53 protein-coding genes and 1 pseudogene (2 of these 54 cut by a window edge) are annotated in these 57,671 nt (G+C 44.5%); 29 read left to right on the forward strand and 25 right to left on the reverse strand.

Annotated features, from left to right (window positions below; all coding sequences use genetic code 11):
• On the reverse strand, positions 1 to 1,553 hold the 5' portion of the coding sequence (locus tag ACNKW2_RS05085) for a sensor domain-containing diguanylate cyclase (RefSeq protein ID WP_419147572.1). The gene continues 37 nt to the left of window position 1, outside the view; 1,553 of the gene's 1,590 nt are visible here — the first part of the coding sequence; it begins with the start codon at positions 1,551 to 1,553; its stop codon lies beyond the left edge, outside the window.
• A gap of 216 nt (positions 1,554 to 1,769) precedes the next feature.
• On the opposite strand from ACNKW2_RS05085, the gene ACNKW2_RS05090 reads away from it, so the two are divergent.
• Positions 1,770 to 1,946, forward strand: a complete 177-nt coding sequence (locus ACNKW2_RS05090; RefSeq protein ID WP_419147573.1) for a hypothetical protein — start codon at positions 1,770 to 1,772, stop codon at positions 1,944 to 1,946.
• A 46-nt stretch (positions 1,947 to 1,992) separates the two neighbouring features.
• On the opposite strand, the gene ACNKW2_RS05095 is transcribed toward ACNKW2_RS05090, so the two are convergent.
• The gene (locus ACNKW2_RS05095; protein ID WP_419147574.1) at positions 1,993 to 3,177 is read right to left on the reverse strand and encodes an alkaline phosphatase family protein; all 1,185 of its coding nucleotides are present in this window, start codon (positions 3,175 to 3,177) and stop codon (positions 1,993 to 1,995) included.
• 220 nt (positions 3,178 to 3,397) lie between these two features.
• Between ACNKW2_RS05095 and ACNKW2_RS05100 the strand changes: the two genes are divergently transcribed.
• From ACNKW2_RS05100 to ACNKW2_RS05110, 3 genes are read left to right on the forward strand one after another with little or no spacing between them, the layout of a single operon-like run.
• Positions 3,398 to 3,943 carry a GbsR/MarR family transcriptional regulator gene (locus ACNKW2_RS05100; protein ID WP_336565542.1) on the forward strand — a complete coding sequence of 182 codons (546 nt, stop codon included), beginning with the start codon at positions 3,398 to 3,400 and terminating at the stop codon, positions 3,941 to 3,943.
• Positions 3,944 to 3,958: 15 nt separating this feature from the next.
• Positions 3,959 to 5,305, forward strand: coding sequence for a cytochrome ubiquinol oxidase subunit I (locus ACNKW2_RS05105; protein ID WP_419147575.1), 1,347 nt, complete (start codon positions 3,959 to 3,961; stop codon positions 5,303 to 5,305).
• A complete protein-coding gene (locus tag ACNKW2_RS05110) occupies positions 5,298 to 6,296 on the forward strand; it encodes a cytochrome d ubiquinol oxidase subunit II (protein WP_419147576.1) in 999 nt (332 codons plus the stop codon). The genes ACNKW2_RS05105 and ACNKW2_RS05110 overlap by 8 nt, the downstream gene beginning before the upstream one ends.
• A gap of 119 nt (positions 6,297 to 6,415) precedes the next feature.
• Here ACNKW2_RS05110 and ACNKW2_RS05115 read toward each other — a convergent pair whose 3' ends face one another.
• Together ACNKW2_RS05115 and ACNKW2_RS05120 are read right to left on the reverse strand one after the other, a co-directional pair.
• A complete protein-coding gene (locus tag ACNKW2_RS05115; RefSeq protein WP_419147577.1) occupies positions 6,416 to 7,435 on the reverse strand; it encodes a lytic murein transglycosylase in 1,020 nt (339 codons plus the stop codon).
• Positions 7,432 to 7,713 carry a YcgL domain-containing protein gene (locus ACNKW2_RS05120; RefSeq protein WP_336565538.1) on the reverse strand — a complete coding sequence of 94 codons (282 nt, stop codon included), beginning with the start codon at positions 7,711 to 7,713 and terminating at the stop codon, positions 7,432 to 7,434. Before ACNKW2_RS05120 ends, ACNKW2_RS05115 begins: the two co-directional genes overlap by 4 nt.
• Before the next feature lie 136 nt (positions 7,714 to 7,849).
• Here ACNKW2_RS05120 and minC point away from each other — a divergent pair, with 136 nt between their 5' ends.
• From minC to minE, 3 genes are read left to right on the forward strand one after another with little or no spacing between them, the layout of a single operon-like run.
• Positions 7,850 to 8,554 (forward strand): septum site-determining protein MinC, encoded by a 705-nt coding sequence (gene minC, locus ACNKW2_RS05125; protein WP_419147578.1) that lies wholly within the window; start codon positions 7,850 to 7,852, stop codon positions 8,552 to 8,554.
• Between the two features lie 5 nt (positions 8,555 to 8,559).
• On the forward strand, positions 8,560 to 9,369 hold the full coding sequence (gene minD, locus ACNKW2_RS05130) for a septum site-determining protein MinD (RefSeq protein WP_336565536.1): 810 nt from the start codon (positions 8,560 to 8,562) through the stop codon (positions 9,367 to 9,369).
• 1 nt (position 9,370) lies between these two features.
• Positions 9,371 to 9,631: a cell division topological specificity factor MinE gene (gene minE / locus ACNKW2_RS05135; RefSeq protein ID WP_419147579.1), complete on the forward strand. Its 261-nt coding sequence runs from the start codon at positions 9,371 to 9,373 to the stop codon at positions 9,629 to 9,631.
• A gap of 87 nt (positions 9,632 to 9,718) precedes the next feature.
• Here minE and rnd read toward each other — a convergent pair whose 3' ends face one another.
• The 3 genes from rnd to ACNKW2_RS05150 all read right to left on the reverse strand — a co-directional run bounded on the left by rnd (position 9,719) and on the right by ACNKW2_RS05150 (position 13,649).
• On the reverse strand, positions 9,719 to 10,846 hold the full coding sequence (gene rnd / locus ACNKW2_RS05140; RefSeq protein WP_419147580.1) for a ribonuclease D: 1,128 nt from the start codon (positions 10,844 to 10,846) through the stop codon (positions 9,719 to 9,721).
• A gap of 60 nt (positions 10,847 to 10,906) precedes the next feature.
• Positions 10,907 to 12,559, reverse strand: a complete 1,653-nt coding sequence (gene fadD, locus ACNKW2_RS05145; protein WP_419147581.1) for a long-chain-fatty-acid--CoA ligase FadD — start codon at positions 12,557 to 12,559, stop codon at positions 10,907 to 10,909.
• Positions 12,560 to 12,755: 196 nt separating this feature from the next.
• The gene (locus tag ACNKW2_RS05150; RefSeq protein WP_419147582.1) at positions 12,756 to 13,649 is read right to left on the reverse strand and encodes an alpha/beta fold hydrolase; all 894 of its coding nucleotides are present in this window, start codon (positions 13,647 to 13,649) and stop codon (positions 12,756 to 12,758) included.
• A 147-nt stretch (positions 13,650 to 13,796) separates the two neighbouring features.
• On the opposite strand from ACNKW2_RS05150, the gene ACNKW2_RS05155 reads away from it, so the two are divergent.
• Complete coding sequence (locus ACNKW2_RS05155; protein WP_419147583.1) at positions 13,797 to 15,092, forward strand: alkaline phosphatase; 1,296 nt, start codon at positions 13,797 to 13,799, stop codon at positions 15,090 to 15,092.
• Between the two features lie 74 nt (positions 15,093 to 15,166).
• Here the strand turns inward: ACNKW2_RS05155 and ACNKW2_RS05160 are convergent, their stop codons facing one another.
• The 4 genes from ACNKW2_RS05160 to ACNKW2_RS05175 all read right to left on the reverse strand — a co-directional run bounded on the left by ACNKW2_RS05160 (position 15,167) and on the right by ACNKW2_RS05175 (position 18,721).
• Complete coding sequence (locus ACNKW2_RS05160; RefSeq protein WP_419147584.1) at positions 15,167 to 15,601, reverse strand: hypothetical protein; 435 nt, start codon at positions 15,599 to 15,601, stop codon at positions 15,167 to 15,169.
• 211 nt (positions 15,602 to 15,812) lie between these two features.
• A complete protein-coding gene (locus tag ACNKW2_RS05165) occupies positions 15,813 to 16,109 on the reverse strand; it encodes a hypothetical protein (protein ID WP_419147585.1) in 297 nt (98 codons plus the stop codon).
• A gap of 49 nt (positions 16,110 to 16,158) precedes the next feature.
• Positions 16,159 to 16,845 (reverse strand): tRNA (adenosine(37)-N6)-threonylcarbamoyltransferase complex dimerization subunit type 1 TsaB, encoded by a 687-nt coding sequence (gene tsaB, locus ACNKW2_RS05170; protein ID WP_419147586.1) that lies wholly within the window; start codon positions 16,843 to 16,845, stop codon positions 16,159 to 16,161.
• Positions 16,835 to 18,721 (reverse strand): DNA repair helicase YoaA, encoded by a 1,887-nt coding sequence (locus ACNKW2_RS05175; RefSeq protein WP_472978000.1) that lies wholly within the window; start codon positions 18,719 to 18,721, stop codon positions 16,835 to 16,837. Before ACNKW2_RS05175 ends, tsaB begins: the two co-directional genes overlap by 11 nt.
• A 298-nt stretch (positions 18,722 to 19,019) precedes the next feature.
• Here ACNKW2_RS05175 and ACNKW2_RS05180 point away from each other — a divergent pair, with 298 nt between their 5' ends.
• Positions 19,020 to 21,431 (forward strand): PAS domain-containing hybrid sensor histidine kinase/response regulator, encoded by a 2,412-nt coding sequence (locus tag ACNKW2_RS05180; protein ID WP_419147588.1) that lies wholly within the window; start codon positions 19,020 to 19,022, stop codon positions 21,429 to 21,431.
• A 219-nt stretch (positions 21,432 to 21,650) separates the two neighbouring features.
• Here the strand turns inward: ACNKW2_RS05180 and ACNKW2_RS05185 are convergent, their stop codons facing one another.
• A complete protein-coding gene (locus tag ACNKW2_RS05185; RefSeq protein WP_419147589.1) occupies positions 21,651 to 22,610 on the reverse strand; it encodes a calcium/sodium antiporter in 960 nt (319 codons plus the stop codon).
• 173 nt (positions 22,611 to 22,783) lie between these two features.
• Complete coding sequence (locus ACNKW2_RS05190; protein WP_419147590.1) at positions 22,784 to 23,026, reverse strand: hypothetical protein; 243 nt, start codon at positions 23,024 to 23,026, stop codon at positions 22,784 to 22,786.
• Positions 23,027 to 23,360: 334 nt separating this feature from the next.
• Here ACNKW2_RS05190 and hisG point away from each other — a divergent pair, with 334 nt between their 5' ends.
• From hisG to ACNKW2_RS05245, 11 genes are all read left to right on the forward strand, one after another.
• Positions 23,361 to 24,260, forward strand: a complete 900-nt coding sequence (hisG, locus tag ACNKW2_RS05195; RefSeq protein ID WP_419147591.1) for an ATP phosphoribosyltransferase — start codon at positions 23,361 to 23,363, stop codon at positions 24,258 to 24,260.
• A 4-nt stretch (positions 24,261 to 24,264) separates the two neighbouring features.
• Positions 24,265 to 25,551, forward strand: coding sequence for a histidinol dehydrogenase (gene hisD, locus ACNKW2_RS05200; RefSeq protein ID WP_419147592.1), 1,287 nt, complete (start codon positions 24,265 to 24,267; stop codon positions 25,549 to 25,551).
• Positions 25,552 to 25,553: 2 nt separating this feature from the next.
• The gene (gene hisC / locus ACNKW2_RS05205) at positions 25,554 to 26,621 is read left to right on the forward strand and encodes a histidinol-phosphate transaminase (protein ID WP_419147593.1); all 1,068 of its coding nucleotides are present in this window, start codon (positions 25,554 to 25,556) and stop codon (positions 26,619 to 26,621) included.
• Positions 26,618 to 27,679, forward strand: a complete 1,062-nt coding sequence (gene hisB / locus ACNKW2_RS05210; RefSeq protein ID WP_419147594.1) for a bifunctional histidinol-phosphatase/imidazoleglycerol-phosphate dehydratase HisB — start codon at positions 26,618 to 26,620, stop codon at positions 27,677 to 27,679. Before hisC ends, hisB begins: the two co-directional genes overlap by 4 nt.
• Entirely contained in the window at positions 27,676 to 28,266 is a 591-nt protein-coding gene (gene hisH, locus ACNKW2_RS05215; RefSeq protein WP_419147595.1) for an imidazole glycerol phosphate synthase subunit HisH, read from the forward strand. Before hisB ends, hisH begins: the two co-directional genes overlap by 4 nt.
• Positions 28,267 to 28,275: 9 nt before the next feature.
• Positions 28,276 to 29,010: a 1-(5-phosphoribosyl)-5-[(5-phosphoribosylamino)methylideneamino] imidazole-4-carboxamide isomerase gene (locus ACNKW2_RS05220; protein WP_419147596.1), complete on the forward strand. Its 735-nt coding sequence runs from the start codon at positions 28,276 to 28,278 to the stop codon at positions 29,008 to 29,010.
• Positions 28,992 to 29,768 carry an imidazole glycerol phosphate synthase subunit HisF gene (gene hisF, locus ACNKW2_RS05225; protein ID WP_419147597.1) on the forward strand — a complete coding sequence of 259 codons (777 nt, stop codon included), beginning with the start codon at positions 28,992 to 28,994 and terminating at the stop codon, positions 29,766 to 29,768. The genes ACNKW2_RS05220 and hisF overlap by 19 nt, the downstream gene beginning before the upstream one ends.
• The gene (gene hisIE, locus ACNKW2_RS05230; protein WP_419147598.1) at positions 29,762 to 30,373 is read left to right on the forward strand and encodes a bifunctional phosphoribosyl-AMP cyclohydrolase/phosphoribosyl-ATP diphosphatase HisIE; all 612 of its coding nucleotides are present in this window, start codon (positions 29,762 to 29,764) and stop codon (positions 30,371 to 30,373) included. The genes hisF and hisIE overlap by 7 nt, the downstream gene beginning before the upstream one ends.
• A 158-nt stretch (positions 30,374 to 30,531) precedes the next feature.
• Entirely contained in the window at positions 30,532 to 31,041 is a 510-nt protein-coding gene (locus ACNKW2_RS05235) for a hypothetical protein (protein ID WP_419147599.1), read from the forward strand.
• 143 nt (positions 31,042 to 31,184) lie between these two features.
• Positions 31,185 to 31,976, forward strand: coding sequence for a glycosyltransferase family 25 protein (locus ACNKW2_RS05240; RefSeq protein WP_419147600.1), 792 nt, complete (start codon positions 31,185 to 31,187; stop codon positions 31,974 to 31,976).
• A gap of 157 nt (positions 31,977 to 32,133) precedes the next feature.
• Positions 32,134 to 32,682: a YkvA family protein gene (locus tag ACNKW2_RS05245; protein WP_419147601.1), complete on the forward strand. Its 549-nt coding sequence runs from the start codon at positions 32,134 to 32,136 to the stop codon at positions 32,680 to 32,682.
• Positions 32,683 to 32,808: 126 nt separating this feature from the next.
• Here ACNKW2_RS05245 and ACNKW2_RS05250 read toward each other — a convergent pair whose 3' ends face one another.
• Complete coding sequence (locus ACNKW2_RS05250; RefSeq protein WP_419147602.1) at positions 32,809 to 34,587, reverse strand: M61 family metallopeptidase; 1,779 nt, start codon at positions 34,585 to 34,587, stop codon at positions 32,809 to 32,811.
• 176 nt (positions 34,588 to 34,763) lie between these two features.
• Here ACNKW2_RS05250 and ACNKW2_RS05255 point away from each other — a divergent pair, with 176 nt between their 5' ends.
• The 6 genes from ACNKW2_RS05255 to ACNKW2_RS05280 all read left to right on the forward strand — a co-directional run bounded on the left by ACNKW2_RS05255 (position 34,764) and on the right by ACNKW2_RS05280 (position 41,835).
• Positions 34,764 to 36,296, forward strand: a complete 1,533-nt coding sequence (locus ACNKW2_RS05255; protein WP_419147603.1) for a GGDEF domain-containing protein — start codon at positions 34,764 to 34,766, stop codon at positions 36,294 to 36,296.
• Between the two features lie 30 nt (positions 36,297 to 36,326).
• On the forward strand, positions 36,327 to 37,670 hold the full coding sequence (gene ppnN / locus ACNKW2_RS05260; protein WP_419147604.1) for a nucleotide 5'-monophosphate nucleosidase PpnN: 1,344 nt from the start codon (positions 36,327 to 36,329) through the stop codon (positions 37,668 to 37,670).
• Positions 37,671 to 37,679: 9 nt separating this feature from the next.
• Positions 37,680 to 38,453: a flap endonuclease Xni gene (gene xni, locus ACNKW2_RS05265; protein ID WP_419147605.1), complete on the forward strand. Its 774-nt coding sequence runs from the start codon at positions 37,680 to 37,682 to the stop codon at positions 38,451 to 38,453.
• 100 nt (positions 38,454 to 38,553) lie between these two features.
• Positions 38,554 to 38,940, forward strand: a complete 387-nt coding sequence (locus tag ACNKW2_RS05270) for a DUF3192 domain-containing protein (protein ID WP_419147606.1) — start codon at positions 38,554 to 38,556, stop codon at positions 38,938 to 38,940.
• Entirely contained in the window at positions 38,940 to 40,631 is a 1,692-nt protein-coding gene (locus ACNKW2_RS05275) for a hypothetical protein (RefSeq protein ID WP_419147607.1), read from the forward strand. Before ACNKW2_RS05270 ends, ACNKW2_RS05275 begins: the two co-directional genes overlap by 1 nt.
• Positions 40,632 to 40,827: 196 nt before the next feature.
• A complete protein-coding gene (locus ACNKW2_RS05280; RefSeq protein WP_419147608.1) occupies positions 40,828 to 41,835 on the forward strand; it encodes an isocitrate dehydrogenase in 1,008 nt (335 codons plus the stop codon).
• 24 nt (positions 41,836 to 41,859) lie between these two features.
• Here ACNKW2_RS05280 and ACNKW2_RS05285 read toward each other — a convergent pair.
• A pseudogene (locus ACNKW2_RS05285) lies at positions 41,860 to 41,925 on the reverse strand (GlyGly-CTERM sorting domain-containing protein); the annotation flags it as partial.
• A gap of 354 nt (positions 41,926 to 42,279) precedes the next feature.
• Here ACNKW2_RS05285 and ACNKW2_RS05290 point away from each other — a divergent pair.
• From ACNKW2_RS05290 to ACNKW2_RS05300, 3 genes are read left to right on the forward strand one after another with little or no spacing between them, the layout of a single operon-like run.
• Positions 42,280 to 44,001 carry an acetolactate synthase 3 large subunit gene (locus tag ACNKW2_RS05290; protein ID WP_419147609.1) on the forward strand — a complete coding sequence of 574 codons (1,722 nt, stop codon included), beginning with the start codon at positions 42,280 to 42,282 and terminating at the stop codon, positions 43,999 to 44,001.
• On the forward strand, positions 44,001 to 44,498 hold the full coding sequence (ilvN, locus tag ACNKW2_RS05295) for an acetolactate synthase small subunit (protein WP_419147610.1): 498 nt from the start codon (positions 44,001 to 44,003) through the stop codon (positions 44,496 to 44,498). Before ACNKW2_RS05290 ends, ilvN begins: the two co-directional genes overlap by 1 nt.
• Positions 44,499 to 44,556: 58 nt before the next feature.
• Entirely contained in the window at positions 44,557 to 45,057 is a 501-nt protein-coding gene (locus tag ACNKW2_RS05300; RefSeq protein WP_419147611.1) for a DUF4240 domain-containing protein, read from the forward strand.
• A 49-nt stretch (positions 45,058 to 45,106) separates the two neighbouring features.
• Here ACNKW2_RS05300 and ACNKW2_RS05305 read toward each other — a convergent pair whose 3' ends face one another.
• The 10 genes from ACNKW2_RS05305 to ACNKW2_RS05350 all read right to left on the reverse strand — a co-directional run.
• The gene (locus ACNKW2_RS05305) at positions 45,107 to 46,909 is read right to left on the reverse strand and encodes a DUF885 domain-containing protein (RefSeq protein WP_419147612.1); all 1,803 of its coding nucleotides are present in this window, start codon (positions 46,907 to 46,909) and stop codon (positions 45,107 to 45,109) included.
• A 137-nt stretch (positions 46,910 to 47,046) separates the two neighbouring features.
• Positions 47,047 to 48,165 carry an aspartate-semialdehyde dehydrogenase gene (gene asd, locus ACNKW2_RS05310; RefSeq protein WP_419147613.1) on the reverse strand — a complete coding sequence of 373 codons (1,119 nt, stop codon included), beginning with the start codon at positions 48,163 to 48,165 and terminating at the stop codon, positions 47,047 to 47,049.
• Between the two features lie 437 nt (positions 48,166 to 48,602).
• Positions 48,603 to 51,290 carry a TonB-dependent receptor plug domain-containing protein gene (locus ACNKW2_RS05315; RefSeq protein ID WP_419147614.1) on the reverse strand — a complete coding sequence of 896 codons (2,688 nt, stop codon included), beginning with the start codon at positions 51,288 to 51,290 and terminating at the stop codon, positions 48,603 to 48,605.
• A gap of 77 nt (positions 51,291 to 51,367) precedes the next feature.
• Positions 51,368 to 53,041 (reverse strand): hypothetical protein, encoded by a 1,674-nt coding sequence (locus ACNKW2_RS05320; protein ID WP_419147615.1) that lies wholly within the window; start codon positions 53,039 to 53,041, stop codon positions 51,368 to 51,370.
• 197 nt (positions 53,042 to 53,238) lie between these two features.
• Positions 53,239 to 54,543, reverse strand: coding sequence for a tetratricopeptide repeat protein (locus ACNKW2_RS05325; protein WP_419147616.1), 1,305 nt, complete (start codon positions 54,541 to 54,543; stop codon positions 53,239 to 53,241).
• Between the two features lie 20 nt (positions 54,544 to 54,563).
• Positions 54,564 to 55,169, reverse strand: coding sequence for an energy transducer TonB (locus tag ACNKW2_RS05330; RefSeq protein ID WP_419147617.1), 606 nt, complete (start codon positions 55,167 to 55,169; stop codon positions 54,564 to 54,566).
• Between the two features lie 7 nt (positions 55,170 to 55,176).
• Positions 55,177 to 55,587 (reverse strand): ExbD/TolR family protein, encoded by a 411-nt coding sequence (locus ACNKW2_RS05335; RefSeq protein WP_336565495.1) that lies wholly within the window; start codon positions 55,585 to 55,587, stop codon positions 55,177 to 55,179.
• A 20-nt stretch (positions 55,588 to 55,607) separates the two neighbouring features.
• Positions 55,608 to 56,135 carry a MotA/TolQ/ExbB proton channel family protein gene (locus ACNKW2_RS05340; RefSeq protein ID WP_419147618.1) on the reverse strand — a complete coding sequence of 176 codons (528 nt, stop codon included), beginning with the start codon at positions 56,133 to 56,135 and terminating at the stop codon, positions 55,608 to 55,610.
• A gap of 2 nt (positions 56,136 to 56,137) precedes the next feature.
• Complete coding sequence (locus ACNKW2_RS05345) at positions 56,138 to 57,505, reverse strand: MotA/TolQ/ExbB proton channel family protein (RefSeq protein ID WP_419147619.1); 1,368 nt, start codon at positions 57,503 to 57,505, stop codon at positions 56,138 to 56,140.
• Positions 57,506 to 57,520: 15 nt separating this feature from the next.
• Positions 57,521 to 57,671, reverse strand: partial view of a DUF3450 domain-containing protein gene (locus tag ACNKW2_RS05350; RefSeq protein ID WP_419147620.1) — the end only. It continues 599 nt past the right edge of the window; only the last 151 of its 750 coding nucleotides appear in the window; its start codon lies beyond the right edge, outside the window; the stop codon is at positions 57,521 to 57,523.

Raw genomic sequence — 57,671 nt, forward strand, 5'->3', positions numbered from 1 at the left:
ACTCGATTACGGCCATTGGCTTTGGCTTGGTATAAACTCCTATCTGCCAGCTTTAAGGCATGAAGCATATCTTCCGAACACTGTGGCCAATGGGAAACGCCTAACGAAATTGTGATATGTCCGGCAACATCAAATTGTGTTTGCTCGGTACACCCCCGTAAACGCTCGGCTATTTTATTAGCTTGTGCTAAGTCCACTCGAGGCAAAAACATCAAAAACTCTTCGCCGCCAGAGCGGCACAGGTGATCATCGCCACGGGCGTTTTGCCGCATCAGCTCGGCGAGTTTTTTAATCACCACATCACCGACATCATGACCAAAACTATCATTAACTTGTTTAAAGTGGTCAATATCAAGGGCTATGATGCTAAAGGGAATGTTGTGATCGGCTGCCGAGGCTAACCATTTTTCCATACCTCGACGGTTATAAAGGCCAGTTAGCTGATCTTGCTGGCGTTCATCGTCGAAGCGCTGAATTTGTTCGCCAAGACTCTTTACGCTATGTTGCATAGCTTGGTTTAACCAGGCGGCTTCGTAGTACCACGTTGGCACACTGGGAAAGTCAGCATTGCGGCCATCTTGTACTTGTTCAGATATTTTGGCCATACGCCAGAGGGGTTTTGCGATTAAGGTGCCCAAGCCTAACACGCATATTAGTAAGAATACCGTAAACGGCGCGGTGGTTTTAATTACATGCAACATAGTGTGGTTTAGTTGCGACATGGTGATTTGTAATGGCCGCTGGGCCACGACCCCCCACTGGCTGGTGGCGATAGGAGCAAACCCAGCCAACATTTCAACGCCTAAGGTATTGTTGACTTCTTCTGCGCCAAACTGGTTGGCTTTGAGTTTTTGTACCACAGGGTTGGCTGATACGTCTTCACCAATACGGTGTTCATTATGGTGGTAAATTAATTTGCCATTGGGCCCTGTGACATACACGTAGGTCTCATCGCGATGATGATGGCTGGCCAATAACTTTCCTAGAATGTTGTCCCCTTTAAGATATATTCCTGCAGCAATAAAGCCAAGAAACTCCTGATCGGCTGAAAAAACAGGATAAGTTGGGCTAACCATTAAGTTCCCAGCGGGCGAGATAAATGGGCCTATTATTTTTGGGGTTTGATGGCGCAGAGGTGAAGTCAGCACCTCATTGGTTAATAAAGTACCAGTGACGTCTAGTGACGCAGGCAAGGCATCGATAATCTGCCCGTTAGCATCAACTAACACGATGGAATCAAAACTGTTGGTGCGCTTGAGTAACTGTGCAAGTTCTGTATTAACCGCCTCTTTATTGGCGAAGTTGTTGGCCACTAATTGACTAGCATTACTCAGCTGCGCCATCACCGATTGCAAAAATAGGTCGGTGACATCGGCCAATTTTGCTGCATAAGCGCGATTAGACTCTAGGGTATCCTTTATCATGGTTTGCTTTTGCACTTGATAGGTTGCGAAAAGCGCATTAAATAGTGATGTTAAAACGCACAAGGTGGCCAGAATGAGTATTAACTTCTTTAAATCTAACCAGTGCTTAGCTTTGTTGATTTTACTCACCTAAATTTCTCTTAATGACATCATGAACAGTGTAACCGAGACTGGTTCGGTGTGGTTTAATCTACATCAAACCTGGTGTGACCAGTTAAATGCATAGGGATAATTTGTCACCATTATACAGACTAGGTGCAAAGTTGTTAGTTTTTACTACACAATGTTGGTTTGTCTGAGTGAAGCGGTGTAAAATAACGGCAAAGTGAACGACACGACATCTTGATGAAAAAGAAAACCAATCCATTAGTAGGTCATTTTACCATTGCTATCTTAGCTCTGGCTGCTATATGGCTGTTTATAAGTGATAAAGACACCTTGCTAGTACTCAATTCTTTAGTACTGGTTTACATTGTTGTTGCGTTGGCTAATCGTTTTTTAAGGGTGTCTAATAAAAAATAATTCGCAACTTTGGTGCTCGGTAGCAAGTGACCGAACACCGCGCTCATCACTTTTTTATTAACTTTCGTAAATTCTCACCATCACTGTCCAGCTGGTTAACAGGCGTAAGTTCCATAACGGCAGCAAGTGTTGGGTAAAGCTCTAAATTACTTGCCGTTTCTACTGTTACACCCGATTTAAACCCTGGGCCATGTGCTACCAAAAACGCCGCCATATCATCATTGGGTTCAAAGCCATGAGTGCCTTGATAGTGGAGTTCACCGTTTTGGCTAAACACTCTGGGAGCTTGGGTTTGTAATACGATGTCGGCAACTCGTGGTGAATTACCTTGGTATAGCTTTGCTAGCTGCGACTTTTCTAATACCTGGTATCGGCCTTGTGCTTTGTCGCGCAATTGTTGCAGCAACTCTTTGGTATCCAAATTAGTTTGTCCTAGGGTGTATAACGACACTCGGGTACCACTGTTTTTCACCGTCCACCCCTTTGGAATAGCTAAAGGTTCAATAGCAATGGTTTCTGCTTCATTTACTTTAGCCATACCATGATCAGAGACCAGTACGAGGTTGGCACTAATGCCTTTGGTTTTTAAATTACTGACAAATTTTCCAATCAGCTCATCGACATAGTGAACTGCCGCTTGGGTTTGTGGGTGATCAGGGCCAAACTCATGACCTTTGCTGTCCACCAAAGAAAAGTAACTGGCAATAAACAGAGGCCGTTGCGCCTTTGGTAATTGCAACCAACTGACAATTTGGTCTAAACGGTTTTGGTAATCCGCTTTTTTGGCATAGTGATAAAAGTAATCAGGTGTCATACCATTGATCCTAGCGTCTGACTCAGGCCAAAAGTACGCAGCAGATTTATAACCGTGCATTTTAACTAGGTTCCATAGCGGCACTCCTTGAATCCAACTGGAATCAATCTTGCCATGGCCCATTTTATAACATTGCTGACGCTGGTTATCGCAAAAGTGGTTATCAACTAAACCATGATTGATGGGTTTTAGACCCGTGATCAGAGACAAGTGGTTAGGAAAGGTTTTAGTAGGGTATTGCGGAATTAGCTTGTTTACCCGTACCCCTTCAGAGGCAAGCTTGCCAATATGTTTGGCGTTGTGTTTTTCAATGTAATCCCAGCGAAAGCCATCAATGGAGATTAAAATGGTGCTAGGTGGTTGTGCGCATACTATGGTCGGAACCAAAAGCAGAGCGCATAAAAAGTATTTTATCATTATTTGATCCGTGTGTTTTCAGTTAGTTACTTTAGCTTAATGCCAGCTCCACTATTTAAACACAAAATATTTTCGGCGGGATCATCATTTGTGTAGATACTAGGAACTTTTTCAATTGCGACTCAGAATAAAACAAATGCCCCTGAATACAATTAAGGCTTGATCTCAATCAATACCGGCCTTATATTAAAGTTTCAAAAATTACTGAAAGTTTAAAACGATGAACCTGTCACCAAAAATAGAAAATTTTGTTCTCCATTGCGGGGAAATGGGTAGCCGTTGGGGATTTAATCGTACTATCGGTCAAATGGTTGGTTTGTTGGTGATTAACGAAGCGCCGTTGACTGCCAATGAAATTGCCGAAGCACTGAAAATATCCCGTGGCAATGTCAGTATGGGGATTAAAGAGTTGCAGTCATGGCAGCTGGTTAAAGTGCACCATATTCCAGGCGACCGCAAAGAGTACTACTCGCCTAATGGCTCTATCTGGGACTTAGCAAATCGGGTGTTTGAGGAGCGTCGTAAACGTGAAATCGACCCTACCTTATCGCTGTTGCGAGATCAGATCCTAGATACGGCTAACTCGCCAGAAGAGATTTATGCCCAAGAGCAAATGCAAACTATTCACGACTTGCTGGAAACCGTAACCAAATGGTCGGCAGAGCTTCAACGACTCTCTCCTGAGCAACTGCAGCAATTAATGAAGCTCGGCTCTTCAGTGAGTAAGGTAATAGATTTAAAGGACAAATTATTACGTAAATCTTAACAAGCGGGGTGCGTCATGCTTGATACATTAATGTTGTCGCGAATTCAATTTGCGGCCAATATCAGTTTTCATATTCTCTTTCCCACCATTACCATTGCTTTGGCATGGTTTCTCGCGTTTTTTAAAATTAAGTATGACCTGACACAACACCCAGTGTGGTTACGTGCTTATCGTTTTTGGGTGAAAATTTTCGCATTGACTTTTGCGCTTGGCGTGGTCAGTGGCATTACCATGTCATTTCAGTTTGGTACCAATTGGCCAGGCTTTATGGAAAAGGTTGGTAATGTCGCCGGTCCACTTCTGGGTTACGAAGTACTCACCGCGTTTTTTATGGAAGCGACTTTTTTAGGAATTATGCTGTTTGGCATGAAGCGAGTGCCGCCAAAAATACACACTTTGGCCACCATTATTGTGGCCGTTGGCACCACCCTTTCGGCGTTTTGGATCTTATCGTTAAATAGCTGGATGCAAACACCAACGGGCTTTGAGCTAAGAGATGGAGTCGTTTACCCCACCGATTGGTTTGCCATCATTTTTAACCCCTCGTTTGGTTACCGTTTGATGCATATGTTGTTAGCCAGTGCGTTAACGGCCTCTTTCTTAATTGCAGGAGTCAGCGCTTATCGGATGCTTAAACAAGACGACAAACATGCTCCGAAGAAAACCCTGCAAGTGGCATTAACCGTAGCGGCATTGCTTACCCCTGTGCAAGCGTTCGTAGGCGATTTACACGGTCTCAATACCTTGGAACATCAACCGCAAAAAGTCGCGGCAATGGAAGGCGTTTGGGAAACCGAACGTGGTGCACCCTTGTTGTTGTTTGCTGTGCCAAACGAAGAAGAGCGTCGTAACAACTATGCCATCGGGATCCCTAACCTAGCGAGTCTGATCCTGACTCATGAAATGGATGGTGAGATTAAAGGACTCAATGAATTCAAAGGTGAGCATCCACCGGTTAAACCGGTGTTTTACAGCTTTAGAGTGATGGTTGGCATGGGCATGCTAATGATAGCGGTTGCACTACTGACTCGTTTCACTTTATACCGTAAAGGTGCACTGCCTGATTGGCAGTTAAAAGTGCTGGTAGCAATGACATTTTCAGGTTGGATTGCGACATTAGCTGGCTGGTATGTCACTGAGATTGGTCGCCAGCCTTATATTGTCAGTGGTGTTCTGCGACTCGAAGAGGCCGTCACCACCCTACCTAGTGGCAACGTGTTGTTCACCTTAATTGGCTATTTGAGTATTTATGCGGTGTTGCTGTACGCCTATATTCGCACCCTATTTCATACTGCCAATAAATCGGTTGAAGTCGAAGAGTATGAAATGAGTGAAGTGAATAAGGAGGTTGCTCGTGTTTAATGCAGAATATTTATCGCTGATTTACGCTGGTTTGATGGCGTTAGCCGTATTGGTGTATGCCATTTTGGATGGCTATGATTTAGGTGTGGGTATGCTGATCCCACTCGATGACCGCGAAACCGCAGACACCATGATAGCCTCTATTGGGCCGTTTTGGGATGCCAATGAAACTTGGCTGGTACTAGCTGTAGGATTAGCGTTTATTGCATTCCCTCAAGCCCATAGCATGATTTTGCAAGCGCTGTATTTGCCGGTGGTGTTTTTGTTGTTTGGTCTGATCATGCGTGGTGTGGCGTTTGACTTTAGGGCTAAAGCTCGGGTTAAACGGCAACGACGTTGGGACAAAGTATTTAAATTCGGCTCACTGCTTACGGGCTTTGCTCAAGGTTACATGCTGGGTCTGTATGTACTTGGTTTTGAAAACACGCTTGTAGCCCATGCTTTTGCGCTCTTTAGTGGTATTGGTGTGGTGTGCGCTTATGGCTTAATTGGCTCAGCCTGGTTAATTATGAAATGCGAAGGTCAGTTGCAACAAAGTGCCATTGCATGGTGCCGACGCTTTGCTTGGGTTGCTTTACTTGGAGTCCTCTTGGTATCGGTGATTAACCCACTGATCAACGAGCAAATTTATGCCCGTTGGTTTGATTTGCCATTGGCCTTAGTGGTGCTGCCGGCACCCATCATATGTGTCGCGTTATTCGTTATATTAGAACTGGTACTGCAAAAACTGCCTAAAGCGCCTCAAACCGGTGCTTGGTTACCCTTTATGATTTCAGCATTTATCTTTTTATTGTGCTTTTTCGGCCTAGTGTATAGCTTTTACCCTTATGTAGTGCCTGGAAAACTGACTATTTTTGAAGCCGTTGCCGACCCATCTGCTCTGACCTTTTTACTGTATGGTGTGGTGGTGGTAGTGCCGACGCTTATTGCCTATACGGTTTTTTCTTATCGCGTGTTTTGGGGCAAGGTCGAACCGCTTTCTTATTATTAAATTTTGCACTTTACCGGTTACGCATGTCGTAATTGGTATTACATTAGCCCAACCAAAAGGCAGCGTAGAGATACACTGCCTTTTTCTTTTATCACACTAATTAATAATAGCGATAGCCGTTATTTGATTTTGGGGTAGCCAATGCGGTCAGATAAATAGCCAACACTGGTGGCAAAATAATATGAACGGTTCCAATTCATCAATGCTTTGTAATTATCATAAGCAAGGTACATACGACCATTGATGTCATCAGGCATTACTAATGCGGCAGTGATGTTCACTTTTGGCAGATCGGTGCCATCCATGCGGCGTAATCCTAATTGCTGCCACTGCTCGAGCGTACGCTCTGATTTGGCCCAAAATTCGAGCCACTGTTGATGATTTTTAGTACCGCGTTTTAGAACGTGCTTGCTATCAAAGTTTTCTGGTAGTTGTACCTGACGACCCCAGGTTAAGTTATTGTTCCAACCTACGCTTTTAAGGTAGTTGGCAATGGAGGCGAAGGCATCGGCTTCCGTGGTCCAAATGTCTTTACGACCATCGTTATCATAATCGACCGCATAGGCATTAAATGAGGTGGGCATAAACTGGGTTTGACCCATGGCGCCGGCCCAAGAACCTTTGAAGTTATCGAGGTTAACATGGCCATCGCGTAAAATGTCTAACGCTGCCCACAGTTGGCGTTTGTACAAAGCCTCTCTACGGCCATCGAATGCCAGCGTCACTAATGCACTGATCACTGGATAGCCACCTTGGATACGGCCAAAGTTACTTTCTAGTCCCCAAAGGGCGACAATAAAGCGGGCCTGCACACCATATTCTTTAGCGACTTTTTCTAGTAACTCTTGGTGCTTTTTATACAGCTTTCGCGCTTGGCTTACCTTCCACTCTGGAACTCGTTTAGGAAGGTAGGTCTCTAGCGTTTCAACCACTTCAGGCTGAGATTTGTCGTTGCTAATTACTTTTTTCTTAAACTTAGCGGTGGCGAAGGCTTGGTCTACCAGCTCTTGGCTATAGCCCTTTTCGACGGCTTCTTTTTTTAATGCACTTAAATAGCTGTCGAATTTGGCTTGGGTGTTAGCAAATACTGACGTTGACAGGCACAGAGAGGCCACTAATAGAGAAATTTTTTTTATCACGCGTCGGTTACTCCATTTTGCTTTTTAAATTCATCAAGCAAGTTTTCTGTGTGTGGGGGAAGCTGTAAGTAAAAACCATCGTCGGTTAACTTCTGCTTAACTGTATCCAGATCGGCAATACCCAGCTTCTGGCGTTTAGCAAGGTTCACCATCATGACGTAAATGGGGTTGCCAAAAGTGTTTAACAAAGGTTCGGGGACATCGGAGAAATCGTCTCTTTTCGTGACAAAAAGGTAGGTATCCGCTTTTTTTGGACTTTTATATACAGCTGTAAGCATTATAACCCTATAAAATCTTGCTAATCAGTGGCGCTCACTATACCATGCTAATAGTAAGTTGTGGAAAGTTTTACTACGCTCTACGGCAAAGCTGATAAGGCTTTAGAGCGAGTTGTATAAAAATTTGAGTGCATAAATGGCAAAACAAACATTCGAACTAAAAGGAAATCTATTTACACTCTCTGTATTGCAGTTGTTTTCTTTTGATATCGCCAAATTACGACAAGAACTAGACATTAAAATATCGCAAGCGCCAAAGTTTTTCCAAGGTGCTCCGATTGTGGTTAATTTAGCGGATGTTCAGGAGCAAGCTGTAGAATTCAAAGAGTTAAAGCAGGCCCTAGAAGATTTACAATTAAATCCAGTGGGGGTTTGTAATGGCACTCAGAGTCAACATGACTTAGCCAAACAAGCTGGATTGTCGGTATTAAATTATTCACGTGACGTCCAACCCAATGCCCCAGCGCCAGCTCAGTCATCTGAAGTGGTAGAAAAGCAAGTCTATTTATCTGCTCAGATTGTTAATGGCACGGTACGTAGCGGACAACAAATCTACGCAAAAGACCGCGACTTAATTGTACTTGGTGCCGTCAGTCATGGTGCTGAGGTGATTGCTGATGGCAATGTTCATATTTATGGCACATTGAGGGGCCGCGCCATCGCCGGTGCTCAAGGCCAGCCAGACACCAGTATTTTCTGTCAAAAGCTTGAGGCAGAATTGGTGTCTATTAATGGGAGTTATTGGATCAGTGATTCGCTGCAAGGCGAATACTGGGGTCAAGCTGCTCAAATAACACAACAAGATGAATCATTAAAAATTACAGCTTTGGTCAAAGGATAAATCAGATGGCAAAAATTATTGTCGTAACTTCAGGTAAAGGCGGTGTTGGTAAAACCACGTCTAGTGCAGCAATTGGTACGGGACTGGCGCTAAAAGGTTATAAAACAGCTATAGTCGATTTTGATATTGGTCTGAGAAACCTTGACCTTATCATGGGCTGCGAACGTCGCGTGGTGTATGATTTTGTTAATGTAATTAATGGTGAAGCGAATTTAAACCAAGCGCTGATTAAAGATAAGCGTGTTGAAAAGCTTTACATTTTGCCGGCATCACAAACTCGTGATAAAGACGCCCTCACCAAAGAAGGGGTTGAGCGAGTGCTAAAAGAAATGAATGACGAATTTGATTACATCATTTGTGACTCACCTGCGGGTATTGAAGCCGGTGCCATGATGGCATTGTATTTCGCTGATGAAGCGATTGTTACTACCAACCCAGAAGTGTCATCGGTGCGCGATTCAGACCGCATTTTGGGCATTTTACAAAGTAAATCGAAGCGAGCTGAACTGGGTTTAGAGCCAGTGAAAGAGCACTTATTGCTTACTCGCTATAACCCAGAACGTGTTGATAGTGGTGAAATGCTATCAGTTGAAGACGTTAAAGATATTCTTGCAATCGATCTACTTGGGGTTATTCCTGAGTCGACTTCCGTACTTAACGCCTCAAACTCTGGCCAACCAGTGGTACTGGACCAAGAGTCAGATGCTGGCCAGGCATACAGCGACGCGATCAATCGTTTGCTAGGTGAAGTTGTTGATTTCCGCTTCTTACAAACTGAGAAGAAAGGTATCTTCAAACGGATTTTTGGAGGATAAGGTGTCATTACTAGATTATTTTCGCTCAGAAAAGAAAAGCAGTGCATCGCTTGCTAAAGAGCGTTTGCAGATCATCGTTGCCCATGAGCGTTCAAAACGCGGTACCCCAGACTACTTGCCACAATTAAAGCAAGATATTTTGAACGTGATCCGTAAATACGTGAAAGTGGATTCTGACGCTGTCAATGTACAATTCGAACAAAATGAAGATGACTTAGCTGTGTTAGAGCTTAACGTCACCTTGCCAGACGACGAAAAGTAAGTGTTGTTTGTTAGCAAAAGAGGAGCTTAAGCTCCTCTTTTACTTAAAAATGACACTCCAGGTTTTTAAGCAATCACAAATTCTGGTTCACCACCAAGCGTCGAGCTTATCGCCAATTAACTCTTTGCGCCACCCTAGTGCCAAGTCTGGTTTCATCAACAGTTGCTTTTCTTGCTCTGACTTTTTCCAAGCCCAACTAATTACCTGGTTTATTTGTTTTTTCGATGCAAAAACATCACTGGGTATATGGTTGGCAGCGGCTACTTCATTAATGATTTGCTTGATGTCTTTGCAGGCTCCTTTGTAGCCCTTATAGTCAATTAAGCGCTTTACCCGCTCTGGACATTGGTCGTCGCTCAAGTCCTTGGCGCGCTCAATGCACGCGAGGATCTCTTTACCAGAGCGGTTTACTTCCATGGTTTCAACCCCAGGTATATTGCGCAGGCTGTTCAACGAGCTGGGTCTACGTTTGGCAACTTCGACCATGTTATGCTCTTTTAAGACAAAGTTCAGGGCTAGATTTTTCTTCTCCGCTTTTGCTCTGCGCCATGCTGCTAGCTCTCGCAGCGCCGCCAGATCTCGTGCCCTGAGCTGCCAAACATTCTTAATATCAAGGTACAACAGCTCATTGGGTTGGCGAAAGCTGCGTTTTTGGGCAATTAATTCACTTTCTTGGATCACAATGTCATGAAGATTTTGTGCTTGAATACGCGTAGCTATTTGCTCATAACAGGGCAGTAAATGATAAACATCTGAGGCGGCGTAATCGAGTTGCTTTTGGCTTAATGGTCGGCGCAGCCAATCGGTTCGCGATTCACTTTTGTCGATTTCAACATCGCGTAGCTGTTTTACCATGTTAGCAAAGCCGATGCAATTGCCCTCGCCTAATAGTTGTAAGGCAAATTGTGTATCGAAAATGGGCTTTGGAATAAAACCGCCAAACTTCAAAAATACTTCTATGTCCTCTGAGGGGGAATGCAGTACTTTTAATACCTTTTCATCAACAAAGAGTTGCCATAACTTGTCAAAATTCAACTCACTTAGCGGATCGATAAGTGCTAGGTGCTGGCCGTCGTATACTTGCAACAGTGCAATTTCAGGGTACAAGGTGCGGCGGCGCATAAATTCGGTGTCTACTGCCAATACCTTGGCATCTGAAATGGCTAAAATAAATTGATCTAAAGCGGCTTGGCTTTGTATTAGTTGATACTGCACTGTGTCTCCCATGGAAAACGGTTAGAGCAAAAAAAACCGGCAAACGCCGGTTTCTTGTTATTATTCTTTTAACTTCCTACGCAGGATTTTACCGACATTGGTTTTTGGCAGTTCATCTCTAAACTCCACCATTTTCGGTACCTTGTAGTTGGTTAAATTATCACGGCAATGAGCAATTATATCCTTTTCTGTCAAAGAAGGGTCTTTTTTGACAACAAAAACTTTTACTTGCTCGCCGCTTACTTCATGCGGAACACCAATGGCGGCAACTTCAAGCACGCCGTCATGCATGGCAACAACTTCTTCAATTTCATTTGGGAAGACGTTGAAGCCAGACACTAAAATCATGTCTTTTTTGCGGTCAACAATATAGAAGAAGCCGTCATCGTCATAGGTGGCAATATCACCGGTGGCAAACCAGCCATCTTTTAAACATTCTGCAGTGGCATCTGGGCGATTATAGTAACCAGCCATGACTTGTGGACCTTTAACACAGAGCTCGCCCGGTTCCCCTTTAGGTACTTCATTGCCTTCTTCGTCAATCAGCTTGATCTCAGTGCTTGGTGCAGGTAAACCAATAGAGCCGTTGTAAGCATCTAAGTCAAAAGGACAAATAGTCACCAGTGGCGCGCACTCAGTTAAACCATAGCCTTCCATCAACTTGGTATTGGTGACCTTCTGCCAACGCTCAGCCACAGGGCGTTGCACGGCCATGCCGCCACCTAAAGACATTTTTAAGTTGGAAAAGTCCAGTTCAGCAAAGCCTGAAGTATTTAATAGGCCGTTGAATAAGGTGTTTACCCCAGTAATGGCGGTAAATGGATATTTGGCAAGCTCTTTAACGAATGCTGGCATATCACGAGGGTTGGTGATCAAGATATTGTGCCCACCATACTTCATAAAGGTTAAGCAGTTCGCCGTTAAGGCAAAGATGTGATATAGCGGCAAGGCCGTGACCACTACTTCCTTTCCTTTATCAAGCACCTTATCTAGACAACCAGACACTTGCTCAAGGTTGGCTACCATATTGCCATGAGTGAGCATTGCCCCTTTTGACACACCGGTTGTGCCGCCTGTGTATTGCAGGAATGCTAAGTCATCAAGGTTAATTTCTGGTTTTTTATAGTCCGCTGGGTTAGCAGCGATAACCTGCTTAAATGGGATGGTTTGTTTAAGGTTAAACTCCGGCACCATTTTTTTGAAGTGTTTGACAACAAAGTTAACTAGGTGCTTTTTAATGCCACCTAACATGTCACCAATTTCAGTCAACACAACATGCTTAACCTGAGTGTTAGGTAGTGCTTGTTCTAGTGTGTGACCAAAGTTCGCCAAGATAAAAATGGCTTTGGCTTCTGAGTCGTTAAGCTGGTGTTCTAATTCACGCACAGTGTAAAGTGGGTTGACATTGACCACAGTACACCCAGCTCGTAGCACACCTAAAATACTGATGGGTGTTTGTAGCAAGTTAGGCATCATCACGGCTACTTTATCGCCACGACCCAGCTTCAGGTCGTTTTGCAAATAGCTCGCAATGGCTTTGGTTTTTTCATCTACTTGTTGATAAGTGAGCGTTTTGCCCATATTGGTATATGCCGGGAAATCGGCATAATCCGCGAAACTCTTTTCAAATACTTCAAGCAACGAGTTGTAATGCTCTGGGTCGATTGATTCAGGCATACCCTCTGGATAGCGCTTCAGCCAGATTTTTTCCACTCTTAGCTCCTGTGTTCTCGTTATTTTTATACTCACCCTAAACCATAATCGATGTAAGGCACTTTAACAATTGAGCAAATACTCTAAAATCGCCATATTCCCACATAATCTTAGGATTTACAATCTAGATACCTGTTAAACATCGCGCTTGGGCGTAATGTGAGCGCATAATTTACTCAATAGTGTATTCTTTACTCTATTCCATTCCAGTGTTGCTGTTTTTAAGTTGTGCTTGATGCTTTGCAATTAGCTTATAGCAAATTTCAGGGTTTTCCATATGGCAATGATGGCCACCGGGAACTTTTTCTATGCTAAGGTCGCTAAAGCAATCGCGAAATTGATTTAATTGGCCCTTAATCATATTGAATCCCTGCTCTGCGGCAATAAATAACGTGGCGGTGTTGATGTTGCCAAGTGCGGCTTTGGCTTGTGGCAATGAATAACGAAAGCCAGAGTGGTGTTTCAGTCTCGGGTCAGTCAGCAGTTCCACGCCATGAGCGCCTGCTTTGGTATTACGCTGCATTAAAATCTTTGCCGCTTCGCTATCAATGTCCCCTACTTTTGCTCTGACCTTGGCTAACACCTCTAAACTGTCATAAGCACGAGGCTTAGCAGTGTTAAGTTTATCCCTTGAGGTAAACGCATTAATAAGTTGTTGCTGGGTTTGCGATTCACTGCTGCAGACGATGCCAATACCTTCTATTAGTGCCAAAGAGTCACAGCGCTTGGGATAACAAGCGGCAAATAAATTCGCTACCATGGCGCCCATCGAGTGGCCAACTAAATGACATGTTTCAATTTCTAAAGCGTCTAAAAAGCACTTTAAGTCATAAACGTAGTCAATAAAATAATAATAGCTGTCGGGGCTTTTCCAGTCAGATTTACCGTGCCCCAAAAAGTCCACAGCGATATGGCGTTGGGCTGGGTTAGTAAACGGCTGAAGCGGCAAAAAGCTATTGCCGTTGTCTTGCCAGCCATGTAAGTAAACCACGGTCTCTTGCCCGTGGCCCCACTGCTGAAAAGCATATGGCCCTATTTTCTGTTCTTTTATCGCATATTGGGACATCAGTTCGTTCTTTTTAGTGTTCATTGTTTTATCATTGATTTATCATCTTAACGTGACATATTCGAAGTTACTACATTGATTTGATGAAATTTAATGGTGTGCACTTTATGCGTAAAGTGTGCTTATCAAATCGCTGTTTTCGCTTCGTCAATTGCCAACACGGGAAACATAATGAAATTAAAAACAACCTTACTTGCGGCCATGGTGGGTCTGCTGTCGACACCAGAGGTCATCGCTGCACCGAAAAATATTATCTATATGATTGGTGATGGTATGGGACCTGCCTACACCACGGCCTACCGCTACTTTAAAGACGACGCTAACACCAAGGTGGTGGAGCCAACTATTTTTGATTCCATGCTGGTGGGCATGGCTCATACCTACCCAGACGACGATACCATAGTTACGGACAGTGCTGCGGGAGCCACAGCGCTCAGCACTGGAACCAAAAGCTATAACGGTGCAATCGCCGTAGACACTCATAAAGCGCACTTGGAAACCATGCTAGAAATGGCCAAGAAGCAAGGCAAAACAACCGCTTTGGTGGCCACCTCACAAATAAACCACGCCACACCGGCAAGTTTTGCAGCCCACAATGAGTCACGTCGCAACTACAATGAAATCGCTGATGATTACATGGATTTAAAAATTAATGACAAGCCGGCGGTTGACCTTATGTTAGGCGGCGGAACCAGTTATTTTATTCGTGAAGACCGCAATCTAGTGGCTGAATTTAAGCAAGCAGGTTACCAATACATTGATAGCTTAGATGCTTTAGATTCTATTTCGTCATTACCAGCATTGGGATTATTTGCTGAAAAAGGCCTTCCCCATGCGCTTGACGAAGCGCCAATGCGGTTAACCGCTATGACAAAACAGGCACTTAAGCTGGTTGATAACAGCAGTGATGCTGGCTTTTTTATGATGATTGAAGGCAGTCAAATTGACTGGTGTGGTCATGCTAATGATATTGCCTGTGCTATGGCTGAAATGGACGATTTTGCCGAGTCAATAAAATTGGCAAAAGCCTACGTTGATAACAACCCAGACACCATTTTAGTGATCACAGCAGATCACTCAACGGGCGGGCTTACTCTAGGCGCTCATGGCCAGTATCGCTGGGAGCGAGATGTGGTTGCTAAGGTAACGGGCTCAGCGCGAGTGATCGCGGAGAAATTAAGCCAAGCTAAAGACGTTAAAGCCGTATGGCAATCCACTACTGGGCTTGAATATGACAGCGCGACGGAACTTAAGCTAAAAGCGGCTCTTAAAAACGATAACAGAGCGGTGGAGAAAGTAGTAAAAGAAGCGATAGACTTAGCCTCTTTCACTGGCTGGACAACCGGCGGTCACACTGCTATTGATGTGCCCGTGTATGCTTATGGTAAGGGCTATGAAAATTTTATTGGCTCGCATAACAATACCGCCATTGCGGATAAACTAATTGAGTTTATTCGCAAGCAGTAATAGCACTTTTAACTGGGCTGCTATGTTGCAGCCCTTTTCAGATTTTCCGCAATGATCACTTGCCTTGTTTTAGCTTAACCCCCAGTAGAGCATCGCCAGTTCCATGCAGCAGCTCCATGCATGGTCATAAGTCCAGTTGGTACACATATTAAGCCTGCTAACTTTTTATCATCATTTACATAGCTTAATTTGCTGACCACGCCGTCTTTGAAGTGAATTTTAGTTTTTTTATCCTCTGAGAACATCAGTGGCACAGCAACCCCTAACCCAACGATTAAGCCAACACCCTCTTCTCCTCGGTTGTTATACACCCAAGTTGCGGAGTCACCGAAAGTAAATACGGTATCGGGCTCACCGAAGTGTGCTTTCATATCAGCCATAGTAAGTGATTGGTATTGAGTGGTAGTTTTGTCTGTAGGGTATGTTACAGCAACACCAATACATCCGGTTGTTGCCAGCGTAGCGGCAAAGCACAGTGCTTGGCTTATAGTTTTTGTAATTGTTCTCATCCATGTCCTTAATACATATCATAGCAAATTCTATTACATGCAATATCTACGTATTGAAGCGAGTAAAGTACCTGAAATAGTTGCTAAGTGGAAGAAATAAGTACCTTTAATAGGGTATAAAGCGAGAATGCTCTGTAACAGGAGTTGACCACTTATAAAAGGTGGCGTTTAGAAACAATGCGTAAATTTACTGTGTGTGAAGCAGATATAATTAAGCGTAAACCGATACGCCAATTAAGTCTTTAATCTCTTCTCGGCGGGATTCCATGGCGATGGCGCGATACTCGCCAATGGCTTTGCCGTTATTATAGCTGGGCTGATCGTATATGGTGGAGCGTTGCTGCGCTTGCATTTGTTCAACAAGCGCGATGCCTTTATCACTGCTGCGAATTTGTGGGTTATTTTGCTGGGCTGCTTGAGGTTCGGACGCAACAGGTTGCACCGCCTTTTTTGGCAGTGACTTAGGTTGGTACGTACCAGCTTGTTGAACAATGGCATTTAAATTCATCGGTGAGCTCAGGTAACCTCAAACAAACTTATAGTATAAAAATACGCCTTTATTCGCGTCCTGGCAACTTTTTCCATGTTACGGTATCTCTTACATACTGCGGCTGCGCGTCAGCTGCGCTCACCGTTTCTCCTGCGCTAAAGGCGGGTTCTGCGATAAACAACATATAATAAGCATCTGGTAAGGTAATGGTATCAATCACGCTGACATTGAGTTGCCCTGCTAATTGCTCAAATGCTTGCCAGCCAGTACCTACCCCATGGTAGCCCGATGCATCCAATTGCAGTTGCTCTGGTTTGATGACTTGTTCGGCGGTCAAAGGTTGCACTAAGCCAGTTTCATCACTTTGATATTGAGCCAGGTAAATCTCTCCCATGCGAGCATCGATAGCAGCAACCACTTGCTGGTGGCCATGCTCCATGTGCGCTTGTTGTGCCATGGCTTGCAAGTTGGATACACCCACCAAAGGTAAATTACTGGAATAAGCCAGTCCTTGGGCTACCGCGGTACTGATCCTAACGCCGGTAAAGCTGCCCGGACCACGACCAAATACAATGCCATCTAATTCACTTAATGAAATTTCGGCTTCTCTTAAAATGCGCTCAACAATAGGCAAAATCTTTTGGCTATGTTGCTGCGGACAGACTTCAAAATGTCGAATAAATTTGCCTTCAAAATGAAGAGCGATACTGAGCGCCTCGGTGGAAGCGTCGATAGCCAATAGGTTATGTTTCATTGTTGTCTATGTTCTCTAAAAAGTGAATTGCCTTATTGAGGTCTCGAGTTCGTGACATATCTGGCAAACTGCTCAAAAACGTTTGGCCGTATTTTCTCGTAACTAAACGATTATCGCAAATAATCAATACACCACGGTCTTGGGCGTCACGAATTAAGCGCCCCACACCCTGTTTTAAGGCGATCACGGCTTGGGGTAACTGAATGGCTTCAAATGGCTCTAAGCCTTGCAATTCTGCATCTCGCATACGTGCTTGCAATAAGGGATCATCCGGTGATGCAAAGGGTAATTTATCAATTAAAACGCAACTGAGTGTATCGCCCCTCACATCAACCCCTTCCCAAAACGAGGCGGTACCAAGCAGCACGGCGTTGCCGTGGCGAATAAACTGTTCCAGTATAATACGTTTGGATGCTTGCCCTTGCATAAATACGGGATATTGCAATGCCGTACTTAACCCCTCGTAAACAAGGTGCATAGCGCGGTAGCTGGTGAATAATAAAAAAGTGCGCCCTTTTGCAGCCTTGATGATCTGTTTGGCTATTTTTACCAATGCATGGGGCATCAGATCATCTCGGCTCTCTGGTAAATACCTGGGTAAGCAAAGTAACGCTTGTTGGCCATAGTTAAAGGGGCTATCAACAATAAATTCGGCGCTAGGCTTAAGCCCCAAACTGCGGCTAAAATGATTTAATGAATTATCAACAGAAAGCGTGGCCGAGGTAAAAACAAAACTGGCTTGGGTGGTGTTGATAATGTCAGCAAATTTATTCGATACATCCAACGGTGTAATATGAATGGATAAAAACCGTCGGGTAGTCTCAAACCAATAGCTAAATCCGGTTTGCGCGGTATCAAAAGCCCGTTCAAACTGGTTTTTAAACTGCATGATTTTCTCGAACGGGTGTTCAATTTTTTCGCTGCGGTCTAAACACAGTTTCAATACTTTATATAAAAAGTCGAGGTTGGCGATCACTCGGTGCATGGCATCGCAGATGGGTTTGTTTGATAGTGCCTCGCGCCAATCCCCACGAGCACCATCGGCATTAAACACCAGGCGTAGGTCCGCTAAGCTGGTTTCCAATTTATTGAGGGTTTTGCCAAGCTGCAACATATCGGGAATGTCAGAGCGGTATATTACTCTAATATCATTGACTAAGGCTTGCAGGGCTTTGGTGCTAATGGTTTCACCAAAATAATCACTGGCGATTTCAGGAAGCTGATGAGCTTCATCAAAAATATAACTGTCAGCGGTAGGAATTAATTCGGCAAAGCCAGAGTCTTTTACCGCCATATCGGCAAAAAATAAATGGTGATTGATCACCACAACATCCGCATCAATGGCTTTTAATCTCGCCTTACGAATATAACAGTCTTGATAATCTGGGCACTCTTTACCTAAGCAATTATCAGCGGTAGAAGTGACATACGGCAACACCTTGGCATCTTCTTCGATACCAACGCAGTCGGCTAAATCGCCACTTTGGGTTTCGCTGGCAAATTTAGCCACCATGGCTAATTGGTGCATAACATCGGGATCATCTGTGGGCACGTGGCTGAGATGCTGCGACAAGCGATAAGGGCATAAATAGTTACCGCGTCCTTTAAGTAAGGTGACCTTTTTGCCACTGGTAAGGACCTTTTTTAAGGTGGGCACATCGCGGTGGAAGAGTTGCTCTTGTAGCGCTTTTGAACCGGTAGAAATCACCACTTTGCCTTTGCTTTTAAAGGCCGGCACTAAGTAAGCGAATGTTTTTCCGGTGCCGGTTCCCGCCTCTGCCACGCATTGCTGTCTTGAATCCAGGGCTTTAGCAACGGCCTCTGCCATTTCGATCTGAGCTTGGCGTGGTTGGTAACCTGGGAAGTGTTTAGCCAAAGGGCCTTGAGATGAAAATATCGCAGTGACTGACAAAGTGAATTTAAGACCACAAATGATGAATCGCGAAATTGTATGTTTCTCGCAGTGAAATGGCAACCATTAGCCTTAGCGTAAAGTGAATTGCCCACCTTTTGGCAAGTGAAATGCTTATGGTTTGGTGTTGAACATATGCGTCGTTGGCATTGTGTATGATGAAGATAAAACCACAGTGGTAAATTTATGCTCCACAGACCATCTTTGCTGCTATTCTATAATGACAAAGGTTGGGTCATTTCCATTATAGTGAGAAGAAACGTTGAAAAAATCCAGCGTGCACACCGAGCATTATCTTTATCAAGAGCTTAAACAGTTACTCAAATCTGACGATAAAATTTTTGACTTTATCGAGAGCTCCTCTTTAGATGGCATGTGGTTTTGGGATCTAGAAAACCCCGAAAATGAATGGATGAGCCCAACATTCTGGCAAACGTTAGGGTATTGCCCAGAGGACATGAAACACTTTGCGAGTGAATGGCAGAATATAATTAACAAAGAAGACTTTTCTTTGGCGTTAGAAAATTTCGAAAAGCATTGCCGTGATCCAAGCCATCCATACGATCAAATAGTCAGATACACCCACAAAAATGGCCATACGGTATGGATCCGTTGCCGTGGACTGGCCATTCGTGACGAATTGGGTAAGCCTATTAGGATGTTAGGCGCACACACCGATATCACTGCTGTAAAAGAGCAAGAAGCTAAACGTATTGAACAAGAGAACAAGCAAAAAGCTGAATTGCAGAAGCAGGCCAACTTACTACATGAGCTTGAAAAGACCGCTAATATCGGTACGTGGGAAGTGAACCTGAAGACCAATGAGGTGACCTGGAGTCAACAGACGAGACGCATACATGAAGCTCCCGAAGATTACCAGCCAACTATTGAGTCAGGAATCGCCTTTTACAAACCTGGAAGAAGTCAACAACTGATCACCGAAGCGGTGTCACTGGGAATACAGCAAGGCCAACCTTGGGATCTCGAACTTGAGCTAGTTACATACAAAGGGAATTCTATTTGGGTTAAAGCATTGGGTAAGCCACTTTTTCAAAATAGTGAATGCGTTGGTTTATTTGGTGTGTTTCAAGATATCACTCGCCACAAAGAGATAGAGCAAAAAGAAAAGCAGATGAGGGAAAGAGCTGTGGCCGAGTCTATTCGGTTACAGTTAGCCAATGACGTATTGGGCATGGGAGTGTGGGAGTGGGATCTGATCACCGGAGAATTGAAATGGGATGATTGGATGTACAAATTGTATTGCGTAGAAAAGTGCAACTTTTCTGGGGCATTTGATGCATGGGAAAGCGCCGTTCACCCAGAGGACATTGATGATGCCAAAACGCTGCTCGACAAAGCAATCAGAGACAACACACCATACGATACTCAGTTTCGTGTTATAGGCTCTAGGGGGGAAATTAAGTACATCAAAGCCAATGGCAAAGTTATTTTCGATGACTCACAAAGCGCCATCAAGGTGGTGGGTGTCAATTATGACATCACCGAAAGAGTCAACACCCTACAAGTATTGGAATCTGAAAAGCTCAAGGCAGAATCAGCAGCTCTGGCAAAAACAGAATTCTTAGCGAACATGAGTCATGAGATCCGAACACCCATGAACGCCATACTCGGTGGCTTGCAATTATTGCAACATGCTGATTTAAACCATAGTCATAAAAAGGTGATTGATAATGCCGCGTATTCCGCGCAAAGTCTGTTGACCATTATTAATGATATTCTTGATTTTTCAAAAATCGAATCGAGCAGATTAATTATAGAAAAAGCGCCTTTTTCAATGCTAGAGGTAATCGAATCAATCAAGTATGACGTTGATGCGATGGTCAGCAATAAAGCGATAGATCTTATTGTCTCAATGGATAAGGAATTTAATGAAGGCTGGATAGGCGACATTGTAAGAGTGAGACAAATCATCTTAAACTTGGTCACAAACGCAGTTAAGTTTACAAACCAAGGTTCAGTTGAAATTAAACTAGCTAGTGAAAACCACAACGGAAAAAGTGTGTTAAAAGTTGCAGTCATCGACACCGGTATTGGTATCTCTGAAGCAATGCAATCTCAAATATTTGATCGATTCACCCAAGCCGATACATCAACAACGCGCAAATATGGTGGTACGGGTTTAGGCATGTCGATCACCCTAAGCTTAGTTAAATTAATGAATGGTCACATTGATTTAAACAGTCATGAAGGTTGTGGAACCACAGTAACCGTTTTATTACCCTTAGAGAAAACCAATCTGACCAGCAAACGTCATGGTAATAAATCTCTGAGTGCCCCATCACTTGAAGGTATGAAAATTTTAATTGCAGAGGATAATAAAATAAACCAAGTTGTCATTCGGAGCATGCTTGAAGCAACCTGCGCAACCTTAACACTTGTTGAAAATGGTGTTGAGGCCTTAAATGCGGTTAAAACAGAGCGTTTTGATTTAATTCTAATGGATATTCATATGCCGGAGATGGATGGTAAAATAGCACAGCTAGAAATCGCTAAAATCAACCCCGAGATCCCAGTGGTTGCGCTTACTGCTAATGTGATGGCAGATGATGTAGATACTTATCTTAACCAAGGGTTTGTAAGCCATTTAGCTAAGCCGGTAGACATGAATTTGTTATATGGGCTTCTTAAGAACTATAATAACTTGCACTGTTAGTACCTCAATTTTAGCTGGTGTACTTGACGTTAATGACAGTTCAAAACGGTTTACTTTAAACGACTTATTTTAACAGCATAGCACAATACTATTTTCTCTATTCTATTAAATAAATTATCAGCTTATTGAGCGTTATTGTGATATAAGCAGGGCCAAAATAACGGCTCGCTGTATTAAACTTGCCAATGAGTTAATGTGTATACTGATGCAGTAATATTACTACAGCAATAAATACACATTATAGCCAATGTACAGTGATAACAGCAGTGCGCCCTCGAAGCGATTAATTTTACCTTCTCGCCTATAACCTATTGCCATAATAAATAATAAAACCGTCATCAATAGCATCGCCAACCAATCGCGATATAAGATGTCTTTTGCTAACCCTACAGTAGGGTGAATTGCTCCTGCCAGCCCCATGACAGCAAGTATATTAAATATATTTGAACCAACAACATTACCGACCGCAAGATCGTGTTCTCCTTTACGAACTGCAATAATCGAAGCTGCAAGTTCTGGTAAGGAGGTGCCAATGGCCACGACGGTAAGACCAATAGTGAGATCACTGACACCAAGTATGGTAGCAATTTCTACGGCTCCCCACACTAAAGACCTAGAGCTCATTAATAAGACCACAAGCCCAATGGTTAGGCTCAGTAATGCACTCAGGTTGGTTGCTTTATTATTATCACCGATCATACCCTCGACATGTGCTAGCTGATCGTGTGGTTGGCGCCGAGCAATAACCACTGTCCAAAGAACAAACGCGGCCAACGCGGTTAACAATATCAATGAATCTGTCAAAGATAGGTCAAAGTCTTTCAGTAGGATGCCGCAAAAAATGACTAGAAATAATAAGATTGGCAGCTCTTTTTTTAGAATAGCCGAGTGCACTCTCAGCGGTGCGATTATTGCTGTAATACCTACTATTAAACCAATATTGACGATATTTGAACCCAGTGCATTGCCCACCGCCAGTTCCGAACTGCCTTTATATGCCGCTATAGCTGAGACAAATACCTCGGGAGCTGATGTACCGAATCCTACGATAACCATGCCGATAATAAGAGGCGACACGCCGCTGTTACTAGCTAAGGTAGAGGCACCGTCAATAAATTTATTCGCGCTCCAAATTAAAAATAGTAAGCCAAGCAAGATGGCTAAAGAAGCTAGAACCATGACAAATCCTATTATCTAAACAATTGATGACTATGAGGTAATAGTATGAACAAAGCTGACTTACAGGCGCTGTCCTAGGCTACAGGTTAGTCCCTTTGTAGTTGAATGCAAAAAGTATAATCGCTTAAATACCGTTTCGATATTAGGTCAAAGTAGGTGGGGGAAACGCAACATTAAGCCCAGGTGTCTAAGTTTTCGCCTTTATTTTCCTCATGGTGTTTGTTTTCCTCTTGGTCTTCATCGCTGTCGGGGATTCTATCTTCCTTTTGCTGTTGACGCTTTAACGCCATTTCGGCTTTTAAATCGTTTTTTACTTTTTCAACTTTGTAGTGCTGCACGCCAGCAACATGAAAAGTCGGCTTGTGACTGACATCCAGCCTGACTATTGGCCCTAAAAAGGGCTTAAACGCATCCATATCTCACCTCAAATAACTCTCTGTTGTATATGCTTATTATCGGCAGTTATAAGTTAGACTTTAAATAAGTTAAAAAAATGATTGCCAACACTCATGTTAGTATGTTTATCTATAAATGTACTCAATTAGACAGTAAACAAATTTCAAGGTTTTATTATGTTTATCACACTGACAGCCGTTCATCATCACCATCATCATACGGGATAACCTGTCAGTTATTTCGCTGGTGGGTTATTCCTTAAAGGAACCTCCGGCGAGACCAAAATAGTCCAAGTTTATTTCGCCCCGAGGTTCCGCCTCGGGGTTTTTCGTTTTAAGAATTAGGAAATAAATTATGAGCAACAACAATCGTTTAAGAATCGCAATTCAAAAATCAGGACGCTTATCAAAAGACTGTCAGGCGCTGCTAAAGCAACTGGGTGTTAAGCTTAACTTAAGAGAGCAGCGTCTTATTGCACACTCTACCAACATGCCTATTGATGTTCTGCGTGTGCGTGATGACGATATTCCAGGCCTAGTAATGGATGGCGTGTGCGATTTAGGTATTGTTGGTGAAAACGTCCTTGAAGAAGTACAGGCTGAACGCGTTCGCAATGCCCAAGCCGCTGAAGTGAAAAAGCTCTCAAAACTAGACTTTGGTTTTTGCCGCCTAGCATTGGCTTGGCCACAAGAGCTTGGCCAGCAAGACAAAGCTTGGTTCAATGGCAAACGCATTGCCACCACCTACCCAGAAATCCTTAAGCAATACTTACAACGTGAAAACATCGACGCCAGCGTCGTTATGCTAACGGGCTCTGTTGAAGTTGCACCGCGCGCTGGGCTGGCTGATGCAATTTGCGATCTGGTATCAACCGGTGCCACCCTTGAAGCCAATGGCCTAATACAAGGCGATACCATCTTAGAATCGAACGCGTGTTTAATCCAAAATGCCAACTTAACTGATACCAGCAAGTTGTCGTTAATTAATACCTTAATGCCGCGCCTTAAAGGGGTGAAACAAGCCAAAGAAAGCAAATACATCATGATGCACGCTCCTAAGGATAAATTGGACCAAGTGTGTGAGCTATTACCTGGTACAGGTCAACCAACCTTGTTAGCTTTAGCTGGCAGCGATGACTACGTAGCCTTGCACATGGTCAGCTCAGAAACCTTATTCTGGGAAACCATGGAAGAGCTCAAAGCGCTCGGTGCCAATTCCATTCTTGTTATGCCAATTGAAAAGATGATGGAGTGATCCCATGCTAGTGTGGCAACAAGCCTCTGCCAGTGAACGTGCTGCTAGCCTTAATCGACCTGCTGTGTCAGTGAGCGAGGAGGTAAAAAGCAGCGTTGAAGAGATAATCAGCAATGTTAAACAGCGCGGTGATGACGCCCTACTCTACTACGCTGAGTTATTTGATAAGCGTACAACCCCAAGGATTGTCGTTCCACAGCAAGAAATTGATGACAGTGAAAGGCAATTATCACCTGAGCTAAAATCGGCAATCGAGCAAGCGTATGGCAACATCAGAAAGTTCCATGAGCAACAGCAGCCACAACCGGTTGTTGTTGATACCCAACCTGGTGTGCGTTGTGAATTGCGCTATCAAGCAATTGCCGCAGTGGGGTTATATATCCCTGGAGGCAGTGCTCCATTGCCTTCATCGGTGTTGATGCAAGGGGTATGTGCGCAATTAAGTGGCGCCAGCACCATTGTGTTAGCCACCCCAGTTAAGGGCGATGAGCGCATCAATCCAGCTATTTTATATGCAGCTAAACTCTGTGGAGTCACCACGGTAGTGGAGTGTGGCGGCGCTGGAGCCATTGCCGCTATGGCGCTTGGCACCGAGAGCGTGCCACAAGTAAACAAAATATTTGGCCCAGGTAATAGCTTTGTCACCATGGCAAAACAGCTGCTATCACAATCCGTTCCAGGTCTTGCTATTGATATGCCGGCAGGCCCATCTGAAGTGTTAGTGATTGCTGATAATGGCGCTAACCCTGAGTTTATTGCCGCAGACTTACTTTCTCAGGCAGAGCACGGCAGTGATTCTCAAGTGATACTATTATGCGATTGTGAACGCACGATAGTGGCAACCCAGGCGGCACTTGAGCGGCAGTTACAAACGCTCAGCCGTGCTGACATTGCCCGCGCCGCGCTTGAAAATAGCAGTTTGATTTTAGTGGCCGATTTAAGCCAAGCGTTTGCTATTTCGGGAGAGTATGGTCCTGAGCACCTGATTTTACAAATTCGTTATGCTGAGCAATATCTGCCCTTAGTTAAAAACGCAGGTTCGGTGTTTGTTGGCGACTATAGCCCAGAATCAGCTGGTGATTATGCCTCTGGTACCAATCACGTATTACCAACGTACGGCTATTCTAAAACTTATTCGAGCTTGAATTTAATGGATTTTTATAAGGCCTATACGGTACAGACTATTTCAAAATCTGGCTTACAGACATTAAGTTCCGCCATTTTGCCTATTGCTGAGGCCGAGGGCTTAGACGCCCACGCCAATGCCGTGAAAGTGCGCTTGGAGAAATAAAAATGAGCACTATATCGTTACCAAAGAACATTGAACAACTGAAAGCGTATAGCTCAGCTAAAAGTGAAAAGCTGACTGGCACCACTTGGCTGAATGCCAATGAGAGCCCTTATAACAAGGTATTAGAGCAGCGTTTCGAGGACTTAAACCGGTATCCAGATCCGCAACCGCAGGCGGTTATTGAAGCCTATGCCAACTACGCTAACGTCAACGCCGAACAAGTGTTAATGACCCGTGGCGCCGATGAAGGGATAGAGCTACTTGTACGAACGTTTTGCCAGCCCAGCAAAGACAGTATTGCCATTTTTACGCCAACGTATGGCATGTATAAGGTCACAGCCGATACCCATAATGTTGCCATTAATGAGCTGAGCCAGAAAGACTTAGCAGAGCTTGAAGTGGATGAGCTGGTGGCAGCCACAGCGGGTGCTAAATTAGTATTTATTTGTAATCCGAATAACCCCACAGGGTCGATGCAAAGTGTCGAGCGCATTGCCTCTTTAGCAAAACGCATACAAGGGCAAGCCTTGGTGGTTGTCGATGAAGCTTATATTGAGTTTTGTTACCAGCAAACGGCTGCAGGGCTAATTGCAGAGTTTAGTAATATTGTGGTGCTACGCACACTGTCTAAGGCATTTGCTCTGGCTGGATTGCGCGTGGGCTTTATGCTTGCCAGTGACACTGTTTTAGCACCAGTTCGTAAAGTTATCGCGCCTTACCCAGTTTCGGTTGTGGTGGCACAAATTGCCGAGCAAGCGTTAACCGTTAATGCTATTACCCAAATGCAGCGTCAAGTGAGTATTTTGAATCTCGCCAAACAGCAGCTGATTAGTTGGTTAGAGCAAAGCGATATTGTCACTCAAATATTAGTGGGTGAAGGCAACTTTGTTACCTTACAACTGAGTGACAAGCAATTTATTACCACAGCCATGGAGCAAGGTCTGATCATGCGACCCTTTGTGTTATACGGTCAGGATAACTGGCTTAGGATCTCGATTGGCAATGAGCAAGAATTAAAACAAGTTAAGTGTTGGCTAGAGCAAAGCCAACCAGTAAAGGAAGTATCATGAGCGCCCCCTATTTATTTATTGACCGTGACGGCACCATTATTGAAGAGCCGGTAACGGATAAACAAGTTGATAGCCTTGAAAAACTCGCCTTACTGCCGAATGTCATTCCGGCATTATTGGCATTACAAAGTGCGGGTTACAAGTTAGTGATGGTGTCGAATCAAGATGGGCTTGGCACCGCCAGTTTTCCAAAGCCTGACTTTGATGCCCCACAAGATAAAATGATGCAAATTTTAACCAGCCAAGGCATTCAATTTGAAGACGTGCTTATTTGCCCGCACTTTGATAGTGATGGCTGCCAGTGTCGTAAACCCAAAACTGGTTTGCTCACTGAGCTTATGCGTTCAGGCAAGGTTGACCTTAGCAAGTCAGCGGTGATTGGTGACCGTGATACTGACCTTCAGCTGGCTGAGAATTTGTGCATTAAAGGCATACGTTATGAAGATAATTGGCCTGCCATCGTGACCGAATTAACCACAGCCAATCGTCAAGCAGAAGTTGTTCGCAATACCAAAGAAACGCAAATAGCGGTGAAGGTCAATTTGGATCAACAAGCCAATGGTAGCATTACTACCGGATTGGGCTTTTTTGATCACATGCTGGATCAGATCAGAACCCACGCCAACATTGGTTTGACCGTGCAGGCGAAGGGAGATCTCCATATTGATGAGCATCACTTAGTCGAAGACATTGGTATCGCTTTAGGCGTTGCGTTTAAACAAGCCTTGGGAACCAAGTCGAAAATTGCACGCTATGGCTTTGCTTTGCCAATGGATGAGTGTAAAGCAGAATGTCAGTTGGATTTGTCAGGTCGGGCTTCATTTGTGCTAAATGCCGACTTCAGTCGTGAAAAAGTGGGCGACTTAGACGTACAGATGGTGGAGCACTTCTTCAAATCATTTGCTGATAATGCCGCTGTAAGCTTAATTCTGAGTGTCAGTCAGGGCAATGCCCACCACCAAGTAGAGGGGCTGTTTAAAGCCTTTTCCCGTGCCATTAGAATGGCCATCGCAGTGGACGAATCTCAGCAAACGGCAAGTTCTAAGGGGTGTTTATGATTGCCATAATCAATACCGGCTGTGCCAATATCAACTCGGTACGTTTTGCCTTTGAACGTTTAGGGGTGACACCGGAAGTGATCACCGCACCAGAAAAACTAGCGCAATTTGATCGTGCTATTTTGCCTGGAGTTGGCCACGCCAATGTTGCTATGCAGCGTTTACGGCAACAAGGTTGGGATCAGGCTATTGCCGAATATCAGCGGCCGCTGATGGGTATCTGTCTTGGCATGCAGCTGTTGTGCGAGTCGACTGAAGAAGGCGGCATTGACTGTCTTGGTCAGATACCAGGTCAGGTTAAATTACTCGATACCCAAGGCCAAACCGCTCCCCACATGGGCTGGAATAACTTACAGGTTCAGCAACAGCACCCTCTTGCGTTAGGTATTACGGCTCAAGATCAAGTGTATTTTGTCCACAGTTTTGCCCATACCGTAAACCAGTCTACTTTGGTCAGTGGCGAATATGGCGAAACGTTCTCGGCCATTGTGGCAAAAGACAATTACGCTGGAATGCAATTCCACCCTGAACGCAGTGGTAAAGTGGGGGCTGCTTTGCTGCAAAATTTCATTAATTGGCAACTATAAGGACGACACATGATTATTCCCGCGTTGGACGTATTAAATAACAACATTGTGCGTCTTTACCAAGGTAAATACGAAAGCGCACAATTCTATCCTTTTGAACTGGAAGCAAGACTGCTTGAGTATCAGGATGCCGGGGCGCAGAAACTGCATTTGGTGGACTTAGAGGGCGCCCGTGATCCAGATAAAAAACAATGGCAAGTGATCCAGCAGGCAACTCAACAGTTAACGGTTCCTTACCAAGTAGGTGGTGGCATTCGTCGTCAGGAGGATGTTGCACAGTGGTTAGAAGCTGGCGCCGCGCAAGTGGTGATTGGATCCATGGCCGTAGAGCAGCAGCAAACGGTGAGCGACTGGATTGCTCAATTTGGCCCAGAGCGATTCGTGATTGCCCTGGATGTTAACAAAACTGCCAGAGGGTGGCAGCCTGCTACCCATGGCTGGTTGAATGACGCTGAACACGATTTATTTGAATTGCTGGATTATTATTATCAACAGGGTGTGGTTAACTTTTTATGTACGGACATCAGTAAAGATGGCACCATGACCGGTCCTTCTTTCCAGCTTTACCAAGATATTGTTAATCACAATAGCAAGATTCAGGTGCAGGCATCCGGCGGTGTCAGCAGCTTAAGTGATATTGAACAGTTGGCACAGCAAGGCGCTGGAGGAGTAATACTGGGTAAATCGCTACTTGAAGGGGTGTTTACGGTTGAGGAGGCGTTGGCATGTTATCAAAACGCATAATTCCCTGTTTGGACGTTAAAAATGGTCAAGTGGTTAAAGGTGTAAAGTTTCAGGGCCATGAAATCGTTGGTGATATTTTGGATTTAGCCCAGCGCTACAGTGCCGCTGGTGCCGATGAGCTGGTGTTTTATGAGATCAGTGCCAGCGTTGAAAAGCGGTTGTTGGACGTAAATTGGGTGGCTGAAGTGGCCAGACACATTGAAATCCCATTTTGCGTAGCCGGTGGCATTAAGTCGGTTGCTGATGCGGCTCGTGTATTAGAGCAAGGTGCCGATAAGATTTCCATCAACAGCCCGGCTATTGCCAGACCAGAGCTTATTAAAGAGTTGCACGATGAGTTTGGTAAGCAGTGCGTGGTGGTCGGAATTGATAGCTTTTATGATGCACAAAGCAATGAATACCTGGTTTACCAACTTACTGGCGACCCTAATGCCTCCAGCCGTACCCGTTACAAAACCCAAGAGTGGGTGGAGCGGGTACAGCAACTTGGTGCCGGTGAAATCGTGTTAAATTGCATGAATCAAGATGGCGTTAGAAAAGGCTATGACATTGAGCAGCTTGCGAATATCAGAAGCCAATGTGACATTCCACTGATCGCATCCGGTGGTGCGGGCAGTATGCAAGACTTTGTTGATGTGTTTGAGCAAGCCAATGTAGATGGCGCCCTTGCCGCCAGTGTGTTCCACAAAGGTATTATCGACATTCCAGAACTAAAACACTTTTTAGCCGACAATAAGGTGGCGACTCGACTATGTTAATTACTCAGGAAAATATGACTCAGGTAGACTTTGCCAAGTCGGAGTTAATCCCAGCAATTGTACAAGATGTGTCCACGGGGACGGTGCTAATGCAAGGGTTTATGAACCAAGCCGCTTTAGCCGTGACCTTTGAAAAGCAATTGGTGACTTTTTATTCGCGCTCAAAGCAACGACTTTGGACCAAAGGAGAAAGCTCCAATAACGTGCTACGGTTACACTCAGTGCATACCGATTGTGATTTTGATAGCCTGCTTATTTTTGCTGAGCCTGAGGGTCCTACATGCCATTTGGGCAGCGAAAGTTGTTTTGCTGAAGCCACTCCTGAGCTGGCTTTTATAGGCAAGTTAGAGCGAGTAATTGCCGAGCGTAAAAATGCCTCGCCTGACAGCAGTTACACTGCGAGTCTGTTTGCTAAAGACTTGAGTCGAAGCTGTCAAAAAGTCGGAGAAGAGGGAGTTGAAGTTGCCCTGGCGGCGATGAAACATGACAATGAAGAATTGTTAAACGAGTCTGCTGATTTACTCTATCACCTCATTGTGTTGCTACAGCGCCAAGGTCTAACCTTAGCAGAGGTGGCAAACACCCTAGCCTCACGGCATAAATAACCGCATGAGCGAATAAAGTGGCTGTCACTGCAGCCACTTTATTGTGCACTCGTCCCCGGTTTAACAGTCTCTGCCAGTTAAGTTTTGTATTAAACACAAGCATTTCTATGATTTTTTATTATGCTTAGGAAATACTTAGACTGAATGCATTAAATAACATGAACCCAAAGCAACTGCTTATTACTATATTACCCATGGTGTTAGTGGGCTGCTCTTCCCTAACCCCGAAACAACAGCAGCAACTATCGCAACTGGACGGTTGCGATAAACTAGCAGTTGTTATCAAGCAAAGTCAGGTTGGCTTTGCTGATTTAAAAGGCGCTGAGGTTGACGCTAAATTGCTAAAATCTTGGCAAGCCAAAGCACACTTAGTGGGCGAGCAATGCCAAATTGTGGCGTCGCTAAACGCTGACGAGAAGTACCTTTGTGTAGAGTCGTTTGCCAATTATGATGACGCGGTGACCATGCTACAGTATGGTGAAAGCCTTTTGTCACAGTGTTTAGGTGGAGAGTGGCAAAAACAGCTAGAACGGCCATTACCTAAGTATCAGACTCGATATCATGGCACAAATAATAGCGCGACAATCAGCTTATCTTTAGCACAAAGTTTGAGTAAAAAGTCGCCCTGGCAATTGACTCTCGACGTCACAGCAAGCAACAGCGAATAATCCTTTTGTTTGGGTACTGTGGTGGACGCAAAGCCAAAAGTTGGCGGTGCGCAATCTTGTCATAACAGTGACATGCATAGGCAATAATATGACTCGACAAACACAAAGCGTCGTTAGACACGACCCCACTTGTCGAGACAAACATGGTACACAATAGCGCTGAGTATACTAACCAAGCACAACTATTTTTAATAAATTTAGCCGGCAGCAAAGACAGACTTGCCGCAGCCCGCAAGCAGTTTGAGGCCTTTGGTATTGCCTTTGAACGTATCGAGGCGGTGTATGGCAAAGCGCTGTCACCACAGCAGTTAAATCAATATTACTGTGCTAAGTTGAATGCTAGGCAGTTTTATCGACCCCTTAGTGTAGGTGAGATTGGTTGTTATATTAGTCATTTAAAAGCGCTGCAGCAGATTGTCGCACGGCAACTGCCTTACGCCTTTATTTTTGAAGATGATTTCCAGTTGCAGCCTCAGTTTCGCGATTGTTTATCTTTGCCTCGCACCATTCCATTTAAGTGGGATGTGATAAAGCTCGCTCCTTATGGCAAAAAAAGCTATCACAGCGATTTTGCTATTCCATTGCCCAGTGGTGAGCAGCTGGTAAGCCAACGCAAAGTGTCGACGGGAGCATGTGCCCATTTAATCAGCCTTGATGGCGCCAAAAAAATCTTAGCCGCCGCAGTGCCTTTTGGTAGACCTTTTGACACCGACTTACAGTATTTTTGGGAAAAAGATCTCGACATATTCATGTTAGAGCCGCACCCAGTGCTTCAGGGAACTAATTTTGCAAGTACCATTGCTGCTCAGTCTGACCCTAAATCCAAAAGTGGCCGTTTTTTTAAAAAGCAGTGGCTTCAGATCAGAAAGTTTATTTACAACCGCCATTATCAAGCTCAGAACCGCGTTAAATACCAAGCATACTTGCATCAATAAGCAGTAAAAATAATGTGATTTTTTACTAGAGACTGGACTGCAAAAAGGCTAAATTAAACAAGACTTATAACGAAGATATGCTAATATTTAAGATTATTGCAAAATGTGTAACTTTTGTTTAATCCATTGATAATAATAACGTTGAGGGAGCACTCTAGTGTCTATCGAAATAAACTTTGAACTATCAGATGCAGATTTAGAACACTTTCGCGGCATGATGAAAGCGGCGATTGAAAAAAATAGCCAAATGAGCGATAGCGAAATCATAGCTAAAGCCAGAGAGCTGGTGGCATCGATGGAAAAATCCAACTTACCTGAATTTGTCAGCACTCGTTTGCTGTCCCTTCAAACCTTAATCGATGCTGTGCTTGATGAAGAGTGGCAAATGCCTGAAGATGAAAAGCGTGAAATCATGGCATCTCTTGCCTATTTCAGTGAACCAGAAGACATTGTTCCGGATAATGTTCCGGTATTAGGCTTCATTGATGATGCCATTATGATTGAGCTTGTGCTTCAAGAGTTGTCATTAGACCTTAAAGCATACCGTGAATTTTGTGGTTTTAGAGCCACCGAAGAGGCGCGCCGTGGCGAAGATGCCAAGGTAGACCGTGAAAGCTGGTTGGCGGGTACCCGCTCGCAAATCCGTTCTTCTATGCGCCGTGGTCGCACGAAAAACCGTTCAAGATTCTTCTCTCGTATTATGTAATCTTTGTTATATTGGCCACAAAGGCTCAGTAACAAGAGCAAATAAACAAAATCGAGAACACCTAGATACGAAAAAAGGGAAGCCAATGATAGTTGGTCTTCCCTTTGCTTAGTTTATCTATTCGGTTTACTTGCTTGCGTGTGGGTGTGCAACTCCCATCCAAGCTTGATAAAGGCGTTGTTGTGAAGCCGTTGGCGTGGTCACTGGAGTAACTTTTCTTGGCTTATCATATTTGGTTGCCAAGGTTATCTCGGTAGTCATTAATTTATCACGACGAATAAAGTGTACGGTAACCACTTGCCCCGGAGTAAAATGCTCCAAGCTGGCGGCTAACGTATCACGTACATGGTGCCTATCGAAGGACACTATTTGATCGCCCGCTGTCAGGCCCGCTTGCCAAGCATTGCCATCTTTAGCAACGCGTTGCAGTTGCAGAAGTTCACCCAGTTTGCTTGCTTTGCCATCAAAGCCTGCCACTACTTGGCTGTCTTGTGGATAAGCAAAGCTCAGCCCTACTTTTTGCAGTAACCCAGCAAAATCAATCTTTGCCGGAGAATCAACGTACTGTTGCCACCAATCACTGTAGTCACGACCAGACAGTTGTTTTAAAATCGCTTTAACGTCCTCACTGGTGAAGCTGTTTGGCAATTTGTGTTGTTTATATAGCTCGCGGTGAACATCGCGGTAACTGATTTCACCTTCTGAGTGGATTAATAAATCAAGATCTAATGCCATGGACACCAAAGCGCCTTCAGAGTAAATATTGGTGCTGAAGTTGTGGCCGTGATCGCCACCTTGGTTGATCCATTTATCAAAACTGCTTTGGGCTACCGATTGTACTGTGCGTCCTGGTGTTTCAAGGTGACGATTGATACGCTTGGTAAGCATGTCTAGGTATTCATCATTGCTGGTGATCCCGGCGCTAAGCAGTAAATAATCTTCAAAATAACTGGTAGAGCCTTCAGCCAGCCATAATAAGTCTGTGTAGTTAGGCGCAACATAATCATAGGGCACTAACCCAGCTGGGCGATAATTTTTAACGTTCCAGGTATGGATAAACTCATGTGCTGCAGTGGCCATAAAGCCAACGTAATCGTCACGTTCTTTAAAGCTGTCACGGTGGCGTTGAATGATAGTGGAGTTTAAATGTTCGGTAGCCCCTCTTGCGCCGCTGGTGGCATGAACCATAAAGACATAACGTTGGTAGGGGTATTGGTGCCAAATAAGCGAACCCGTTTGCACCAATTTTTTCAGGTCCGAAATCATCATTTCTACGTCGTAATTCCCTTCACCCCAAATCACCAGCTCGTAGTCACGATCGTCAACGCTGAATTTATGTAGTTGGTTGATACCCGTCTCAATTGGCGAATCAAGTAAGATGTCATAATTTTCAGCCTTAAAACTGTGTTTTGTATCGCCATACTGCATACCAGAGACTGAACGCCAACCGCTAGGAACAGCTAATTCCACCGTCACCGGCTCGTTGCGAAAAGCGTCGCTGAACATAAAAAAGCCTGAAGCATCGATAAACGCATGGCTATCATCCACATGCCGTGCCCGTAAGCCTAGTTCATTGGCATACACTTGATATTCAACATTGACTTGGGTTGACTCCTCAAGGTGGACACGCCACGTGTTTTTATCTATTTTTTGCCATTGCAATGGCTGGTTGTCGTCAGTGCTGGCACTGAAAAAGCGAATGCCGTTAGCCAAATCTAAAATTTCGTAACGACCTGTGCGCCAATCAGGCAGTTTAATATCCAAACTGGCCTGGCTTGTTTTTGGGAAGGTCACTTCGACGTTAGCAAGGTGATGCTCAGGTTGATCGAATGACACTTTGTATTCGACCGTGGCATAAGCATTGAGCGCTATCATCCCTAATAGACTGAGAAAAGGTTTTTTCATAATTTTGAGGTGCTTTATTATTTTTTGGCAATCTAGCAGATAGCCTCAAGTGGCGCTAATGAATATCGATGAACAGCCGTTACAATCCGATACTTTACGCCGTTAAAATATCGCGCACAATGTCGTAAATTGTTGTAGACTTATAGACTAAGATATTAATAAAAGACTGGAATTTCGTGACTGACAACGCCGTAAAACTCGAGCAAAAACTCAATCAAGCGATTGCAGCTAGAAAAACGCTCGAGGATGCTAGAAAACAACAAATAGAATTATTAACTCAGTTTGTGTCAAAACTCTCTCTTGCTTGTAAAGGTCAGGACGTTTCACTGGATAATCAGCTGGCAAAGTTTCGCAGCGCCTTAAACAAAGGCGTAGATTTTGAACACCTAGTCCCACTTATCGAAAATATATCGGAACCGTTAAAACAACAAGAAAGCACCAATAACGCCAATCATCGTGCATTAGTGCAAGCTATTCAGCAAAGTGGACGATCACTGCAAAAAGTAAAGGGTGTGCCGGATGATGCCAGACGCAAATTGCGCACAATACTCGATAGTGAATTACAAGATATTAATTCTACAACTGGTTTTCTTCCCGTTTTAGAAGCTTTAGTCAGCATATACCATCAAGTTTTACAGTCGAAAGTTGAAGTATCTGAGGATACCTTAGCGGGTAACTTCCCAAACTTGGCCTCGGATTTACTGGCCCTGATCAATGAGCTTATTTTTGAAGAGTCAATGCTGGAGCAAGTCAGTGAGATCCGCAGTAGTATTTTGGCCAATGACAGCCTAGAAAACCTCTATGATTGCGCAGCCCAAGTAATAAAAATCATAGCCGATGCCATCGCCAAAGAACGGCAATCGGCGCAGGGCTTTTTGGTGTCGTTGAACCAAACCTTAGAAGAGCTGCACCGTTCAGTGGTGGAAACCACGGCGCGTTCAAAGTCTACTTCGAAAGAGTTAGCTACCCTCAATGAGCGCATTGAAAACAAGATTCAAACGTTGAATGAGAAAACTCAAAGTGCACAATCCATCACTGAACTCAAACAACTGGTAGATAACGAACTGAAACAACTCAGTGCTGAACTTATTGAGCGCGACAAATTAGAGCGTAATGAGCGTGAAGCCTTGTTGGATTCATTTGATGCCATTAACCATAGAATTAATACCCTGGAGTCCAAGGTCAGCAGCTATAAGCGGCGCTTAAATGAACAAAAGTACAAAAGCTTATTGGATAGTCTGACTAAGCTGCCTAATCGCGCCGCGTTTGATGAGCGTTTAAATCAAGAACTGCATTTGTTTGCAGTGAATAAAAGTGACATTACCCTAGTGGTAATCGATGTCGATCACTTTAAATCCATCAACGACCAGTACGGTCACAGTGCAGGGGATAAAACACTGCAAGTCATTGCCAGAGCTTTGCGAAAATCCATTCGCAAAAGTGACTTTATTGCCCGCTATGGTGGAGAAGAGTTTGTGTTATTGATGCCTGGCATGTCGCTCAATAATGCGCAAAAGCCACTTGAAAAAGTCAGGCAAGTCATCAAATCAATACCATTCAAATTTAAAGAAAACGAAGTAGTCATTACTATTTCTCTTGGGGCAACACAATTTAAGCAAGGCGATACTAGCTTAACGGTCTTTGACCGTGCTGATGCTGCCCTCTATGAAGCAAAGAATAGCGGTAGAGACAGGCTTTGTCTCAAATAAACGCTTGGCATAACCACAAGGAGTAAGCCGATGCGAGTAGAACTCAACCCTACTGGGGTGTTGAATTTATTATCAAAGTTAGAGGTGGATTTACTACAACAGTCGACCACCAGTGAGCGTTATAGGCTATTCAGAAACTGTGCATTAGCGGTGTTAAATGTCGGCAGTCACACCGACTCAAGTGCCGAAATCTACGATAAATATAAAAATTTTGATATTCAACTGCTCGCCCGTGAGCGTGGCATAAAAATAGCGTTAGATAACCCACCTGAATCCGCTTTTGTTGATGGTCAGATAATCACCGGGATCCATGAACATATTTTCTCGGTTATTCGCGATATTTTATTTATTTGCCAAAAATACCAGGGTACAAGCGAGTCTGCTGAAGCAATCACGCACATGGTGTTTGATATGCTCAGAAATGCCGACGCCTTAGAAGTGAATAAAGACCCCAACATGATTGTCTGCTGGGGCGGCCATTCAATTAACGAAACCGAATACAAATACACGAAACAAGTAGGCTACCAACTGGGGTTGCGCGGTTTAAACATTTGTACAGGCTGTGGCCCTGGAGCAATGAAAGGGCCAATGAAAGGGGCCACTATAGGTCATGCGAAACAGCGTATTACCAACAACCGCTACCTCGGCCTGACCGAGCCAAGCATTATTGCGGCTGAGCCACCTAACCCTATCGTCAATGAGTTGGTGATATTGCCAGACATTGAGAAGCGTCTCGAAGCCTTTATTCGCGTTGCTCATGGCATCATCATCTTCCCAGGAGGCGCGGGTACTGCCGAGGAGCTGTTGTACTTACTCGGGATTTTGCTTCACCCAGAAAACCAGAAACAGCACCTTCCGGTGATTTTAACCGGTCCTAAAGAGTCTGCGGCGTATTTCCAAGAGCTGAGCGCTTTTATTGAAAAGACCCTTGGCAAAGCAGCATTAGAGAAGTTTGAAGTGATTATTGATGACCCAGAGCGTGTAGCACAGAAGTTAAAGCAATCGATGATCCCAGTGCGAGAATATCGTAAGCATCAAGGCGACGCCTATTATTTTAACTGGACGCTCAAAATTGATAATGATTTTCAACAGCCATTCGCCCCAACCCACGAAAACATGGCCGCTTTGGACTTGCATTTAGAGCAGCCTAAGCAGCTATTGGCGGCCAACTTGCGCCGAGCATTTTCGGGTATTGTAGCGGGTAATGTCAAAGACGAAGGCATAAACGCCATTCGTAACCATGGGCCTTATACCCTAAGCGGAGACAAAAGCTTGATGCAAGACATGGATAAATTGCTAGGCGCATTTGTTGCCCAAGGTAGAATGAAACTACCAGGCAGCAAATATGTTCCTTGCTATGAGATTAAAGCCTAAGTCATTACCATGAAACCAAGGCTGTTATTAATAGATGCGCTCAACCTAATTCGGCGCATCTATGCTGTTCATGAGCCAAAATCCGCAACAGAGCAAGAGGCGCACCTTAAAGCCTGTTGTCTGCGGGTTGAGCAGGCGGTGCGTTCACTACTTAATAAAATGGCTGCAAGCCATGCCGTTGCAGTGTTTGATGGTGAGCGTAGTTGGCGTTATGAGTTTTATCCTAACTATAAAATGAATCGTCAACCTATGCCTGAGACATTAAAAAACAACCTCGACCGGTTTATGGCTGCGTTTGCCGCCGCCGGGGTGAGCAGTTTTTCCCCGGATAATGATGAAGCCGATGATGTTATCGCGACCTTGGCGAGTAAAGCCGCTGAGGCTGGAATTGCCGCCACCGTGGTTTCCACAGATAAAGGCTTTTTACCACTATTGAGTGAGCAGATAAGCGTTTACGATCATTTTAAAAAATCATTCATTACCAGCGAGGATGTCAAAAGTCGCTTCTCGGTAAGCAAAGAAAAGCTAACGCTATTTTGGGCTTTAAGTGGTGACAGAACCAATGATATTCCTGGGGTCAGTGGTATTGGTATAAAAACAGCTAAAGAATTGTTAGCACGTTTTAATGACTATGATGCTATGCTCAGTGCCGAGCAACTCACTGAATCGCAGCGAGGCAAATTGCAAGCTGGTGGCAATGACTTTGTTGTGAGTTTAGCCTTGGTGACTTTGCGACAAGACATCGAATTAGGCTTCAGCCTCAAAGACCTCCGTGTTAGCTAATCGCATAGTCGTTGCCCAGCATAACAGAGTCGGTTAGGCTGGCAGTGATGGTGGTAAATAAGTGGAACTAAGGCCATGCCTTAGCAAACTGAGTAGTGAGATGATTAGAAAAATTTTACAGTACATATTTCTTGGCTTGGCGGTATACGTCACTGTGGTATTTCTAGTGATCAATTACTACAAAGACGATCCACAGGCGATGATTTGGCAAGACCGTGAGGCATTTAATAATCGTTTTATAGAAAACCTGAGCTTAGAACAGCAAACTGAGTTAGCGGATGTCTTAGACACGCTCGGCAGCCCAGATCTTACCTATGTAAAAAAGGTGGATGGCGAGGTTTTACAAATCGTGTTCTATCGCACCCAATTGGTGAAACCTGACGGCATTACCACAGAGGATGAGTGTACGGGTATGTTGTTTGAAAACAACGTACTGAAACTGTGGGGGCCAGGAGCACGAGTTGCTTTTGATAAAGCGTCGAACTAATGGATAAACGTCTTTCTGTCAGCAGAACGTTGGCCGCAATCGCCACTGGCACTCATAAAGTATTGCGTCTTTATTACCATAAAGAAAAGTGGCCAACCATTTACCCTACCCTAGTCAAGCTTGCTCAGCTTTACATTGACTGTTATGAAGCGGCACCCGGTGCCATGCATGCGCAATTGGGTTTATACAGTAAAGATTTAGGTTACAGTAGCAATTTGGTTATCAACCAAAATGTGCTGGTCTGCATGGCTTGCCACGGCCTCAAGTACTCTCGTGAAGTCACGGAAGAATTATTGTTGGCCAGTTTTGCCGATTATTTATGTGTCGCCAAGGAAAGTGACAAACGGGCTGCAGGCAAAAAGCTAAACCCACAACAAGAAAAACTCTGGCTTCGGCGTCATCAGTTTGCCGTAAAAATCCTCGCCGATGCCAACACGCCAAATTTACAATGCTTACGGGTGTTGTCACGGTTAACCAGCTATGATGCTAGGTTGGTCTCTTCTAGCCATCATCGTTTTAACGATCATGCCTCTTTAGTGGTTGCCGTCGCGCACCGACTGGCCATTTTTATTACGCCCAATGCCAAAACCAAACAACTGGCTTTCGATAAAGCTATTAAGCTTTTATATTGCAATCAACATTATAGCTTTGCATTGAAAATACTCAGTGCCATAGCACAACGTTTCGCTCAGCACCCAGCTGCATTGCTCTGCCAGCTTAATCAGCAGACCGGCTTATTAGTTCATGTTAGCGGCAAAGAAAAATTGCTTGCGATAATTGAAAATGATGAAGCGCGAAAATTGGCAAAAGCCAATCGGCGTTTTGACTTTCACTGTGGCTGCACTACCGTCAGTGGTCCACAACTAAGCTTTAAAGTGTGGCAACGGGCATTATTAGAAACGAAACAGCCTTTTGGGATCGATCAGAGTCATTTATTGCAGGCCGTTGCGGCTTTATCGCAGAGTCATTTTCAAAGTTTCCGCGCGCTGGAAAACCTAATAAGCCAATTTGATAGCGTCAGCCGTGCTATTCAAGTGGCTGCTAGACAATATAACAGAGAAAACCTCAAGGCTTCCTCAGTTCGCCACTCGCTGGCTATGGTTGGGCTTGATGCTGCGGGGTTATTATCACAACGGGTGTTATTAGAGCAGGTGATGACGGCGCAGCAACTTCCCTTTAGTGAAGATGTGTTGCATAAATATGGCCAATTAACCCAATTAATTGCGCTGTATGTAGGTGATAATTATGGTGAAGAGTTTGAACGTTTACTCTCTCCTTTTGCTGCAGTGGTTGCTTTTATTGTATTAAAGCAAGGGGTTGAAGTGCAGCACACCATGGCCAAACAACTTAAAGAGTTCTCCGATGAGGCCATATCCATTGCTCACTTATTTGGCATTCAGCAACTTAACAAAGATCAGCTTACGGATTTTACTGAGCAATATTTTCACGGCAGCATCTTACATAAAGCACTGCTCGACAGCGAGTTAAACGCTCGCTCACAAGCAAACTCACAAACCAAGCCTTTTATTTTTATTAAGTTGCAACTGATGCAGATTTTATCTCCGGATTGGCAGCCAAGTAGCTGGCAAAAGCAGTTGATGACTGAAGTAATTGCAGACAGTCGCTTTGACGATGATAAATCCTTTGCTAATGCCATCCAAGAGGCGGGTTTTTATTCACATATAGGCTGATATTTATTCTATAAATAGAATCAATAATAAGCATAAATATAAGATATGATTATTTATCATTCCATACTGGAATAAGGCGAAATTAATTGCTATAAAACGCGGCTTAAACAAGCGAGCACACACCCAACGCTATTTATACTACACTTAGACAGCATTTACCCTTGGGTGTAACACTACTTTTGATAAAGGAAAAAACATGGCAGAGCAAACCATTACAGTTATCCGTGGCGACGGCATTGGCCCAAGCATTATTGATTCTGCAATTGAGATCTTAAAAGCCGTTGGTTGTGACTATGACTATGAATACGTAGACGCCGGCCTTGCTGCGTTAGAAAAAACCGGTGAGTTACTACCACCAGCCACGCTTGAAGCGATTGAGCGTAATAAAATCACCCTAAAAGGCCCATTAACGACTCCTGTAGGTGAAGGCTTTACTTCAATCAATGTAACACTTCGTAAGCACTTTGGTTTGTATGCCAATGTTCGTCCGGTTAAATCTTTTGAGGGTACTAAAGCACGATATGATGACATTGATATCATCACGGTTCGTGAAAACACACAGGGCATGTACTCAGGTCTAGGTCAAGTAGTGTCAGAAGACGGCAACGAAGCGGAAGCCATGTCCAAAATCACTCGTGAAGGTGCCGAGAAGATCGTAACTTTTGCATACGAGTTGGCTAAACGTGAAGGTCGCAAAAAGGTAACTGCGGTACACAAAGCCAATATCCTTAAGTCGACCTCAGGCCTATTCTTAAAAGTGGCTCGTGAAGTAGGTGAGCGTTATCCAGAGATTGAATCAGCAGAAATGATTGTTGATGCAACCTGCATGAAATTAGTTATGACTCCTGAAGAATTTGACGTGATTGTTACCACTAATTTATTTGGTGATATCCTGTCAGATTTGTGTGCTGGTCTAGTCGGTGGTTTAGGCATGGCTCCAGGTGCTAACATTGGCAGTAACGCTGCAATTTTTGAAGCGGTTCACGGCAGTGCACCAGACATCGCAGGCAAGAACCTAGCTAATCCAACTTCTGTGATCCTAGCTGCAATCCAAATGCTAGAGTACCTAGGCGAAGCGGATAAAGCAGAGAAGATCCGTGCGGCAGTAGCGGATGTAATTAAAACAGGTGACCGCACAACCCGTGACCTTGGCGGCAGCCATGGTACAACTGACTTCACTCAAGCGGTAATTGAACACCTATAATAAAAGTCAGAGCTTTGGCGGTACCTATTTGTACCGCCTTCTTATAAAGCCCACCAGCACACTTAGTGCCATCACGAAACTCATACTTCCTCCTCATTAAACTCTTTTTAGTTCTACAGTTTAAATGGCAATGCCCACACCCTTCATAAAAGAATAAAAAATTCACAGGAAAGTTTATTTTAAATTGAAATGCTATATTTCATTATTTGAAATGGTATTAACTGGAATTACTATTCAATACTGTGTAGGCTAGTTAACAGTCAAATATAACAGGTAATGGTCATGCAACATTTATTTCAACTAATCGTTCTCGTGGTGGTACTGGTCTCAACATAGAGTTCAGCGGGGAGCTATTACTTGAAATAAATCACAAACCCCGCAACCAGCGGGGTTTTTTATTGAAAAAGCAAACATAACAGCAATACAGCAACGAGGAATGAGGCAATGGCAGAGCAATTTAATGGCTCAGAGCTGGTGGTAAAAGCGCTAAGCGCACTGAATGTAAGGTATATCTTTGGTTACCCTGGGGGATCGGTGCTGGACTTGTACGACGCACTGTTTCAGCAAAATGACATCGAGCATGTACTAGTACGCCATGAGCAAGCGGCTACGCATATGGCCGATGGTTATGCCAGAGCTACAGGCGAAGTAGGCGTGGTGTTGGCCACCAGCGGCCCTGGTGCCACCAACTGTGTTACCGGTATCGCCACCGCCTATATGGACTCCATTCCTATGGTAGTGCTTTCAGGCCAAGTTCCATCCAACCTGATTGGTGACGATGCTTTTCAAGAAACAGACATCGTCGGTTGTTCTAGACCCATTGTTAAGCACAGTTTTAATTGTCGCGATGCTGAGCAAATCCCAGCGGTGTTAGCAAAAGCATTTTACCTTGCTCGTTCAGGTCGGCCTGGGCCAGTTGTGGTTGAGCTGCCTAAAGACATATTGAATCCGGCATTAGGTTTTGATTTTATCATGCCTGAGACAGTATCAATGCGCACCTACAACCCCAATGTTAAGGGTCATTCGAAACAGATCCGCAAAGCGGTTGATGCCATTATTGAAGCCAAAAGATTGGTGATCTATTCCGGTGGCGGCGTAGTACTGTCCAACACTTCACAGAAGCTTACCGAGTTGGTTGAAAAGCTTAATGCGCCTATCACCAACACCTTGATGGGTTTGGGGGGGATCAGTGGCACTCACCCTAATTTCATTGGCATGTTAGGCATGCATGGCAGCTTAGAAGCCAACAAAGCCATGGCCAATGCCGATGTTATTTTGGCACTCGGTGCACGCTTTGACGACCGCGTCACCAACAACGTTAAAAAGTTTTGTCCTAACGCTAAAATTGTTCACGTTGATGTCGACCCCACCTCTATTTCGAAAACCATCAAAGCGCATATTCCCGTGGTGGGTTGTTTAGACACCGTGATGGAACAATTACTTACTGGCATAGAGCGCAGTGAAAAGCGCATTGATAGGGCTGCGCAAGAGGACTGGTGGCAACAAATCACGGTATGGCGTTCACAGCAATGCTTGGCATACACCCCAGGGGTTGAAAAAATTAAGCCACAAACTGTCATTGAGTCACTTTACCAGTTAACCGATGGCAATGCCTACGTGTGCTCCGATGTCGGTCAGCACCAAATGTTTGCCGCGCAATATTATCCATTCAAATCACCACGGCAATGGATTAATTCCGGTGGCCTTGGCACCATGGGATTTGGCTTGCCGGCCGCGATGGGCGTGAAAATGGCATTTCCTGACAACGAAGTGCTTTGTGTTACTGGTGATGGCTCTATCCAGATGAACATACAAGAGTTATCCACCTGTTTACAGTATGGTTTGGCTGTCAAAGTGGTTTCTCTAAACAACCGCTCCCTGGGCATGGTGAGGCAGTGGCAGGACATGATGTATGAAGGCCGTCACTCCAGCTCGTACATGGAGTCTTTACCCGATTTCGTCGCACTAGCAGAAAGTTATGGTCATGTTGGGATCCGCGTTGATAGGCCGGAGCAATTAGCGCCAGCACTTGAACGGGCCTTTGCAATTACCGATAGATTGGTGTTCTTAGACATTTTGGTCGACGAGTCAGAGCATGTTTATCCCATGCAAATAAAGCAAGGGGCGGTGGATGACATGTGGTTGAAAAAAGGAGTACGAGCATAATGAAGAGAATCTTATCTATCTTACTGGAAAACGAACCGGGTTCACTGTCTAGAATTGTGGGACTGTTCTCGCAACGGGCTTATAACATTGACAGTTTAACCGTGGGTACTACGGCGGATAAAACCTTGTCGCGGATCACCATCACCACGCAAGGGGATGACAGAATTGTTGAGCAGATCACCAAACAAGTAAACAAAATTGTCGATGTTCTAAAAGTCATCGACTTAACTGAAATGCAGCACATCGAGCGCGAATTACTGCTAGTTAAAGTGTTTGCTCGTGATGAAGTCACGCGAGCGGCCATTAATCGTGTTGCGGACGTGTTTCAGGCAACCATTATTGATATGGGGAAACAAAGTTATATTTTGCAAATGGTGGCAGACAGTGAGCGCCTCGAGTCGTTTTTAGACTTATTACGCCATGAAAGTGACATCATAGAACTGGTGCGCTCTGGTGCAGTTGGCATTGGCCGTGGTGATAAAGCATTAAAGGGCTAATTTACTCTAAAAGCACAACTGGCTATAATCGCGCAATTGTTCGCAATAAGGTAATAACATGGAACTTGCGCGATTTTGGCAACTGGTCACAGCACCAGCTCAATGTAATGACAACAGCTATCTTAATGAGCGTCTGCAAGCGCTTGGAGCTGACGAGATCGCTGAGTTTGATGCCCTCTACAGTAAAGAATTGAGAGCTCTGTGGCATTGGGATAATTGGAAGGTAGCATATGTCATTGCCGGGTGTAACAGTGAGTATGACTTCCTAGATTTTTGTAATTGGATCCTCAGTCGTGGTCCAGAAGCGTTGGCCATATTGACAGCCGAGCCCGATAGTTTAGCTGAGCAATTCCGTATTACTTATAAAGATACGCTGCCCTACCCGTTTATTGACGAGCTCGACTTGGTTGCGGGTCTGCTGTACGAGCAAAAGAGCGATGACGAATTACCCTATCACAGCGTGGTAAATTTTCCGCCTCAGGGTAAAAAATTCAAAAACAAGCCGAAACAACTTAAAGCCGACTTGCCAAAATTATACAGTCAATATTGGCTAGGTTAGGGGCTTAAACAGCTAAGCCACATTGATTTGGCTTAGCTGTAGGTTTTAATTAAATTTGACTGTGAACCCAGTGTTTAATTTTATCTTCTAAAATGGGCATGGGTAATGCGCCATCAATTAAAATTTGGCTATGAAATGCCTTAATATCGAATTTGTCGCCTAAGGCCTTTTCACTGTAGTCTCTTAATTCTTGAATTTTGAATTGCCCTACCTTATAAGAAACCGCTTGACCAGGCCAGCCTATGTATCGCTCAACCTCGGCGGTAACATCCGACTCTGCCATGGAAGAATTGTCGAGCATAAATTCAATGGCTTGCTCGCGACTCCAGCCTTTAGCATGAATACCGGTATCAACCACAAGACGCATAGCTCGCAGCTGTTCATCCACTAAACGGCCATACCACATCATGGGATCGGTAAATAACCCCAATGATTTGCCTAAACTCTCGGCATACAGTGCCCAGCCTTCAGCAAATACCGTATAGCCACCGAACTTTCTAAAGCTCGGTAAACCTTCCACCTCTTGTTGCAGTGCAATTTGGAAATGGTGACCAGGCGCGGCTTCATGAATAGAAAGGGTTTCTACCAAAAATTTAGGCTGTGCTTTTAAGTTGTGACCATTAATATAAAAGACGCCAGGACGGCTACCGTCAGGGGCTGGTGCAGCATAGGATGCTCCTGCAGCCGATTGTGCTCGGTATGCTTCAACCAGCTTTACCTCATAATCTGCTTTTGGTTGAATGTCGAAGAGTTGCGGTACTCGAGCATCGATTTTTTGCTTTACGTTTTCATAAGCGGCAATCAGTTCATCGGCGGAGTTAAAGTAAAATTGCTCATCTTCGCGGAGAAATTGGAAGAACGCTTGTAAATCGCCTTCAAACTGCATCTGCTCTTTAACCCACTCCATTTCATTGCGGATCCGCGCCACCTCTTCTAAGCCGAGTTGGTGAATGTCCTCGGCGTTTAAATCCAAGGTGGTGTGGTTAGCAATTTGGTATTCATACCAAGCTTTACCATTTGGCAGTGCGCTATAGCCAACTGAATCGCGGCTATTGGGTAAATACTCCGTGTTAAGAAAATGGCTCATATCGCGATAAGCGGGTACCAAAGTATTCATCACCATATCTTGGTATTGTGTTGTTAATTGCTCCTTTTCATCATCACTGAACGTCTCTGGGAAGTTTTGGATTGGGCCCCAGAATACCGACTGCGTGGCATCGCTCACCACATGGGATTCAAACTGGGGGATCAGCTTTTTAGTGAGCGCTTTTGGCAATACCACACCGGCTTCTATGCCTTGGCGCATATTGGCCTTAACGCCTTCTAACCATACCACAAAGCCTTGAGCACGTTGAATAAAGTCTTGATAGTCTTTTACGCTATTAAATGGCTGCGCGCTTTGCCCTGAGCCAAAGCCGGCAAAAATGTTATGCATGCCTGACATTTGGTTGATTGGCATTAGGTGACTTGGGAACTCAAAGCCTTGTAAGCTAAAAGCAAGATCGCGCTTAAGAATTTCATAGCTTAGTTTTGCTTGGCCACTGAGTTTACTGGCATCTACCTGGTCTAGTTTGGCTTGGTACTTTTGCAGCAATGCTTTGCTCTGCGCCAGTGTTTCTGCTGTGGTTGGAGGGTTAAATTTATGGTTCACATTAGGCTTACCTAAGTAAGTACCATACACTGGACTCATTGCCAGTGACTCTGCAAAATATTGCTCACTTAAGTCATTAACCAGTTGATTTTGGCTGATTGTTTGTTGTTGTGTGGCAACAACTTCCATGCTGTTATTGGTGGTTTGACATCCAGTTAGCGCCACTAGAATGGCCGCTGCGGTTAGGGAAATGGCTTTCATTGTTTTTCTCTTGGTACTAAGTTGGTAACTAGTTTGCCAGAGTTTGAATCAAAATTGCATGCTTATTTTGTAACGCAAGATGTGCTAAGTGAATTGCAGAAAATGACAGTGCCGCCGCAACAGACGACACCCTAGAATTACGCGCCGACGATAATTTTTAACATGCGGCGAAGTGGCTCAGCGGCACCCCAAAGCAGTTGATCGCCCACAGTAAACGCACTGATGTACTTATCGCCCATGCTGAGCTTACGAATGCGCCCGATGGGGATATCCAATGTGCCAGTGACATGCACAGGCGTTAATTGTTGGGTACTGGCATCACGCTCATTAGGAATGACTTTTACCCACTCATTATGCTCAGCCAGTATGGCTTCTATTTCGGCTACGCTGCGATTCTCTCGTAACTTTATTGTTAGCGCTTGGGCGTGGCAGCGCATGGCTCCCACACGCACACACAAGCCATCTACAGGTATAGGCTGTTTTGCCGAGCCCAGAATTTTATTCGCTTCAACCTCTGCCTTCGATTCTTCTTTGCTTTGGCCTGACTCCATGGCGACATCAATCCAAGGAATTAAGCTACCAGCCAGTGGTACGCCAAATTGATCTTGGGGTAATGCCTCGTCTTTAATTTTATCTGCCACTAGCTTATCGATTTCCAAAATGGCTGAGCTGGGGTCATCGAGCTGTGCTTTTACTGAACTGTGAATTTCACCCATTTGAGTTAATAATTCACGCATATTTCGAGCACCAGCGCCAGAAGCGGCCTGGTAGGTCATTGGACTGACCCACTCGATTAAGTCTTGTTCAAATAAACCGCCTAGAGCAAGTAACATCAGTGAAACGGTACAATTGCCACCGACAAAGGTTTTTACGCCCTGCTCTAAGCCTTGCTCAATAACATCGCGATTGACCGGGTCGAGTACAATGATGCTGTCATTGGCCATTCGTAATGCCGATGCTGCGTCTATCCAATAGCCATCCCAGCCTTGTTCACGCAATGACGGGTATACGGCGTTGGTGTAGTCGCCACCCTGACAAGAAATAATAATGTCCATTTGTTGTAATGCTGCGGTATCAGTTGCATCCAGCAGTGGTTTTGCTTCTCCTGTGCCAGCAAAACAAGGGCCAAGTTGGCCTGCTTGTGAGGTGGTGAAGAAATGGGCATCAATGGCGCTAAAATCATTTTCTTGTTGCATACGCTCCATCAGTACAGAGCCAACCATGCCACGCCAGCCGACGAGTCCTACTTTTTTCATATTTATGCCTTCATTCTGGTTAATACGGATCATTGCGTGAGTCGTATGTCTAGACGTCTACAATAGCAGGGAATAATGGCATGAGCCAGTGTGAAAAAGAGATTATTTGCAATAAAAAACCCCGCAGAGCGGGGTTTGGATACAACATGTAAAGGTTGTCCTAATTAAACGCGTGGCGTTTAAAAGAACTCGGTTCAATGACGGCTAAATTTTTCTTATATTTATCAACTAAAGCCTAGCAGCTGCATCTGACACAGCCGCTTAAATCTGTGTAACTTAATGAAGTGTTTGAATATATTCTATTGTAGCAACTATACACATAGATACATCTGTGCGTCTAGGAAAAAATGATGACTGTCGCAAAAACTTAACACTAGTTGATCTCAAACAAAAAAGCCAAGGACAGGCCTTGGCTTTGGTTAAAGCTTAGTTGTTCATTAGAACTCGTAACTGTAGCTTACGCTAATGCCAGTACCCACGTCCTTTTGTCGAACCATGATGTCAGACTGAGTGACTTCCTGATCTTCATCTAACAAGTTTTTGATTTTGAACTTCACTTTTGAGTTAAAGTCAGGATACCAGGTGTACACAAGGTCCAAGGAATGGAACGGCTGCTCGAAGGCATCTTGACGACCGCCGATACCGGAAGCCAAAATTCGCTCGCCAAAGACATTGTATACCAACGAGCCACTGTGTTGGCCATCAGCAGAATCATAGTTAAGCTGTAGGTTAACCACGTATTCTGAGTGACCGGTCATACGCTTGGTTGGGTTGGTTAAGTTACCCGCCTTAGCAGGGTCAATGGCCACTTCAGAGTCACTTAAAGTAATATTACCTGAAGTAAATACGCCACTGACTACGGACGATAAGTCGTATAGCCATTCCGCCTCGATACCATACACTTCGCCCTCTTCACCGTTAACAAAGGTGGCGGTATAGTCTTCATCACCAACACGTAAAACGGTTTCGATTGGCGCGGTAATATCCTTATAGAAAGCAGCTACCGAGAAGTTGTCGCCGTTATCCATGTAATACTCGAAGCGAGCATCGTAATTTTTCAGGTCACTGCTTTGTAAGCCAGAGACACCGAAAGTACGAATATCGGTTAGTGGATCGTAGAACGCCACTGGTACCAGCTCTCGTAAGTCAGGACGTACTGTGGTTTCACCATAACCCAAGCGGATTTGATAATCGCCATCTGACAAGTAGGTGAATGACAGCGCATTATAGAAGTCATCTTCATTAACCGTACCAGCAAGGATACGGTCTTGGTCATAGATGGTTTCCATGGTAATGCGGTCAAAGATCAAGCTTGAAGTACCGATAGACACTTGTTTAAAGTCTTCATAGCGGATACCGCCACTTAGACGCCAGGTGTTATCGAAGAACATATCAAATTCAGCATAACCAGCATCAATTTTTTGCGCCGCTAGGTAGTCATCCGCAGCAGGTGCTTGAGGCTCGTTGAAGGTTAATAAGAAATTATTGTTATCAACAAACTCATCACTCAGATAGCCAGTCATTGAATTGATGTTGCTGGCATCAAAGTTAATTGGAATTGGGATACCGGTGTTATTGTTCACTACAAAGTTACTGGTGTTGTAGACACGAGCACGGTCCATAAAGTCATAACCGGCCTTCAGTGTTACTTCAACTCCTGAGAAGGTCAGTGGTAAAGTGGCGTTACCACTGTACGACTTGACGTTATCTTCCATGTCCGTGAATGAATACGAAACGCGGTTATCGTCACCAGTAACAATTGAATCTTGGTAAGCACCAGACTCATCATAGCCGTCGATAAACTTGTAGTCGATTTCGGTTGGGATTTCAGTTTCAGCCTTTGACTCAGTGTATTGCCAGTCAATGCCTAAGCCCCAATAATCCAAGAAGGTGTGCTGACCGATCACTTGATCAATATTCAGCGTGCGCTCTTCGTAATCGAACTCATGGCTACGTTGTGCTTCACCAGTACCAGCAATGGTGCGCACGGTACTGCCGTTAGGGCTTTGTAGTACCGAGATATCCGATTCACGCTCATTATCTTCAAGATAAATCTTAGAATAAGTGACGCTGTGCATATCAAGCTTGTAGCCCAAGTTGAATACGCCATTCATGCGCTCGGTTTCAGTGGTGACTTTAGACTCTTTTAATGTCACATAGCACGATGCCGATGCGTCTTCTGCGCTCTCAAGGGTAGTAGTACACCCTTCTAACAAGGTATCGTCAATCACGCCGGTTTTACGGTCGCTGTATTTCCAGTCGTTATCGTAAGAGCCTGCCACCATAACGCCAATCGTACCGCCAAGCCAAGGCTCATCGAAGCTGTCGCCAATATTGGCTTTAATGTCAAAGTTGGGGTCCAGTGATTCTTGCTCTACCTTTAAATCACGAGGCAGTGATTTCACTAAGCCTTTGACGATGCTAGCTGCTTGCTCTGCGCGGGTAGCATCGGCTGTGTCTGTGATGCCATCTTTAGCAACGATTTCACCGAGGCGGAAATCACCGCGATACTTAATAACCGCATCTTGTAATACTTGTGGCACGCCTTCGGCAGCGCCGCTGTATAAAAACCCTTCGTCGGAATTAAAGTTCTGGCCTACACCTACTTCAATCCCTGCGGTAAATTCAGACGGAACCGATTTGGTGCGAATATCAATGTTACCGCCACCAAAGGCTGCTGGCATTGAAGGAGAATAGGCTTTTTGTACCGCTAAACTCTCAATGATACTGGATGGGAAAATATCCAGTGGAATAACGTTTCGAGTCAAGTCGGGGCTGGGCACTGCCGCACCGTTTAAGCGCGCACTGGAGTAGCGCTCACCTAAGCCACGCACATAAATAAACTTACCATCTACCAGGGTTAGGCCTGTTACCCGACGCAAAGCAGATGCAGCATCACTATCACCGGTGCGAGAAAGTTGCTCTGCGCCTAAAATATCGGCAACAAACGCTTGGTTCTTTCTTTCTTCAATCACGGCTGCAGCACTACCTTGCAATCGAGTCCCTACCGCAACAACTTCTTCGATAGTTTGCTCTTCTTCTGCGATACTAGGCATAGAAGTCGCAACTGTTAGCGACGCACTTATCGCTAAAGCTACTTTTTTAAATTTCATTTGAGTATCCATTTGCAATCCTGCCAAAAATCATAAAAAAGGCGCAACGACTGCGCCTCAGTGGTAATAACGGGCGTTACTACCGATTATTAGTCAGCGTTTGAAGCGTCGATTGCTTTCTTAGCCCACTGATACCACTCTGAAGAAGTGTCCTGGTCAGACACTGCGCCGATGTAGTCAACCGTGGTGAAGAAGTTATCGTTAAGACCGCTTAGGTCGTTAGCGTCAATGGTGATTGCAGTTGAGCTGGTGTTGGTTGCAAAGCCGTCAGCAGCAAGTACGTCTTCAGCACCGCCTAAGATTAAGTTAGAACCGTCGTTACGGAACCACTCTTCTTTGCCTTCGCCCTGAGGTAATGTTTCAGAACCATTTTTGAAGTTCGCAGCACAAGCCAGTACTGAGTTAGCAAAGTTTAGCTCATCCGCTTCGGCATTGGCCGCTTCATCTTTGTCTGAGTTTTTAAATTCTAGACATTCAGTGCCGTTAGCAGCTTCTGCTTTTACTACTAGCGCGTTGTAGTACATACCGCGAATAGCATCGTCGAACTTCATACCTTGTGATGCGCTGTTGTCACGGATAGATGAACCGTCTGTAGTTAGAACCGTCACGTTTGCGAAGTTCAGGGTAGAAGCTGGTGCTTGGTTATAATCTGCGCCACCGTTCTTTTCACCATCGGTTTCAAAACCGTTGTTACCCATGAAGCCTTCAGTGCCTGCTGGAATTAGCTGAGCGTTGCCGTCATCATCTGAGTATGTAACGTCTTGTTTCGTTTTGATAGTGCCGTGCTTAACCAAGATGAACTGGCCTTTACCTTGCCAACCGGCATCCACGTCTATGGCGTCATCCTGAGTATCTGTAACCACGATGTTCTTGATAGAAGCTGCACCACCGAAGAACTCGATGCCATCGTCAAAGCCTTGGTGAATGTGAAGGAATTCAAAGCTAGAACCTGAACCCACTGCGTTTAACGTCAATGAGTTTAAGTCGTCACCGGCACCGCCATCACGAGGGCCAGAGCCTGCATACCAGATGTGAGCGTATTTGATTTGACCGCTGCTGTCGGCGTTATTGTTGCCGCCATAGTAGCTGGTGATACCTTCTGAATCTGAGTTACAGTTGTTAGCATCGCGCTCGGCATTAGTACATTCGTTAGTAAGACCAAAGCCGTTTACCATGATGCCACCCCAGTCAGCAAACTGAGCGCCAGTCCCTGCTAGGTCAAATGCTTCAAATTCTGCTGCAGAGGTAAAACGAATAGGGGCATCGGCAGTACCTACGGCATCAATTTTAGCGCCACGTGCGATACGTACTATTGACTCACCTGAGGTAAATGCCATGACTGTACCTGGCTCAACAGTTAGCGTTGGACCATTTTCATTGATAGTACAGCCGGTTGATGTATTACAGTCTTTACCGATAAGAAGTGCGCCTTTGAATACGTGCGCACCACCATTTTCAAGTGCAGAGAAAGTGATGTCTGATTCAATTTCAAGTGATTTAGAAGCAAACTCTGTGCTGTACACACAGTGTGGTGCTTGGAATTGACCTTGAACCTCAGTGCTGCCAACTGTGCGAGCTGTACAAGGGTTAGTTGTACCTGTGTCACCGCCAGTATTGCCATTGCCTTCGTTGTTTGTTGTGTTGTTTGAATTATTAACACTGTTGTCATTGACAGTCGGTGTTACTTCGATATCACCACCACAACCAGTAAGGGCCATTGCTGCGACGATTGCAGACACTTTAAAGAGGTTTTTTAGTTCCATTGCTAACTCCAGTAGTAGACTTAAAATAAGTTATTATTTGCTGTGTTTATTTGATGTGACTAAATTAAAGGGGTTTTATTACGGCAAGATTACATAAAATAGTTGTAACCAAAGTTTCATATTTAATATTGAACTTTTATTTTTGTTTATAAATAAAAAAACCGCCCGAAGGCGGCTTTGGTGTTGCGATTATAAATTTATAATAAAGCTTGTTTTAAGGTCTCAGCGTGTACCTTTTCTCGTTTAACGTATTTAATCCACTGCTTTGCTAAGTTTTCTGACTTCTTATGCTTTTCTGCTTGCTCAAAGGCCAATATAGAGGCATCAAAATTTTGTAAATTAAATTGTGCCATACCCAGAGCAACATAAGCATTAGACTCAAATGTTAAATCCCCTTTCTCTAACGCCATTCGAGCCTGATCTGCCGCTTCTGCATACTTTTCTGTGTTAATGTATATTTCCGCAAGTCTCTGGTTTAGATTGCCATGCTCTACTTTATCAGCCGCAGCAATGAAAAAAGGAATGGATTTTTCATCTTCTCTAGCCTGGACAAAGGCTTCCGCAATAAAAGTGAGGTTCTTTGCTGTGTTTTCAACCACACCTGCTTGAATGCCTTTATCTAAAGTTTGTGCTGCTTTAAAAGGTAAGCCGCTCATTAAATAAACTTGTGCTAGCTGCATAAAGTCGGATTTGGTTTTTATAAAACCACGCTGATAAGCGGTTTCAAAGGTAGCAAGTTGCTCCTTTTCATTACCCACTTCACCATACATACCACCCAGTTGGATCCAATACTGTGGTTTATCGTACAGCTTTACCATTTTTTCTAAAACGGCGACCACATTTTTAGGCTGATTTAATGAGTAGTATATTGCGCGCTGTAATACTAACCAGTTTTCATTGGGGGTATTACCATCTGCTTCAGCTAGGTTAATAGCAGTATTAATGTTTTTAATGGCATCTTGATATTGCTTTAATTGATATTGAGCTTGTGCACGTAACAAATAAAAGTTTGATTTTGGAGCTTGCTCACTGACCGCTTGCCACTGCTGTAAAAACTCAAGTGTTGCCGTAAAGTCATTATTAGCCATGGCCAGTTGCGCCAAGCTAAAGGTAGTCGATAACCGCAACGACTCTGGAATAGCTTCTTCGCTAATTACCGCTTTAAACGAAGCTATGGCTTTATCGAGCTGGTTTTCATTGTAATAAATAAAACCATAAAAGTTATGCATCATGGCGATTTCATAACTGTTCATGCTCGACGCCCGCTCTTTAACTGAGTCGAGGGCGGCTAAACCTTCAGCGACCTGTCCTTCGTCAGCTAATTTTTGCGCTCTTGCAAGTTGGCTATACACTTTTTCTCGCAGTGCAGGCACGCGCTTGGTTTTGGTTTCTGCGTGTGCTACCGCGACATTGATATGTGGCAGCAGTGAAAGCAAACTCGGTGCAGCAACACCGGTGCTAAATAACGCAGAAACGAGAGTTAATTTGGTTACTATGTTCATAATCGCATCCTTAATGGTGATTAACCATTAATCTGAAATGAAATTTTGTTTTGTACACCGGCCACTTCAACCGGCTCGCCATTAACAACACGGGGTTTATATTTGAACTTCAGCGCAGCGTCTAGCGCGGCTTGGTCAAATATCGCTTCAGGCTCGGCGCGCACTACAACTGGGTTTCTTACCGTGCCGTTTTTTGTCACCACAAACTCAACAATGACATAGCCTTCAATACCGCGAGATAATGCTCTTCTTGGGTATACCGGCGCGACTTTTACGATAGGCAGGTATTCACCATCGCTGGATTCCAGTGCTAATCCGCCCGCTAAGTCAACATCTGCCTCAACATTGGCACTAAAATCAAAGTTACCGCCAGCGTCATCTAGATTGTTGTTTTGTGTCTGAGGTGCGTCCATCGGTGGCGGTGGATCTTTGGGTTTTGGCGGCTTTTGCGGTTTACGCTCTTTCTTCTCCACCGTTTCTTCTTTTTTCAGACGAACAAAGTCAAGCACTTGACCTTTTACAGGCTCAGTCATTGCGCCTTCCCCTCCTTGGATAAGCGCTTGCATACCCAAGAAAAGGAAGAAGGTGACGACACCTGCAATTACTAATGAGATTAAGTAACGCATGGCTGCCCTATGACTCCTGTGCTGCAATCGAAACATCAAACGCGCCAGCTGCACGTGATGCATCCATCACTTTTATGAGTGTATCTGTGGTGGCTTTTTTATCCGCTTGGATCACCACACTGCCCTGAGGGTTTTCGGCTTTTAAGCGTTCGATGTTGGCTTGAACGGCACGAATATCCACTTGGCGTTTATTGATCCAGATTTCGCCGCTATCAGAAATGGCCACTAAAATGTTGGCTCGTTGTTTCTTAACTGCCGTCGCGGCCTCTGGGCGGTTGACGTCGATACCCGCTTCTTTTACAAATGACGCGGTAACAATAAAGAAGATCAGCATGATAAAGACAACGTCCAACATGGGTGTCATGTTAATTTCTTCAGACTCTTCTTCTTGGAATACTTTTGCTAATGGTGCTCTCATAATACTTTCCTCACTAGCCCTTAATGGTCTAGTAGCAATTTATCTTCTAACAATTCAACTTCACGCTTGGCTTTACGCTGTAAGTAGGTGGAAGCAAATACCCCTGATAGCGCGCCTACCATACCTGCCATGGTTGGGATAGTTGCCTTGGATACCCCAGATGCCATCGAACGTGCACTGCCCGAACCGGTAATGGCCATGACGTTAAACACTTCAATCATGCCTGTTACCGTTCCTAGCAATCCAAGCAATGGACACAGTGCCACCATCACGTTGATGTAAGAGAGGTTGGCGTTTAAGTTAATTCCGACGCGTGAGATCATCGCTTGTCTGATCTGCTCGGCATTCCAGCTATTGCGCTCTGAGCGTGAATTCCAACTGTTTAGCACTTCTTTTTTGTAGCTTCTGTAGCGACCAAAGACATACATAAAGCGCTCTAAAATCAGTAGCCACATGGCGAAGGTAACGAAACCGATGACCAGGAGAACCTGGCCACCTGTGTCGAGGAACTCACGTAAAGCGTTAATTGCATCAAGCAATATAACCACGATTACGCTCCTTTCTCGCTTCGCTCAGCAATGATACCGGCACTTTGCTCTTGTAGAATAAGCAGCAAGTTACGCGAGCGAGTGTTTAGTAAGGTGTATAAGAACACCGTTGGGATTGCCACAACCAAGCCTAGTACCGTTGTAACAAGTGCTTGTGAAATACCGCCTGCCATCAGTTTCGGGTCACCCGTACCGAATAGCGTAATTGCTTGGAAGGTGTTAATCATACCCGTTACCGTACCTAGTAGACCTAGAAGAGGAGCCACTACCGAGATAATTTTGATAAGCGTTAAGTTACGTGTGATTTTTGGCATTTCACGTAAAATAGCTTCACTTAATTTCAATTCAAGGGTGTCATAAGCAACATCTGGGTACTGCTCTTTGACTTTCATTACTCGGCCCAGTGGATTGTCATCACGTGGCGTGGTTTCTTTTAATTGACGCTTAATTTTCGCGCCCATCAGCATCAAGGAAACAAAACGCTCAAGTGCGATAAGTAATGCCAGCAAACCTACACCTAAAATCACATAACCAACTGCACCACCTTGGTGAACTTGCTCTTCGGTATTTGGTGCTTGAACCAATAATCCCAAAATTGAGCCGCCAGTTGGGTCTAAGGCAAAGTCCACCACGCCTGCATTGGCATTTTGTAAGTCGGCAGCGGTCGTGGTAAAGCGAGATGATGGCTGACGCGTTAATTCAGACAAGGTTTCGGTTTCATTGTTATAGGTCAGGTATTTGCCATCTGAAACCAAATTAAATGCACCAACACGAAGTACCTCTTTGCTCTGCTTTTCACCGCCAGCAACAATGACTTCGGTATTAAATCGCGATACTTTGCCTTGCTCTGTCATTTCGCGTTGCATTTCAAACCAGACCTTTTCAATGTCTTCAATAGATGCCAAACGCGACGTCGAACCCATTTTCTTCGCCAGCTCATTCATGTAGTCATCACGACCTTTGATCTCGGCTGAAACAACTGAGGTGGCAAACTTATTGGAGCTGTCACCAGCAACTTGTTGTAACACACCGAACAACTCTTTTAATGTCCCCATACGACGACTTAGGGTGTCACTTAAATTAGCCAGTTTAATTTCATTCTCTTCAAATGACGTTTCTAACCGCTCCGAACGCGCTAATGCTTCGTTTCGATCAGTCGTTAGTTGGTTTAGCATTTGAATTTGTTGGTCTTGCTTGGCTTTAAACTCAGCTTCACGTTGCTGGTTTTGGGCACTTTGTGCTGCTTGACCTTGCTCTAAGGTCTTTAACAGTGAGTCTAAATCCAGTGCTTGCTCAGCAAAGGCATTGGCTGACAGTGTGAATGTTGTTGCAATAATTGCTGTCTTAGTGAATTTTTTTAAGAAGTTCATTGTTACTCTCACCTATTACTCTGCAGCCTGAACGGGAAGTGTTAGCATGTCAGGGGCTAACTGCTTGCGGGCGATACGAATGCCTTTGTTGATTTGGCCAATGTTGGTATCGGGAAGGGATTCAAAAGCGTTGCTGTCTTTGTTCCAAAATCCAGCTTGCTTGCCG

The sequence above is a fragment of the Pseudoalteromonas 'SMAR' genome (assembly GCF_048515945.1).
Lineage (GTDB): Bacteria > Pseudomonadota > Gammaproteobacteria > Enterobacterales > Alteromonadaceae > Pseudoalteromonas.

Bases quoted from the DNA above. Each gene is read 5' to 3' on its own strand.
- ACNKW2_RS05090 (WP_419147573.1), top strand. From the start codon at position 1,770: ATGAAAAAGAAAACCAATCCATTAGTAGGTCATTTTACCATTGCTATC.
- ACNKW2_RS05095 (WP_419147574.1), bottom strand. From the start codon at position 3,177: ATGATAAAATACTTTTTATGCGCTCTGCTTTTGGTTCCGACCATAGTA.
- ACNKW2_RS05100 (WP_336565542.1), top strand. From the start codon at position 3,398: ATGAACCTGTCACCAAAAATAGAAAATTTTGTTCTCCATTGCGGGGAA.
- ACNKW2_RS05105 (WP_419147575.1), top strand. From the start codon at position 3,959: ATGCTTGATACATTAATGTTGTCGCGAATTCAATTTGCGGCCAATATC.
- ACNKW2_RS05120 (WP_336565538.1), bottom strand. From the start codon at position 7,713: ATGCTTACAGCTGTATATAAAAGTCCAAAAAAAGCGGATACCTACCTT.
- minC (WP_419147578.1), top strand. From the start codon at position 7,850: ATGGCAAAACAAACATTCGAACTAAAAGGAAATCTATTTACACTCTCT.
- minD (WP_336565536.1), top strand. From the start codon at position 8,560: ATGGCAAAAATTATTGTCGTAACTTCAGGTAAAGGCGGTGTTGGTAAA.
- ACNKW2_RS05150 (WP_419147582.1), bottom strand. From the start codon at position 13,649: ATGAACACTAAAAAGAACGAACTGATGTCCCAATATGCGATAAAAGAA.
- ACNKW2_RS05155 (WP_419147583.1), top strand. From the start codon at position 13,797: ATGAAATTAAAAACAACCTTACTTGCGGCCATGGTGGGTCTGCTGTCG.
- ACNKW2_RS05160 (WP_419147584.1), bottom strand. From the start codon at position 15,601: ATGAGAACAATTACAAAAACTATAAGCCAAGCACTGTGCTTTGCCGCT.
- ACNKW2_RS05165 (WP_419147585.1), bottom strand. From the start codon at position 16,109: ATGAATTTAAATGCCATTGTTCAACAAGCTGGTACGTACCAACCTAAG.
- tsaB (WP_419147586.1), bottom strand. From the start codon at position 16,845: ATGAAACATAACCTATTGGCTATCGACGCTTCCACCGAGGCGCTCAGT.
- ACNKW2_RS05185 (WP_419147589.1), bottom strand. From the start codon at position 22,610: ATGGTTCTAGCTTCTTTAGCCATCTTGCTTGGCTTACTATTTTTAATT.
- ACNKW2_RS05190 (WP_419147590.1), bottom strand. From the start codon at position 23,026: ATGGATGCGTTTAAGCCCTTTTTAGGGCCAATAGTCAGGCTGGATGTC.
- hisG (WP_419147591.1), top strand. From the start codon at position 23,361: ATGAGCAACAACAATCGTTTAAGAATCGCAATTCAAAAATCAGGACGC.
- hisD (WP_419147592.1), top strand. From the start codon at position 24,265: ATGCTAGTGTGGCAACAAGCCTCTGCCAGTGAACGTGCTGCTAGCCTT.
- hisC (WP_419147593.1), top strand. From the start codon at position 25,554: ATGAGCACTATATCGTTACCAAAGAACATTGAACAACTGAAAGCGTAT.
- hisB (WP_419147594.1), top strand. From the start codon at position 26,618: ATGAGCGCCCCCTATTTATTTATTGACCGTGACGGCACCATTATTGAA.
- hisH (WP_419147595.1), top strand. From the start codon at position 27,676: ATGATTGCCATAATCAATACCGGCTGTGCCAATATCAACTCGGTACGT.
- ACNKW2_RS05220 (WP_419147596.1), top strand. From the start codon at position 28,276: ATGATTATTCCCGCGTTGGACGTATTAAATAACAACATTGTGCGTCTT.
- hisF (WP_419147597.1), top strand. From the start codon at position 28,992: ATGTTATCAAAACGCATAATTCCCTGTTTGGACGTTAAAAATGGTCAA.
- hisIE (WP_419147598.1), top strand. From the start codon at position 29,762: ATGTTAATTACTCAGGAAAATATGACTCAGGTAGACTTTGCCAAGTCG.
- ACNKW2_RS05235 (WP_419147599.1), top strand. From the start codon at position 30,532: ATGAACCCAAAGCAACTGCTTATTACTATATTACCCATGGTGTTAGTG.
- ACNKW2_RS05240 (WP_419147600.1), top strand. From the start codon at position 31,185: ATGGTACACAATAGCGCTGAGTATACTAACCAAGCACAACTATTTTTA.
- ACNKW2_RS05250 (WP_419147602.1), bottom strand. From the start codon at position 34,587: ATGAAAAAACCTTTTCTCAGTCTATTAGGGATGATAGCGCTCAATGCT.
- ppnN (WP_419147604.1), top strand. From the start codon at position 36,327: ATGCGAGTAGAACTCAACCCTACTGGGGTGTTGAATTTATTATCAAAG.
- xni (WP_419147605.1), top strand. From the start codon at position 37,680: ATGAAACCAAGGCTGTTATTAATAGATGCGCTCAACCTAATTCGGCGC.
- ACNKW2_RS05270 (WP_419147606.1), top strand. From the start codon at position 38,554: ATGATTAGAAAAATTTTACAGTACATATTTCTTGGCTTGGCGGTATAC.
- ACNKW2_RS05275 (WP_419147607.1), top strand. From the start codon at position 38,940: ATGGATAAACGTCTTTCTGTCAGCAGAACGTTGGCCGCAATCGCCACT.
- ACNKW2_RS05280 (WP_419147608.1), top strand. From the start codon at position 40,828: ATGGCAGAGCAAACCATTACAGTTATCCGTGGCGACGGCATTGGCCCA.
- ACNKW2_RS05290 (WP_419147609.1), top strand. From the start codon at position 42,280: ATGGCAGAGCAATTTAATGGCTCAGAGCTGGTGGTAAAAGCGCTAAGC.
- ilvN (WP_419147610.1), top strand. From the start codon at position 44,001: ATGAAGAGAATCTTATCTATCTTACTGGAAAACGAACCGGGTTCACTG.
- ACNKW2_RS05300 (WP_419147611.1), top strand. From the start codon at position 44,557: ATGGAACTTGCGCGATTTTGGCAACTGGTCACAGCACCAGCTCAATGT.
- ACNKW2_RS05305 (WP_419147612.1), bottom strand. From the start codon at position 46,909: ATGAAAGCCATTTCCCTAACCGCAGCGGCCATTCTAGTGGCGCTAACT.
- asd (WP_419147613.1), bottom strand. From the start codon at position 48,165: ATGAAAAAAGTAGGACTCGTCGGCTGGCGTGGCATGGTTGGCTCTGTA.
- ACNKW2_RS05315 (WP_419147614.1), bottom strand. From the start codon at position 51,290: ATGGATACTCAAATGAAATTTAAAAAAGTAGCTTTAGCGATAAGTGCG.
- ACNKW2_RS05320 (WP_419147615.1), bottom strand. From the start codon at position 53,041: ATGGAACTAAAAAACCTCTTTAAAGTGTCTGCAATCGTCGCAGCAATG.
- ACNKW2_RS05325 (WP_419147616.1), bottom strand. From the start codon at position 54,543: ATGAACATAGTAACCAAATTAACTCTCGTTTCTGCGTTATTTAGCACC.
- ACNKW2_RS05330 (WP_419147617.1), bottom strand. From the start codon at position 55,169: ATGCGTTACTTAATCTCATTAGTAATTGCAGGTGTCGTCACCTTCTTC.
- ACNKW2_RS05335 (WP_336565495.1), bottom strand. From the start codon at position 55,587: ATGAGAGCACCATTAGCAAAAGTATTCCAAGAAGAAGAGTCTGAAGAA.
- ACNKW2_RS05345 (WP_419147619.1), bottom strand. From the start codon at position 57,505: ATGAACTTCTTAAAAAAATTCACTAAGACAGCAATTATTGCAACAACA.